The following is a 57,367-nucleotide window of genomic DNA, read 5'->3' as shown; positions in this document are numbered from 1 at the left end:
ACCCGGCCGGAGGAGGCCGCGGACGTCGTCGTGCGGGCGGACGATCCCCGTCGGCCGGCCTGGAGCGGACCGGGCTGAGCGCCGGTCCGGCCGGCCCGGCCCGGCACCGGGCCGCCGGACGTGCCCGGGGTGTCAGACGAGCTGCCGGATCTCACCGCGGACGCGGTAGAACCCGCCCGGGGCCGGGGACAGATCGTCGACGACGTACCGCACCCCGGGCCGGCGTATATGGCGCGGGAACTGGACGTTCCAGGACGGTTCGTAACCGCCGGAGACGACGTGGACCCGCAGCCGGCCGCTCTCCTGGACGCACTCCACCACGATCCCCGAGGCCGCGGTGGAGGCCACCGTCCGCACCGTGGCCGACGGGGTGTACGTGGGCAGCGCGGCGGCCGATTTGACGTCCCGGGCGACCGGAACCGTGCCCGACCGGGCGGCGGCGATCGCCGCGTCGCTCGCGTCCACACACACCAGGGACCCGTCGGTGGTCACCATGTACAGCTTCTCGTCCAGATACTGCATCGACAGCGCCGATCCGCCACCGGTGCCCAGCTTCCACAGCCGGGTGCCGTCGGCGTCGAAGCAGTACACCGAGGAGGCGGAGTCACCGGCGAAGACATAGCGGCCGCCGGGGGCGGTGGCGCAGGAGTAGACGACCGTGTCGCACCGGTAGGTGGCGTGCAGCGCGCCGTCCTCCTTCGCCAGCCGCTGCACGACGCGCCGGTCGGTGCCGGCGTACACCGCGTCGTCCTCCTGCCAGCCGAACAGCACCGCACCCGTGGTCGGCGTGTGCCACAACTCGCCGCTGCCGTCGGCCGAGTAGGCGGTGACGCCCTGCTGATGGCCGTGGTAGACGGCAGCTCCGTCGCGCCGGACCATCCACGCGTGCGCGCCCGCACTGCGCCGCGACCACTGGTACTCGTCCTCGTGGTCGATGACGGTCAGCCCGCCGTTGCGGTCCGCGACATTCAGAACGCCTTCGTGGATGTCCAGCCAGAAGATGTCGACATCGGGGGTGATGGCGTAGGCGGCGAACGGCAGCTTCGAGGAGAGGTCGTAGACCGTGCCGTCGTCGCAGCCCGCGTAGATCCAGAAGTCGTCCGCCACCAGGCATTTGACGCCGTCGGGGAGCTGGTAGCGGGCCAGCACCTCGCCGTCGTGGCCGAGGGTGTAGACGTCACCGCTCTGGTTTCCGACCCAGCAGCGGTCCTCGGCGATATGGATCCCGAACGCGGCGGCGCCGGTACGGAACCGCCACAGCACCGGTGCCACCGCGCGGGCCGTCGACGGTGCGGAGGCGACCTGGCGCCGCGTCACCGGCCGGGCGGCGCGCTGCCCGGCGACGGCGGGCGCATAGCCCTTGCGGACCTTCTCGCCGATCTTCCTGGCGGCCGCGGCCCGCGCCTTCTCCGCGGTCGGGAAGGACGAGGTCTGCTGCTGGCCGGCCGCGCCGATCCGTCCGTAGCGGACCGAGACGACCGTGCCCGCCACCGTCACCTCGTAGAACTTGTGGGCCCCGCCATCCTCTTGGGACAGCTCCAGATACGTCGTGCCGGACATGGCGATCCCCTCCCCGGGCGGCCCGTGCGACCGTTTCCCGCTGCTGAAAACCGTACGGCCGACCACTGACAATCGACCGCTGACGCGATCGACGGCCGGACGGCACAGCGGTATGCGGGGGCCGGTCAGGCGTCGGCCAGGGCCAGGAGCCTGGTGACCGTGGTCCAGTTGCGCGCGGTGGCCGTCACCCCGAGCCGGACCCGGCCGACCGCCCCGGCGAGCCGGGAACGGCCGATGCCGTCGGGGCACCACAGATACAGCTCGCGGCCGATCAGCCGGTACTGATCGGGCGCGAAGGCGGCGGGATCGAGCGCGTCCAGCCGGGCGGTGTCGGCAGGCACCGCCGACAGGAACGTGACATGCAGGCTCTTGGGCTCCGCCACGGCCTGCGGGAACGGATTCGCGGCGATGGCGGCGGCCAGCTCGTCGCGGGTCCGGACGACGACCGGGACCGAAAGGCCCAGGTCGGCGGCGATCCGGTCCCGGAGGGCGCGCGCGGTCTCCGCCGGCGGCTCACCGGGGTCGGCGAAGACGATGTTGCCGGTCTGGAGAAGGACGGAGACGTCCTCCAGGCCCAGGGACTCGGCCAGCGCCAGCTGCCGTGCCTTGGGGAAGGAGTTGTGGCCTCCGACGTTGATACCGCGCAGCAGCGCGATCTGACGGGACATGGCACCGGCCGTTCGTAGGCCCCGGAGCCCGGCCCGGACCCGGACGCGGCGGCGGGGGACGGGAAAGGTTCAGAACAGGGGCGCGGGGAGGACGCCCTCCAGGGCCAGCAGCAGCCGCTTGGTCTCCAGACCGCCGCCGAAACCGCCGATACCGCCGTCGCTCGCCACCACACGATGGCAGGGGACGACGACCGGAAGCGGATTGGAGCCCATCGCCGCGCCCACCGCGCGGGCGGCACCGGGCTCCCCGACCCGGTCGGCGAGATCCTGATAGCCGACGACGCTGCCGTAGGGGACGCCGTCGGCGAGTGCGTGCAGGACCCGGGCGTGGAAACCGGTGGAGAGGGTCCAGTCCAGGGGGACGGTGAAGACCCGCAGCTCGCCGGAGAAATAGGCGGTGAGTTCGGCCGCCGCCGTCGCCAGATGCGGTATCTCCGGGAGCGGCGGGGCACCGAAGGCGTGCTCCAGACGGGCCGATGCGCGGCGGGCCGTCGGTCCGTCGGCGTGGAAGACGACCTGGACCAGACCCTCCTGGGTCGCGGCGAGCAGCAGGGGGCCGATGGGGGTGTCCAGCAGCCGCCGGCCCCAGTCGCGCCCGGCATCCAGCGCGGTGTCCGGCCCGCCCGCCCCCTCCGGCAGCCGCTCCGTATGCGCAACCCGCTCTGAATTCGTCACGTGATCAGCCTAGGACGCCCCACTGACAACGCGACGGCGAGCGCCGGTCCGCGCCGCCCCGGCCCCGCACCGCCCCGCTCACCGGGTCAGCGGCCGTGGCCCGTCAGCGCCTCGCGCACCACGTCGGGCCTGCTGCTGATGACGCCGTCGACCCCCAGCCCGGCGGCCTTGCGCGCGGTCGGGGCGTCGTCGACGGTCCAGGTGTAGAGCTCCAGCGGGCGGTGGTGCGGGCCCTTCAGCCGCTTGACGGCCGCGACATAGGCGCGGGTGAGCGCCGTGTGGGCGGGGTTGATCTGGTCGCAGTACCTGGCGTACGCGGGGAGGCCGGCGGCCGCCGGGTTGCCGAGCAGGCCGGTCCTGACGTCCGGCCGCAGGCGGTGGACGGTTTTGACGGCGGCGGCGTCGAAGCTCTGGACGATCAGACGGTGCTCGATGTGCGAGGCGTTCAGCCAGCCCGCGCGGCGCAGCTCCCCGAGGGTCTGCCTCTCGATACCGGGGTAGCGCCGCGGAGACTTGAGCTCCAGCAGCAGCTTCTGGCCGTTGTGCTCGACCTCGTCCAGGTAGGCATCGAGGGTGGGCACCCGCTCACCCGTGAACTCCGGCCCGAACCAGCTGCCCGCGTCCAGCTTCCCGATCTCGCGGAGCGTGAAGTCGCCGACGTTCCAGGGCGAGCGGTGCGGGAAGACCCGCTCGACGTCGGTCGTCCGGGCGAGCGAGGTGTCGTGCAGGACGACCAGCTCGCCGTCCTTGGTGCGCTGGACGTCGTTCTCGACCCAGTCGAACCCGAGCCGGCCGGCCGCGTCGACCGAGGCGAGGGTGTTCTCGGGCGCGTACGAGGGGGCGCCACGGTGGGCGACCGTCGTCACCGTCCGGTGGCCGCCGGACGTGGCCGTGGCGGCGGGCGGGGAGAGGACGAGCGCGGACAGACCCAGGAGAGCACCGGTGACAGCGGCGACGGGGCGAATACGCATACGGACTCCTCGTGACGTCGTGGGACTGATGGGAGCTGATGGGAACCGGCGGGCGGGAGGTGGCGCGCGCCGGCCGGCAGCGGTGCGCGGCCGGGTGGGGCGAGGGACGGACGCGGGCCGGCCCCGGGGCGGCCGGACGGGGACGGGGAGACGGAAGCGGCCGGTGCTCCGGCGTCGAGGGCTGTGGGCGCGCGATGACCGGAAGGCGCCGGGCTGTGGGATATCCACCCGGGCGCCGCCCAACTTGCCGGAGACACGGCGTTCACGCATCCCGGCCGACGGTTCGTCACCCCTCGTATGCCTGACCGGTTCCGGCTTTGCCGGGCGGCGCGGCTCCCACGGCGGGCCGCCGCGCGCGGGCGAGGGCACCCGAGCGGTCGCGGGCACGGACACAGACACCGGCGCATGCACGCCGGGCGGGCTCCCGCCCGGTCCCGGCCGGAAGTCGTCGGGGGCGCCGGCCGACCGCCCGGCGCCCTCGGAAGCCTGCTGACGCCCCCAGCAAAGATGCTGGTCGGAGGCGTGTGCGGTCGATTGTCAGTGCCGGGTCGTACGGTGGATTCATGCGGCCCGTATCAAAGATCGAACGCACGGTGGCGCCCTTCGAGGTCGTCAGCCCCTATCAGCCCAATGGCGACCAGCCGGCGGCCATCGCCGAGCTGGAACGGCGCATCCGCGGCGGTGAGAAGGATGTCGTCCTGCTGGGCGCGACCGGCACCGGCAAGTCGGCGACCACCGCGTGGATGATCGAGAAGCTGCAGCGCCCGACGCTCGTCATGGCGCCCAACAAGACCCTCGCGGCCCAGCTCGCCAACGAATTCCGTGAGCTGCTGCCCAACAACGCCGTCGAATACTTCGTCTCCTACTACGACTACTACCAGCCCGAGGCGTACGTCCCGCAGTCCGATACGTACATCGAGAAGGACTCCTCGATCAACGAGGAGGTCGAGCGGCTGCGCCACTCCGCGACGAACTCGCTGCTCACCCGGCGTGATGTCATCGTGGTCGCGTCGGTGTCCTGCATCTACGGCCTGGGCACGCCGCAGGAGTACGTCGACCGCATGGTGCCGCTGAAGGTCGGCGACGAGATCGACCGGGACCAGCTGCTGCGCCGCTTCGTCGACATCCAGTACACCCGCAACGACGTGGCGTTCACCCGGGGCACCTTCCGGGTGCGCGGCGACACCATCGAGATCTTCCCGGTCTATGAAGAGCTGGCCGTCCGGATCGAGATGTTCGGCGACGAGGTCGAGGCGCTGTCCACGCTCCACCCGCTCACCGGCGAGGTCATCAGCGACGACCGGGAGCTCTACATCTTCCCGGCCAGCCACTACATCGCGGGCCCGGAGCGCATGGAGAAGGCCATCGCCGGCATCGAGGCCGAGCTGGCGGACAGCCTCGCCACGATGGAGAAGCAGGGCAAGCACCTGGAGGCCCAGCGGCTGCGCATGCGCACCACGTACGACATCGAGATGATGCGGCAGATCGGCTCCTGCTCCGGCATCGAGAACTACTCGATGCACATGGACGGCCGTGAGCCCGGCTCCGCGCCCAACACCCTCATCGACTACTTCCCGGACGACTTCCTCCTGGTCATCGACGAGTCGCATGTCACGGTCCCGCAGATCGGCGCCATGTACGAGGGCGACGCCTCCCGCAAGCGCACCCTGGTCGAGCACGGCTTCCGGCTGCCGTCCGCCATGGACAACCGGCCGCTGAAGTGGGAGGAGTTCCTGGAGCGCATCGGCCAGACCGTCTACCTGTCGGCGACCCCGGGCAAGTACGAGCTCGCGCGCGGCGACGGCTTCGTGGAGCAGATCATCCGCCCGACCGGCCTGGTCGACCCCGAGGTGGTCGTCAAGCCCACCGACGGACAGATCGACGACCTGGTGCACGAGATCCGCACCCGCACGGACAAGAACGAGCGTGTCCTGGTCACCACCCTCACCAAGAAGATGGCCGAGGATCTCACGGACTACTTCCTGGAGCTCGGCATCCAGGTCCGCTATCTGCACAGCGATGTGGACACCCTGCGGCGCGTGGAGCTGCTGCGCGAACTGCGGGCCGGCGAGTACGACGTCCTGGTCGGCATCAACCTGCTGCGGGAGGGACTCGACCTCCCCGAGGTCTCCCTGGTGGCCATCCTGGACGCCGACAAGGAGGGCTTCCTGCGGTCCGGTTCGGCCCTGATCCAGACGATCGGACGCGCGGCGCGCAACGTCTCCGGACAGGTGCACATGTACGCCGACAAGATCACCCCGGCGATGGAGCGGGCCATCGACGAGACCAACCGCCGCCGGGAGAAGCAGCTCGCGTACAACAAGGAGAACGGCATCGACCCGCAGCCGCTCCGCAAGAAGATCGGCGACATCGTCGCGACGATCGCCCGCGAGGAGATCGACACCCAGGAGCTGCTGGGTTCGGGATACCGCAAGACGTCCGGCGCCAAGGACGCCCAGGGCAAGGCGCCGGTCCCCGCGCTCGGCGGGAAGGCCGCGAAGGGCCGGGCGGGCAAGGGCGCCGTGGCCCTGACGGACCGCCCCGCCGCCGAACTGGCCGAGCTCATCGAGGAGATGACCGAGCGGATGCGGGCCGCCGCCGCCGAGTTGCAGTTCGAGGTCGCCGCCCGGCTCCGTGACGAAGTGGGCGAGCTGAAGAAGGAGTTGCGGCAGATGCGGGAGGCCGGGGTCAGCTGACGGGCGGCGCCGCACCGGGTGGGCGGCGCCCGGTGTGTTGCAGAAACGCCACAGAAAGCGGGGCTGGTGGCCGCTGGGCCCGCCGCCGTGCGTAGGGTCGAGGGGCCGCCGTAAGGCGGGCGGGGACAGTGAAGAGCAGCGAGGAGAGGGGACGGCGCGTGTCGGTCAATTTGTCCAAGGGGCAGGGCATCAGCCTGGAGAAGTCCGGCGGAGGGACGCTGACCGCGGTCCGGATGGGGCTGGGCTGGCGCTCGGCGCCCCGCCGCGGCCTGTTCCGGTCGCGTACGCGGGAGATCGACCTGGACGCCTCGGCGGTGCTGTTCGCCGACCAGAACCCCGTCGACGTCGTCTTCTTCCAGCACCTCGTCAGCAACGACGGTTCGCTCCGGCACACCGGCGACAACCTGGTCGGCGGCGCGGGCCAGGGCGGCGACGACGAGGCGATCCTGGTCGACCTGGCGCGGGTGCCGGTGCACATCGACCAGATCGTGTTCCTCGTCAACTCCTTCACCGGCCAGACCTTCGCGGAGGTGCAGGACGCCTTCTGCCGGCTGGTCGACGAGACCACCGGTCAGGAGCTGGCCCGCTACACCCTCACGGGCGGCGGTGACTACACCGCGCAGATCATGGCCAAGGTGCACCGGGTGGGCGGCGGCTGGCAGATGACCGCCATCGGCGAACCTTCCCAGGGCCGGACGTTCCAGGACGTGGTGCCGGGGATCCTGCCGCACCTGTAACCCCCGCACGGCCCGCCCCGCGGCGTACACCACCAGGGAGAACATCGATGACGGCCGAGCTGGTCCGGGGGCAGAACCACCCGCTGGACCGGACCCGTGTGGAGATCCGGATCGTGGCGGGCGGGCCCGTGGTGGCCGGGGTCACGCTCGGCGACGCGCAGGGCAGGCTCCCGGGCGCCGAGTCCGTGGCCCATCCGGGCGCACCCCGGCTCACCGGCATCGAGGTTCCCGGCCGGGCCGCCGCCGAGCACCGTATCGCGGTGGACCTCGACGCGCTGTCCGCCGCCGTCCACCGGGTGAGCGTGCTGCTCGCGCTGGCGCCCACCGGGAGCGGCGGCCGCAGCGGGTTCGGTGCGGTTGCCGCACCCTCCGTCGCGGTCACCGCTCCCGACGGCACGGTGATCGCCGGCTACACCCTCACCGGTCTGGGCGCCGAGTCCGCCGTCGTCGCCGTGGAGCTGTACCGCCGGCAGGGCGCCTGGAAGGTACGCGCCGTGGGCCAGGGGTACGCCGACGGCCTCGCCGCACTGCTGCGCGACCAGGGGCTGCCGCAGGCGGCGGAGCTGGCCGCCGCCATCGAGGACGCCGCCGGGCAGGCCCCCGCCCGCGCCCTCCGTGCGCCCGTCGCGGCGCACGGGGCCGAGCCGCCCGGGGGAGGACCGGAAGCCGCCGTGGGCCACCCGGCCCCGGCCCGGACGCCCGCCGCGGATCGCCCGGAACCCGCCGCGGACCCGTCGCCGCCGGCCGCCCCGTCCGGCGGCGCCCCCATCGACTACCGCCATCCGAAGCGGCGCACCGCACCGGCCCCGGCCGCCGCCGCGCCGGACGGCACATCCGCCGTACCGCGCCGGACCCCGGCACCGCCCGGGGGCGCCCCGGGAGCGTCCGACGGCCCGCCGCCTCCGGTGGCCGGTGACGCCGCCGGGTGGAGCATGGACGAGCGGCTCTTCAATCAGGTCTGGGGCATGTTCGAGGATCTGGCCCGTTCGGTCGCCGCGTACCGTAGCGCAGCCGACTTCGCCGACTCCCGCCTGGCGAAGGAGCTGGACCACGCCCTCGCCGACCCGCGCGACCGCCTCGGCACGGCTGCCGACGCCGCCCGTGCCGCCGCCCGCGACAAGCACGCCGCCCTCGTGGCACGGGCCCGTGAGGCCCTCGACCGCGACCTCGCCCAGCTCGTCGCCGAGTCGGAGGTCGTGGAGCCCGCCCTGCCGCCCGCCTTCGCGCGCTGGGACAACCCCGTATGGCAGGGCTACCGCGTTCCGCCGGAGCCCCCGATGGCGGTCCGCCTGGGCGATCTGCATCTCCCCGAGGTCCCACACCTGCGCATCCCCATGCTCGTCCGCCTCCCGCTGGAGCGTGGGCTGTGGATCGACAGCGGGCGCGCCGCGGTCCTGCGCAGCGGCGGTCACCCGCCGGAGCGCGAGTACGGCCGCCGGGAGCTGGGCAGCGCGCTGACGGACGGACCGCCGGACGAGGCCGAGCTGCGCAGGCTCGCCCTGGAGACCGCCGTTGCCGTCGCCGCCCGGCTGCTCGCCGGCCACCCCGTCGGCGACTTCGCGGTCCAGGTCATCGATCCGGGGGGTGCCGCGGCGTCCGCGCTCGCCCCGCTGCTGGAGACCGGTGCGCTGCCCGAGCCGCCGGCCCCCGGGGCCGCGGGCGTGGCCACGGTCCTGGAAGCGCTGACCCGGCGCGTGGACCTCGTCCAGATGGCGTTGCGCCATCGCGCCGCGGACGCGCTGCCGCCGGATCTCGACACCGCCCAGCAGCTGCTGATCGTGCACGACTTCCCGCACGGCTTCGACGACCGTGCCCTCACCCGGCTCCGCTATCTGGCCGACGAGGGCCCGTCGGCCGGAGTGCATCTGCTGATGGTCGCCGACCGCGACCGGGCCCGGGAGTACGGCCCCCTCCTGGACCCGCTGTGGCGCGCCCTGCTGCGGATCACGCCGGTGCCCGCCGCGCACCTCGGCGACCCCTGGGTGGGCCATGCCTGGACGTACGAGCCGCCGCTCGCCCCCAAGGGCAGTCAGGTGGTGCGCCAGGTCCTGGACCGGCTCGCCGAGGCCCGCCGCGCCGACGGGTGCTGACCGGCCCCGACCGGCCCTGACCGACGCCGGCGCCCACCGGCGAACCGGGCGGTGCGTTCGGACGGCGCACCGGACGGGGAGCCGGCCGAGGAGCTGTGCCGCGACCGCGGAGACCTGTCCCCGTCAAGCCTATGACCAGCACTTTTGTATTTCTCTTTACTATTACTTTCCCTTCCTTTACTCTTTGACGGCGGAGGGGAGTATTCCTGCTGCGACGTACCCGTCATCACGGATTCCGGATGTGACGAGATCCCGGGGCGTCGGCCCATCTCAGTGATCGCGAGCAGTGGCGGTCCGGGTGGAAGAGACCTCCGGCAGCGACGACGCTGTACGTGCCGTACGACTCTGCCGGAGGACCAGTGGACGTCTCCCTGACCCTGTGGGTGCTGACCATTCTCGGTCTGTGCGCCCTCATCGCCGCCGATTTCTTCATCGGCGGACGCACCCCGCACGAGGTCTCCCTCAAGGAGGCCGGAATCTGGACCGGTGTCTGGATCGCGCTCGCCGCGCTCTTCGGACTCGGACTTCTGCTGTACGGCGGCGGTGCCCCCGCCGGTGAGTTCTTCGCGGGCTTCATCACCGAGAAGTCCCTGAGCGTCGACAACCTCTTCGTCTTCGTCCTGATCATGGGCAAGTTCGCGGTGCCATCCGTCTATCAGCAGCGGGTGCTGCTGGTCGGTGTGCTGATCGCGCTGGTGCTGCGGGCCGGATTCATCGGCGCGGGCGCCGCCATCATCGCCAACTTCTCCTGGGTGTTCTACCTCTTCGGCGCCTTCCTCATCTGGACCGCCTGGAAGCTCATCAAGGAGGCGCGCGCCGGTGCGGAGGACGAGGAATTCGAGGAGAACCGCTTCCTGAAGCTGGTCGAGAGGCGCTTCCCGTCGACCGACACCTACCGCGGCACCAAGCTGTTCGTCGTCGAGAACGGCAGGCGGCTGATGACGCCGATGCTGATCGTGATGCTGGCGATCGGCACCACCGACGTCCTGTTCGCCCTGGACTCCATCCCGGCGATCTTCGGCCTCACCCAGGACCCGTACATCGTCTTCACCGCCAACGCCTTCGCCCTGATGGGTCTGCGGCAGCTGTACTTCCTGCTCGGCGGGCTGCTCAAGAAGCTGGTCCACCTCTCGTACGGCCTGTCGGTCATCCTCGGGTTCATCGGTGTGAAGCTGGTGCTGCACGCCCTGCACGAGTCGGGCGTGAGCGTGCCGGAGATCAGCATCCCGGTCTCGCTGGGCGTCATCTGCACCGTGCTCGTCGTCACGACGATCACCAGCCTGTACACCTCCCGGAAGCGGGCGGCGGACGGGTCGGAATCCAAGGACACCCTCGGCGTCTGAGCGGCGCGCGCCGCGGGCACCGGTGTCCGGTGCCCGCGGCGTCACTCAGTACGTCACGGTGATACGCCGCGCCGCCCCGTCCACCCGGACCGTGCCGCCGTACGGGATCACCAGCTGCGGATCGGTGTGGCCGAGATCGACATCGAAGACCACCAGGGTGTCCGGGGCGTACGCGGCCAGCGCCCGCAGCACCGCCGCGCGCTGCTCCCGCCGGTAGGCCGCCTTCGCCTCCCGGGAGTTGGGGCGCTCCCGCGACCACGCCTTGGGGCGGCCCATCAGCAGCGCGGGGAACCGCCGGAGCAGCCCGCGCTCGCCCATGCTGCGCAGTACGAAGTACACCTCCTCGGCGCTCGGCAGGGCCTCGGACGTCTCCAGGAACAGCACCCCGCCGTCGGAGGCGGCGAGGCCGGCCGGGATCTCGCGGTCCGCCATCAGCATCCAGGACAGCGGCCCGAGACTGCCGCCCCAGCTGATGCCCTCGACCACCCGCTCCGGTCCGTGCCAGTGCCAGCCGCCGCCCGGCCATACGGGCGGCTCGGCCGCGAAGGTGTCCGGGTCGGCCCAGTCGCGGTCCTCGTCGCGGTAGTGCGCCGCGGGCCGCAGTTCGTACGGTCCCGGGGTGAACAGCGCGGCGCGCAGCGACTCCGTGGTCAGCGGGTGCATCGCCCCGGGGCGGCCCAGTTCGCACATCACGGTGGCACCGTGGAAGCCGACGATCCCGGTGCTGTGGAGAAAGGCCAGCAGATTGGTGTTGTCGCTGTACCCGAAGAACGGCTTGGGGTGCGCGCGGAACACCTCGCGGTCCAGGTGGGGCAGCACGGTGAGCTGGTCGTTGCCGCCGATGCTTGCGAAGACCGCGGTGATGTCCGGGTCCGCGAAGGCGGCGTGCAGATCGGCGGCCCGCTCCTGCGCGGTGGCGCCCATCTTCCGGGTGGCCGGGTACTCGACCGGCAGCAGCCCGAACTCCTCCGTCAGCCGGGCGAGGCCGAGTTCGTACGGCAGCGGGAGGAGCCCCGGCAGCCCCGATGACGGGGAGAGCACCGCGACGCGGTCCCCGGGCCGGGGCTTGGGAGGGTAGGCGGGAGCGGTGGTGGCGGATATCGGCATGGCGCGAGGGTAGGGGGCGCGAAGGCGGGCCGGCAGCTCAATATCCGCTCGCCGGCCCGCACTTCCCGCCGTGTTCGCCGCCGCTACCAGCCGCGCTCGCGCCACTCCGCGAGATGCGGCCGCTCCGCGCCGAGCGTGGTGTCGGCGCCGTGGCCCGGATAGACCCAGGTCTCGTCGGGCAGCCGGTCGAAGAGCTTGGTCTGTACGCCGTCGAGCAGCGTGCCGAAGTCCGCCGCGTTGCCGTGGGTGTTGCCGACGCCTCCGGGGAAGAGGCAGTCCCCGGTGAACAGGTGGGGATGGCCGTGCGGGTCGTCGTAGACCAGCGCGATGCTGCCCGGGGTGTGGCCGACCAGGCGGCGCGCGGTCAGCTCGACGCGGCCGACGGTGAGGGTGTCGCCGTCCTCGACCGGTACATCGGTGGGGACGGGGATGCCCTCGGCGTCGTACCGCCCCGCGTACGTCCGCGCGCCCGTCGCGTCGACCACCTCGCGCAGCGCACCCCAGTGGTCACCGTGCCGGTGCGTGGTGACGACGGACGCGATACCGCTGTCGCCGATCAGCGCGAGCAGGGTGTGCGGTTCGGCGGCCGCGTCGATCAGCAGCTGCTCGTCCGTCGCCCGGCACCGCAGCAGATAGGCGTTGTTGTCCATCGGACCGACCGCGACCTTCGAGATCATCAGGTCGGTCAGCTCGTGCACGTCGGCCGGTCCGCCGACCTTCACTGCTCCGCTATAGGCCATGGGGTCAGCTTAGAGCGGCGGGACGGCGGGCAGGGCGGAGCCCGGGGTGTCGAGCCCGCTCCCGTCGCCACGGCCGGTGAGCCAGCCGGCCAGCGCCGCCGCGGAGCCGGTCACCACCACCGGCGCACCGGTGTCCGCCCGCCCGGTGCGCCACCGCCGGCCGTCGTCGGTACGCAGCTCCAGCGCGGGCAGCGCCGGGTGTCCGGCGAACTTCACCTCGGTCAGGAACGTCAGCACACCGCCCAGGAACGCGGCCGGCAGCTGCTCCACGGAATAGCCGACGCCGAGATCGACGTGGTGCAGTTCGACCTCGTTCAGCCGCCGCTGCGGCAGCCGGTCGGCCCGGTCCACGACGCCGTTGCGCATCTCCACCCGGTACGCCAGGCGCTCGGGCGGCAGCGCGTCCACCGCCGCGTCGAACCGCGCGGCGGTGGCCCGCAGGTCCTCCAGATGGGCCGCCAGCGAGCGGTCCGCGTCCCGGGCGATATCGGCGTCGCGGGCCCCGGCGCTGGTGTACATGGGCGTCGGTACGTCCGTACGCGCCCAGGTGAGGAGGTTGACCAGCGCGTCCGCGTTGCGCGCCAGATGGGCGAGGAGATGGCCGCGGGTCCAGCCCGGGAGCAGGCACGGTTCGCCGACCGCGGCGTCGTCCAGCTTGGCCACCGAGTCGAGCAGCCGGTCGGTGGCCTCGCGGACGGCTGCCACATCGTGCGGGAAGTCAGGCGGGGTGGAGGTCATGCCCAGACGCTAGCGCCGCGCCGCCGGCTTCGGGAGTCGGCCGCACGGATCCGGGGCGTACGCGGGTGTGACGGGAGGGGCGGACGGGGGGCTATGGAGGAGATGGTCCCGAATGTCGGGTCGGGGTGGGTGGCCGGCGCCGGATATCCGCCCCGGCCGTCGTGCCTCGCGGTCCGCCCGCGCGGGTCGCTGTCGCCGGTGAGTCCGGGCGGCGGCGCCCGGCCGGTGCGAGGGCATCCGGGGGCGTCTTGGAGCACGTGCGCGAGGCCGGCCGGCGTGGGACGGCGGCGCTGCCACACGTTTGGGTGAAGCGGGCTCGCGAGCACCGTAAATCGAATGCGCGTGCTATAGGCTCGTGTGTGGCATCACTCAGACAGCGCCGTGGCAGTTCCCCCTACCCTGGGTGGGGGGCTCCGCTCCGCTCCGCCGCATCTGCTCGTTCCACCGGGCCGCGGAAGCAGAGCCGCGGCTCCCGCCCCTCTCCAGAAAGGTGCCGACCGGCGTGGCCGACCGTCTCATCGTTCGTGGCGCTCGCGAGCACAATCTCCGAAACGTCTCGCTCGACCTCCCCCGCGACTCCCTCATCGTCTTCACGGGGCTCTCCGGGTCGGGCAAGTCCTCGCTCGCCTTCGACACGATCTTCGCCGAGGGGCAGCGGCGCTATGTCGAGTCGCTCTCCTCCTACGCCCGGCAGTTCCTCGGGCAGATGGACAAGCCCGATGTGGACTTCATCGAGGGCTTGTCCCCCGCGGTCTCGATCGATCAGAAGTCGACCTCGCGCAACCCGCGCTCGACGGTCGGCACGATCACCGAGGTCTACGACTACCTCCGCCTGCTCTTCGCGCGGATCGGTAAACCGCACTGCCCCGAGTGCGGCCGGCCGATCGCCCGGCAGTCGCCGCAGGCCATCGTCGACAAGGTGCTCGAACTGCCCGAGGGCAGCCGCTTCCAGGTGCTCTCCCCGCTGGTGCGCGAGCGCAAGGGCGAGTTCGTTGATCTCTTCGCCGACCTCCAGACCAAGGGCTACAGCCGGGCGCGGGTCGACGGGGAGACGATCCAGCTCTCCGAGCCGCCGAAGCTCAAGAAGCAGGAGAAGCACACCATCGAGGTGGTCGTCGACCGCCTCACGGTCAAGGACAGCGCCAAGCGGCGGCTGACCGACTCCGTCGAGACCGCCCTCGGACTCTCCGGCGGCATGGTCATCCTCGACTTCGTCGACCTGGAAGCGGACGACCCGCAGCGCGAGCGGATGTACTCCGAGCATCTCTACTGCGCCTACGACGACCTGTCCTTCGAGGAGCTGGAGCCCCGCTCCTTCTCCTTCAACTCGCCCTTCGGCGCCTGCCCGGACTGCACCGGCATCGGCACCCGCATGGAGGTCGACCCCGAGCTGATCGTCCCCGACGAGGACAGGTCCCTCGACGAGGGCGCGATCCACCCCTGGTCGCACGGCCACACCAAGGAGTACTTCGGCCGTCTGGTGGGCGCGCTGGCGGACGCCCTCGGTTTCCGGACGGACATCCCGTGGGCCGGGCTGCCGCAGCGCGCCAAGAAGGCCCTGCTGCACGGCCACAAGACCCAGATCGAGGTCCGCTACCGCAACCGGTACGGCCGCGAGCGCGCGTACACCACCCCCTTCGAGGGCGCCCTGCCGTTCATCAAGCGGCGGCACAGCGAGGCGGAGAGCGACAGCAGCCGGGAGCGCTTCGAGGGCTATATGCGCGAGGTGCCCTGCCCGACCTGTGCGGGGACGCGGCTCAAGCCGGTCGTGCTCGCCGTCACGGTGCAGCAGAAGTCGATCGCCGACGTCGCGGCCATGTCGATCAGCGACTGCGCCGACTTCCTGCGCGGGATGAAGCTCGACGCCCGGGAGAAGAAGATCGCCGAGCGGGTCCTCAAGGAGGTCAACGAACGGCTGAAGTTCCTGGTCGACGTCGGCCTGGACTACCTCTCGCTGAACCGCGCCGCGGGCACCCTCTCCGGCGGTGAGGCACAGCGCATCCGCCTCGCCACCCAGATCGGCTCCGGTCTGGTCGGCGTGCTCTACGTCCTGGACGAGCCGTCCATCGGCCTGCACCAGCGCGACAACCACCGGCTGATCGAGACGCTGGTACGGCTGCGCGACATGGGCAACACCCTGATCGTCGTGGAGCACGACGAGGACACCATCAAGGTCGCCGACTGGGTCGTGGACATCGGCCCCGGTGCGGGCGAGCACGGCGGCAAGGTCGTGCACAGCGGTCCGATGAAGCAGCTGCTGGCCAACAAGGAGTCGATCACCGGCCAGTATCTGTCCGGGAAGAAGGCCATCCCGACGCCGGAGATCCGCCGTCCCGCCGACCCCGCCCGGCAGCTGACCGTCCACGGCGCGAAGGAGAACAACCTCCGCGACATCGACGTCTCCTTCCCGCTCGGGGTCCTCTCCGCCGTCACCGGCGTCTCCGGCTCCGGTAAGTCGACGCTGGTCAACGACATCCTCTACACCCACCTGGCGCGCGAGCTGAACGGCGCCAAGTCGGTGCCGGGCCGGCACACCCGGGTGGCGGGCGACGACCTGGTGGACAAGGTCGTCCATGTCGATCAGTCGCCCATCGGCCGTACCCCCCGCTCCAACCCGGCCACGTACACCGGCGTCTTCGACCACGTCCGCAAGCTGTTCGCGGAGACGATGGAGGCCAAGGTCCGCGGCTATCTGCCGGGGCGCTTCTCCTTCAACGTCAAGGGCGGCCGCTGCGAGAACTGCACCGGCGACGGCACGATCAAGATCGAGATGAACTTCCTGCCGGATGTGTACGTACCGTGCGAGGTCTGCCACGGTGCGCGCTACAACCGCGAGACGCTGGAGGTGCACTACAAGGGCAAGTCCATCGCCGAGGTGCTGGACATGCCCATCGAGGAGGCGCTGGGCTTCTTCGAGGCGGTGCCGACCATCGCCCGCCATCTCAAGACGCTCCACGAGGTCGGCCTCGGGTACGTCCGGCTCGGGCAGTCCGCGCCGACCCTCTCGGGCGGCGAGGCGCAGCGCGTCAAGCTGGCGAGCGAGCTCCAGAAGCGTTCGACGGGCAGCACGGTCTATGTCCTGGACGAGCCGACCACCGGTCTGCACTTCGACGACATCAGCAAGCTCATCAGGGTGCTCTCCGGCCTGGTCGACAAGGGCAACACGGTGATCGTCATCGAGCACAACCTCGATGTGATCAAGACCGCCGACTGGGTCATCGACATGGGCCCGGAGGGCGGCAACGGCGGCGGAATGATCGTCGCCGAAGGCACCCCGGAGGGCGTCGCGGCGGTCCCGGCCAGCCACACCGGCAAGTTCCTGCGGGAGATCCTCGGCGACCGCGTCAGCGATGCCGCGACGACGGGGAAGCCGGCGAAGAAGGCCGCGGCGGCGAAGAAGCCGGTGGCCAAGAAGGCCGCGGCGAAGAAGCCGGCCGCCAAGAAGGCGACGACGCGGGCCCGCCGGACCCCCTGACGCGCCACCCGGCTCCGGGACGGGCCGCCCCCATCCACCACGGCGGACGGGGCGGCCCGTTCGCGTTCGGGGACGGACTCCGGGGCCGGTGCGGGGACGTATCCGGGCCGGGCCGCCGTCGACGGCGGGTACCGGGGGCGGCGCAGGGCCGGTACGAAGGGCGGGGGAGGGGCGGGCCGGTACAACCACCGCCCCTCCCGGCACCTGGTGTCCGTTACGGCGCGAGCTCCGTCGCGTACGGCGGTTCCGCCCCGGCGCGGGAGCAGGTGACCGCGGCGGCGCGGGCGGCGAAGCCGAGGATGTCGCGCCAGTCGTCGGTGCCGAGCGCGGCGATGGCGGCGGGCGAGAGCGCGTCGTGGGCGTCCAGCCGGTGCAGCAGTGCGGCGTTGACCGTGTCGCCCGCGCCTATGGTGTCGACGACCTCGACCCGTCTGCCGGGGACCGTCACCTCGCACCCGCCCGGCGTCCGCACCGTCAGCCCGTCGCCGCCCCGGGTGATCACGATCGCCGCCGGGCCCGCGCCCAGCCACTGCCGCAGCGCGGCGGCGACGTCCCGGTCCGCCCCGCCGCCCGCCCCGGACCCGTCCGGCGCCCCCGCCCCCGCCAGCCAGTACGCGTCCTCCACCGAGAGCTTCAGCAGGGTGAGGTGCGGGAGCCAGGAGCGGAACCGGGCGCGGTAGGCGTCGGGGTCCGGGATCAGACCCGGGCGGATGTTGGGGTCGAGCGCGGTGCAGACGCCCCGCCCGGCCTCCCGGCGCAGCAGGGCCTCGTACGCGCTCGCGCCCGGTTCCAGGACGAGCGAGCAGGTGCCCAGGGAGAGCGCGCGGACCCCGGCGGGCAGCGCGGGCGGCAGGGTGAAGAGACGGTCGGCGGTGCCGTCCGCGTAGAAGCCGTAGCCCGCCGAGCCGTCCGGGCCGACCTCCGCCAGCGCGAGAGTGGTCGGCTCGGGGCCGCGCTGCACCAGAGAGGTGTCCACCCCGCCGGTCCGCAGCCCGTGCAGCAGCGCTTCGCCGAAGGCGTCGGTCGAGATCCGGGAGCAGAACGCGGTGGGCGAGCCGAGCCGCCCGAGCGCGACCGCGGTGTTGTACGGTCCGCCGCCGCGGCGGGGCAGCAGCGCGGGCAGCCGGCCGTCCCGGAGCGGCTCCGGGGAACTGGGGACGAGGTCGATCAGCGCCTCGCCGGCGACGACGATCACGGGGTGCGGTTCCTCTCACGGGCGTCCCGGGCGGTGGCCGGGACAGGGAGCGGCGAGGCCGGTACCGCGGTCGGGCACGGCCTCGTCCAGATGATCATGCAGCTCCGCGCGGCCCGCGGTCCACCGGTCCGGGCCCGCCGGAAGCGGAAGGATCTGTGCCGGTATCGTCGGGAGCCGGAATCCGCCGGCCCGCAGTCCGCACCCCGGCACCCGACCTCTGGAGTAGCCATGAGCCAGCCCCCCGCCCGCCGAACCGTGCTGCGCGGGGCCGCGCTGGCGGGTGCCGCCGGCTTCGGACTGGCGGCCTGCTCCGCGCAGGGCTCGGGCGGCGCCGCGTCGGCGGTGCCCACCGCACCGGTCGACCTGGGGGCCGCCGCCGATGTACCGGTCGGCGGCGCCAAGCTCTACCGCGAGGACCGGCTGCTCGTCTCGCAGCCGGCCAAGGGCGAGTTCAAGTGCTTCAGCGCCAAGTGCACCCATGCGGGCTGCGTCCTGTCCGAGGTCGACAAGAAGCAGGGCACCTGCCCCTGCCACGGCAGCCGCTTCGACGTCACCACCGGCGAGGTCCTCCAGGGCCCGGCGACCACCCCGCTGCCCGAGGTCCCGGTCCAGGCCAAGAACGGCAAGCTGATCGCGGGCTGAGCGGGGGAGCGGGCCGGTGCCTGCCGGCCGGTGCTGAGACCGCGGCGGCCGGGGCCCTCCCGCCGGCCGTACGCCCGGCCCCGTCGCGTACCGGCCGGACACCGGTGATCCGCCACCGGCCGTCGGTCACCGGGCGGCCGTACGCGGCCCCGTCAGCCCCAGTCCCACCTGATGCCGAGAATCCCCGGCCGGACCCCCTGCTCCACCAGATGGACGGCGCGGTGCCGGCCGTTCAGTGTCAGCTCCTGCTGGGCGCTGCGCGGCGCGCCCGCCGAGACCTGGGCGAAGCGGTGGCAGCGCACCGGCAGCGCCGTCTCGTCGAAGCGCACCTGAAGGACGTACTGGCCGCCCGCGAAGCTGAAACCGCGGATGTACTCCGTGCTCGGGCCGCCGCTGCCGTCCTCGAAGGCGTATCCGAAGACATGGGTGTCACCGGCGCGCAGCCGGGCGTCGAAGAGTAACTCGGCGACGATCACCCCGGTGCCCGCGTCGCCGCGCACCCGCCCCAGCCGGCAGTTCTCCGCGGCCCGCACCGTCACCCGGGACGGATCGCAGCCCGCGTCGCCGCGGTGGATGGCGACATAGCGGTCCACGCCGTCCCGGTGCGCGCGGACGGTCTGCAGCGATTCGCGTTCGCTCAGCTCACGGCCCGGCCCGATGCGGACCCGCTCGTGGTGCCCGACCGTGTGCAGCCCGCCGTCCGTGGGGGCCTCCAGCGCGGCGAACAACTGCTGGAGTGTGTCGACGGGCGCGACCAGCGAACGGTAGCTGCGGCCCGTCGGCCGGTCGGTCTCCGGGCGGGTGGCGCCCTCGGGCACCAGCAGCCGGTGCAGCGAGCGCGCGGGCAGTTCGAGGACCTCCTCCAGGGCGCGCACCGCCCGCAGCGACTCGGGGCGCTGCGGGCGCCGGGCCCCCTGCTGCCAGTAACTCAGACTGGTCACCCCGACCTTGATGCCGCGCTGGGCGAGTTTGTGCTGGACGCGGTGGAGCGCGAGGCCCCGTGCGCTGAGCGCGCTGCGCAGCGCGAGATGGAACGGGCCGGTCCGCAGCAGCTGGGCCAGCTCGGCCGACTCGGGTGTGTTCTGTGCCATTTCCTCAACCCTCCGGCGCGCGGGTGAACGTTCACAACCGGATTGCACGCCGCGCGCGCTCCCTGCCTGTTCGCTGAAGTACGCCGGGCACCGGACGTTCACATCCTTGCCCGTTCGTCCACACCCCCGTGTCACCCCGCATTGAAGCGTGTTGACCTGCATACGACAACACCCGATGCTCCTCAACAGCATCCGGATGCGCTCCTCTCCCTCGCACACCCCCTCGTTCGGGAGGAACGCCATGACCCGTGCACCGCTCATACACCGTTCGCGCCGCCGATGGCTGTCGGCCGCGGCGCTCACCGCAGCCGCGCTCACCGCGCTGCCGGGAACGGCCGCCTCGGCGGCCACGCCCGGTGCGGCACCGGCACCCGTCGCCGCCGCCGGGCAGCCCGCCGCCCCGGCCCCCGCGCTGCGTGCCGCCAATCGCCTGAACATCTCCATGCAGGCCCAGGAGAAGACCAACTGGTGCTGGGCGGGCTCCGGCAACACCATCGCGGCCTGGTACGGCAGGAGCTACAGCCAGAACCAGTTCTGCAACGCCGCCTTCAACCGCCAGCAGAACACCGCCTGCCCCAACAACCAGGCCACACTCGGCAATGTGCAGAATGCCTTCCGGTGGATGGGCATCAACTCCGGCTCGTACGTGACCGGTTATCTGCGCTACAGCACCGTGCAGAGTGAGATCAACGCCAACCGTCCCGTCGAGACCCGTATCGAGTGGTCCTCGGGCGGCGGCCATATGCATGTGCTCTACGGCTTCGACACGAGCCGGAACTGGGTCTACTGGGGCGACCCATGGGCCACCAACAACCGCTACAACTGGGGTGATTTCGACTACTACGTGAACGGCAGCTCCTTCTCCTGGACCCACTCCCTCTACCGGATAGGAGCCTGAGGCCATGACGAAGCGCACCGTCGTCCGCACCGCCGCCACCGGGACGCTCGCCGCCGCCCTCATCGGCCTCGCGCCGCAGGCCGCACTGGCCGCCACGGCGCCCGCCCCGCCGCCGGCCCCGGCCCGCGCGAGCATCGCCGCCGCCCACGACGCGGCCGCCGCCCCCGCGACGCTGGACACCCTCGCCCGCTTCTTCGCCAGTGACGGCGCCGGCGGCGGCCGGGCCCGCGCCGCTGCGCCCGCCGCCGAACCGGCCGCCCCGCGCATCGAGGGCGCCGCGGTCCCCGTCTACGTCCTGTCGCCGGACTTCGTCCGCGGCAAGGCCGACGCCCCCGTCGCCCGGCTGGAGTTCCTCGCCAGCAAGGCCGTCGCCGCCGACGGCCGGAAGGCTTCGGTGTGGACCGTGCAGCGGGGCGCCGCCTGGAAGGTGGTCAACATCGCCAGCGGCGACGACGAGACCCGCTACGCCGCGGCCGGCGCCGCGAAGGCCGGCACCGGCGGCACGGTCTTCCGCGAACCGCAGATCAACGCCTGGTACGTGCAGCGCGGCGACCGCGTCGAGCCGCTGGACGCGGCGGCCGAGCAGGCGGTCGGCGCCGCCGGCACCACCGTCGCCGCCTACCAGAAGCGGGTGGCGAAGGCGTACGGCGACAAGCTCCCCGGCTCCGCCTACGACAAGCGCGGCGAGGCCGGCGGCTACGGTCCGCAGACCGCCCCGCGGGCGGCCGGTGCCGAAGCGGGCGCCCACGAGCAGACCGTCGCGGCCGGTACCGACACCGCCGGCGACAGCCCGGTGACCACCGCCTCGGCGGTGGCGGGCGCCGCGGCCCTGGCGGCGCTCGGCCTCTCCGGCGCCGTGGCGCTGCGGCGCCGGCGCCGCAGCTGAGCGCCGGCCGGGCCTTGCCGCCGCGCCGTCCGCCGCCCCGCGGCCGGACAGCACCGCCGCCGCCCGGCGCCCGATGAACCCGCAGGGGCCCCGGCCCGGCCAGGACGCCGGGCCGCGGCCCCTGCGATCCAGCCCCGGTGCGCCGCCGCGCGCCGGGGCCGCGCCGTCGGTCCGGCCCCGGCGCGCCGGGCGCCACCCGGCCGGGGCCCTGCCGCCCGGAGCGGTGCGGGCACGGTGATTGTCGGTGGCGGTCAGTAGGGTGGTGGGCATGGCAGACCCCAGCAGCTACCGACCCAAGCCGGGACAGATCCCCGACTCGCCGGGGGTCTATAAATTCCGCGACGAGCACGGCCGGGTCATCTACGTCGGCAAGGCCAAGAGCCTGCGCCAGCGCCTGGCCAGCTACTTCCAGGACCTGGCCGGCCTCCACCCGCGTACCCGCACGATGGTCACCACCGCCGCCTCCGTGGAGTGGACCGTCGTCTCCACCGAGGTCGAGGCGCTCCAGCTCGAATACAGCTGGATCAAGGAGTTCGACCCCCGATTCAACGTCAAGTACCGCGACGACAAGAGCTATCCCTATCTCGCGGTGACCCTCAACGAGGAGTTCCCCCGCGTCCAGGTCATGCGCGGCGCCAAGAAGAAGGGCGTGCGCTACTTCGGCCCGTACGGCCACGCCTGGGCCATCCGGGAGACCGTCGACCTGATGCTGCGCGTCTTCCCGGTGCGCACCTGCTCCGCCGGAGTCTTCAAGCGCTCCGCCCAGATCGGCCGCCCCTGCCTGCTCGGCTACATCGGCAAGTGCTCGGCCCCCTGTGTCGAGCGGATCTCCGCCCAGGAGCACCGCGAACTCGCCGAGGAGTTCTGCGACTTCATGGCTGGCCGCACCGGCGCCTACCTCCGCCGCCTGGAGCGCCGGATGCAGGAGGCCGCCGAGGAGATGGAGTACGAGCGCGCCGCCCGGCTGCGCGACGACATAGTGGCGCTCAAGCGGGCGATGGAGAAGAGCGCCGTGGTGCTCGCCGACGCCACCGACGCCGATCTGATCGCGGTCGCCGAGGACGAACTCGAAGCCGCCGTCCAGATCTTCCACGTCCGCGGCGGCCGGGTCCGCGGCCAGCGCGGCTGGGTCACCGACAAGGTGGAGGCCGTCAGCACCGCCGGCCTCGTCGAACACGCCCTCCAACAGCTGTACGGCGAGGAGAAGGGCGATGCCGTCCCCAAGGAAGTCCTGGTCCCGGCGCTCCCCGAGCATGTCGAGCCGATCCAGCAGTGGCTCTCCGGCCGCCGCGGCTCCCAGGTCTCGCTGCGCATCCCGCAGCGCGGCGACAAGAAGGACCTGATGGCCACGGTCCAGCGCAACGCCCAGCAGGCACTGGCCCTGCACAAGACCAAGCGCGCCTCCGACCTGACCACCCGCTCCCGCGCCCTGGAGGAGATCGCCCAGGCCCTCGGTCTGGACTCGGTCCCGCTGCGCATCGAGTGCTTCGACATCTCCCACCTCCAGGGCGATGACGTGGTCGCCTCGATGGTGGTCTTCGAGGACGGCCTCGCCCGCAAGAGCGAGTACCGCCGCTTCCAGATCAAGAGCTTCGCCGGCCAGGACGACGTCCGGTCCATGCACGAGGTCATCGGCCGCCGCTTCAAGCGCTACCTCCAGGAGAAGCAGAAGTCCGGCGAGTGGACCGAGGAGCCGTCCGCCGGTGCCGCCCCGGACGCCGGCGGCCCGCCGGACGCCGCCGCGGACCTGGAACCGGACCCCATGGCCGGCCGCCCCGTGGACGAGGAGGGCCGCCCCAAGCGCTTCGCCTATCCGCCGCAGCTCGTCGTCGTCGACGGCGGCGCCCCCCAGGTCGCCGCCGCCCGCCGGGCCCTGGACGAGCTCGGCATCGACGATGTCGCCGTCTGCGGTCTGGCCAAGCGGCTCGAAGAGGTCTGGCTGCCCGAGGACGACGACCCGGTCGTGCTGCCGCGCAGCAGCGAGGGCCTCTACCTTCTCCAGCGCGTCCGCGACGAAGCGCACCGCTTCGCCATCACCTACCAGCGCACCAAGCGCGCCAAGCGGCTGAAGGCGTCGCCGCTCGACGCCGTCGCCGGTCTCGGCGACAGCCGCCGCCAGGCACTGCTCAAACACTTCGGTTCGCTGAAGAGGCTGCGGGCCGCGACGATCGACGAGATCTGCGAGGTCCCGGGCGTCGGCCGCAAGACCGCCGAGACCGTCGCGGCGGCGCTGGCCGCGGCGGCACCGGCCGGCCCCGCGGTGAACACCGCCACAGGAGAGATCATTGAGGATGACGAGGCCCCACCGGCCGCGTTGTCGGCAGAACGGGGGCAGGACAGATGAACACGCACGGAACGCAGGAAACCGAGAGAGACGGTGCACAGGTGAGTACGGGCACGATGCGCGAGTCCGATCAGGGCGAGAGCGCCGCGATCCCCGAGCTGGTGATCATCTCCGGTATGTCGGGCGCCGGCCGGAGCACGGCCGCGAAGTGCCTGGAGGACCTCGGCTGGTTCGTCGTCGACAACATCCCGCCCGAGCTGATCCCGCCGATGGTCGAGCTGGGCGCCCGTTCGCAGGGCAATGTCGCGCGGATCGCCGTCGTCGTCGACGTCCGCGGCCGCCGCTTCTTCGACAACCTCAAGGCGTCGCTCGCCACCCTCGACGCACAGAACGTCAAGCGCCGCATCGTCTTCCTGGAGTCCTCCGACGAGGCCCTGGTGCGCCGCTTCGAGTCGGTGCGCCGCCCGCACCCCCTCCAGGGCGACGGCCGGATCGTCGACGGCATCGCCGCCGAGCGCGATCTGCTGCGCGAGCTGCGCGGCGACGCCGACCTCGTCATCGACACCTCCAGCCTCAACGTCCACGAGCTGCGCGCCAAGATGGACGCCCAGTTCGCCGGCGAGGAGGTCCCCGAGCTGCGCGCCACGGTCATGTCCTTCGGCTTCAAATACGGCCTCCCGGTCGACGCCGACATGGTCATCGACTGCCGCTTCATCCCCAACCCGCACTGGGTCCCGGAGCTGCGCCCGTTCACCGGCCTCAACGAAGAGGTCTCCGACTACGTCTTCAACCAGCCCGGCTCCAAGGAGTTCCTGGACGGCTACGCCGAACTGCTCCGCCTCGTCGCCGAGGGCTACCGCCGCGAGGGCAAGCGCTATGTGACCATCGCGGTCGGCTGTACGGGCGGTAAGCACCGCAGCGTCGCGATGTCCGAGAAGCTGGCCCGCAGGCTGGTCTCCGAAGGCGTGGAGACCGTCATCGTCCACCGGGACATGGGGCGCGAGTGACCGGGCGCGCGCTGCGACTGCGCCGGGTCCGCAGGCTCGTACCGGGCGGCCGCACGGCCAAGGGCGCCACACCCAAGGTGGTGGCGCTCGGCGGCGGTATGGGCCTGTCCGCCTCGCTCGCCGCGCTCCGCCGGATCACCGGCGATCTGACCGCCGTGGTCACCGTCGCCGACGACGGCGGCTCCAGCGGCCGGCTCCGCGACGAACTGGGCGTCCTGCCGCCCGGCGATCTGCGCAAGGCGCTGGCCGCGCTCTGCGGTGACGACGACTGGGGGCAGACCTGGGCCCGGGTCATCCAGCACCGGTTCCAGAGCGAGGGCGAGCTGCACAACCACGCCGTCGGCAATCTGCTGATCGTCGCCCTGTGGGAGCAGCTCGGCGACCACGTCCAGGCCCTCGACCTGGTCGGCAAACTGCTCGGCGCGCACGGCCGGGTGCTGCCCATGTCGGCGGTGCCCCTGGAGCTCCAGGCCCTGGTCAAAGGACACCACGAGGATCACCCGGACGAGATCGTCACGGTCCGTGGCCAGGCCACCGTCGCGCTCACCCGCGGCGAGGTGCAGTCCGTCCATGTCGTCCCCGAGGACCCGCCGGCCGTCCCCGAGGTGGTCACGGCGGTCCGCGACGCCGACTGGGTGGTGCTGGGTCCCGGCTCCTGGTTCTCTTCCGTCATCCCGCATCTGCTGGTGCCCGAACTGCGCGTGGCCCTGGAGGAGACCAAGGCCCGCAAGGTCCTCTCGCTCAACCTCGCGCCCCAGCCCGGCGAAACCGATGGCTTCTCACCGCAGCGTCATTTGGAGGTTTTGGCCCGACACGCCCCTAAACTCGCCTTCGACGTGGTGCTGGCCGACAAGGACGCCGTGCCCGACACCGAAGGTCTGACGGTTGCCGCCAAGCATCTCGTCGGCAGCGAGGTCGAGCTGGCGGCGGTCGCCGCGCGGGGAGACGACTCCAGGCCGACGGCCGGGGGAGCCCCCGACCGGCACGACCCGGAGCTGCTGGCAGCCGCGTACGACCGTATTTTTCGGATGCATGGAAGGATCGGCCCATGGCGATGACGCCTGCGGTGAAGGACGAGATCTCCCGGCTCCCCGTCACCCGGACCTGCTGCCGGAAGTCGGAGGTCTCGTCGATCCTGCGGTTCGCGGGTGGTCTGCACCTGGTCAGCGGACGCATTGTGATCGAGGCGGAGCTGGACACGGGGATCGCGGCCCGGCGGCTGCGCAAGGACATCCTGGAGATCTTCGGGCACTCCTCCGACCTGGTGGTGATGGCCCCCGGCGGCCTGCGGCGCGGCAGCCGCTATGTCGTACGGGTGGTCGCCGGCGGCGACCAGCTCGCCCGGCAGACCGGTCTGGTGGACGGCCGCGGCCGCCCCATCCGGGGCCTCCCGCCACAGGTGGTCTCCGGGGCGACCTGCGATGCCGAGGCGGCCTGGCGCGGGGCCTTCCTGGCACACGGCTCGCTCACCGAGCCCGGCCGCTCCTCCTCCCTGGAGGTCACCTGCCCGGGGCCCGAGGCGGCCCTCGCGCTGGTCGGCGCGGCCCGCCGGCTCGGCATCGGCGCCAAGGCCCGCGAGGTGCGCGGTGTGGACCGCGTCGTCGTCCGGGACGGTGACGCGATCGGCGCGCTGCTGACCCGGCTCGGCGCCCACGAGTCGGTGCTCGCGTGGGAGGAGCGGCGGATGCGCCGCGAGGTCCGCGCCACCGCCAACCGCCTCGCCAACTTCGACGACGCCAACCTCCGCCGCTCGGCGCGTGCCGCGGTCGCCGCCGGCGCCCGGGTCCAGCGGGCGCTGGAGATCCTCGGCGAGGAGGTCCCCGAGCACCTCGCGGCGGCCGGCCGGCTGCGCATGGAGCACAAGCAGGCGTCCCTGGAGGAGCTGGGCGCCCTCGCCGATCCGCCGCTGACCAAGGACGCGGTGGCCGGCCGGATCCGCCGGCTGCTGGCGATGGCCGACAAGCGCGCCCAGGACCTCGGTATCCCCGGTACCGAGTCCAATCTCTCCGAGGAACTGGCCGACGGCCTGGTCGGCTGACCGGCCCGGACACCTCGTCCACCCCGCTCGCCCCCGGTCTCCAAGGTGATGCCGGGGGCGCGGTGCGTCATGGGCTGGGGGCGCTCGGTGAGGGGGCGCGAGCGGCCGCTGTCAATGTCACGTACGTCTCGTATTGGAGGTAGGGTCGGAGGCGGTCGGGGACATCCCATACAGCTCGCCGGTATCTGAGCCGGCGTACCAACGAGGAGATCGGTTCGTGACGATCCGCGTAGGCATCAACGGATTCGGCCGCATTGGTCGTAACTACTTCCGCGCGCTCCTGGAGCAGGGCGCGGACATCGAGATCGTCGGTGTCAACGACCTGACCGACAACGCCACCCTGGTCCACCTGCTGAAGTACGACACCATCCTGGGCCGTCTCAAGCAGGACGTCAGCCACACCGACGACACCATCACCGTCGGTGGCCAGACCTTCAAGACGATGGCCGAGCGCGACCCGGCGAACCTCCCCTGGGGCGAGCTCGGCGCCGACATCGTCATCGAGTCGACCGGCATCTTCACCAAGCGCGCCGACGCCGCCAAGCACCTCGCGGCCGGCGCCAAGAAGGTCCTGATCTCCGCGCCCGCCAAGGACGAGGACATCACGATCGTGATGGGCGTCAACCAGGACAAGTACGACGCGGCCAACCACCACGTCATCTCCAACGCCTCCTGCACCACCAACTGTGTGGCGCCGATGGCCAAGGTTCTCGACGAGAACTTCGGCATCGTCAAGGGCATGATGACCACGGTGCACGCGTACACCAACGACCAGCGCATCCTGGACTTCCCGCACAGCGACCTGCGCCGCGCCCGCGCCGCCGCGGAGAACATCATCCCGACCACGACCGGTGCCGCCAAGGCCACCGCGCTGGTCCTCCCGCAGCTCAAGGGCAAGCTGGACGGCATCGCGATGCGCGTCCCGGTCCCCACCGGTTCGGTCACCGACCTGGTCATCGAGCTGTCGCGCGAGGTCACCAAGGACGAGGTCAACGCCGCCTTCCAGAAGGCCGCCGAGGGCGAGCTCAAGGGCATCCTGGAGTACACCGAGGACCCGATCGTCTCCTCGGACATCGTCAACTGGCCGGCCTCCTGCACCTTCGACTCCTCCCTCACCATGTCGCAGGGCAAGAGCGTCAAGGTCATCGGCTGGTACGACAACGAGTGGGGCTACTCCAACCGCCTCGTGGACCTGACCACCTACGTCGGCGGCCAGCTCTGATCTCGCCCGCCGGCGCTGGGGACACCCCCTTTGCCGCAGGGCAGGGCACAGCGAAATGAGGACGGGGCTCGTACGGCGCGCGCAAGCGTCGTACGAGCCCCGTCCCATGACCGACCTACGCAACGGAGTCACTTCTCATGAAGACGATCGATGACCTCCAGGTAGCGGGCAAGCGGGTCTTCGTCCGCGCCGACCTGAACGTGCCGCTGGACGGTACGACCATCACCGACGACGGCCGGATCCGCGCCGTCGCGCCGACGATCGCCAAGCTCGCCGCGCGCGGCGCCAAGGTGATCGTCGCCTCCCACCTGGGCCGTCCCAAGGGCGCCCCGGACCCGGCCTTCTCGCTCGCCCCCGCTGCCGCGCGGCTGGGCGAAATCCTCGGCCAGGACGTGGCCTTCGCGACCGACACGGTCGGCGACTCCGCCCGTTCCGTGGTCGCGGACCTGCGCGACGGCCAGGTGGCCGTCGTGGAGAACCTCCGCTTCAACGCCGGCGAGACCAGCAAGGACGACACGGAGCGCGGCGCCTTCGCCGACCGGCTCGCCGAGCTCGCGGACCTGTACGTGGGCGACGGCTTCGGCGCCGTGCACCGCAAGCACGCCTCCGTCTACGATCTCCCGGCGCGCCTCCCGCACGCCGCCGGCGACCTGATCGCCACCGAGGTCGGCGTGCTGAAGCGCCTCACCGAGGACGTCAAGCGCCCCTATGTCGTCGTCCTCGGCGGCGCCAAGGTCTCCGACAAGCTCGCCGTCATCGACGAGCTGCTCGGCAAGGCCGACCGGCTGCTGATCGGCGGCGGTATGGCGTACACCTTCCTCAAGGCCAAGGGCTACGAGGTCGGTATCTCGCTGTTGCAGAAGGACCAGATCCCGGCCGTCACCGAGTACCTGGAGCGCGCGGAGAAGAGCGGCGTCGAGCTGGTCCTCCCCGTGGACATCCTGGCCTCGCGCGACTTCCCGGACCTGAAGACCAAGGCCCCCGCCGACTTCGTCACCGTCGACGCCGACAAGATCCCCGCCGACATGGAGGGGCTGGACATCGGCCCGAAGACCCGTGAGCTGTTCGCGTCGAAGATCGCGGACGCCGGGACGGTGTTCTGGAACGGTCCGGTCGGTGTCGCCGAGCACCCCGACTACGCGGGCGGCACCGCAGCCGTCGCGCAGGCGCTGCTCGACAGCCCCGGATTCACCGTCGTCGGCGGCGGTGACTCGGCCGCGGCCGTGCGCGCGCTCGGCTTCGACGAGAATGCTTTCGGCCACATTTCGACCGGTGGCGGCGCCAGCCTCGAATACCTCGAAGGCAAGACGCTCCCCGGCCTCGCCGCTCTGGAGGACTGAAGAACCGTGACATCCCGCACCCCGCTGATGGCGGGCAACTGGAAGATGAACCTCAACCACCTCGAGGCCATCGCCCACGTCCAGAAGCTCGCCTTCGCGCTCGCCGACAAGGACTTCGAGGCCGTAGAGGTCGCGGTCCTGCCGCCCTTCACCGACCTGCGCTCGGTGCAGACGCTGGTCGACGGCGACAAGCTCAAGATCAAGTACGGCGCCCAGGACATCTCGGCGCACGAGTCCGGTGCCTACACCGGTGAGATCTCCGGCCCGATGCTCGCCAAGCTCAAGTGCACCTACGTGGCCGTCGGCCACAGCGAGCGCCGCCAGTACCACGGCGAGAACGAAGAGATCTGCAACGCCAAGGTCAAGGCCGCCTACCAGCACGGTCTCACCCCGATCCTCTGCGTCGGCGAGGGCCTGGACGTCCGCAAGGCCGGCAACCAGGTCGCGCACACCCTCGCGCAGGTCGACGGCGCCCTGGACGGCGTCCCGGCCGAGCAGGCCGAGTCCATCGTGATCGCCTACGAGCCGGTCTGGGCCATCGGCACCGGCGAGGTCGCCACGCCCGAGGACGCGCAGGAGGTCTGCGGGGCGATCCGCGGCCGCCTCGCCGAGCTCTACAGCCAGGAGCTGGCCGACAAGGTCCGCATCCAGTACGGCGGCTCGGTCAAGTCCGGCAATGTCGCCGCGATCATGGCGCAGCCGGATGTCGACGGCGCGCTGATCGGCGGCGCGGCGCTGAACGCGGACGAGTTCGTCAAGATCGTCCGCTTCCGCGACCAGTAGCGGCTATGACGACGGGCCCGGCCCGTCGTACCCTGTCGGGGCCGGGTCCGGCGTGCAGTCGCCGCCCGGCCCCGCACCCTTTCGGTGTCGTGCCGGCGCCCCGGGCGCCGGCACAACAGTTTCGTCCGTCAGTCCTAGAGAGTTGGTCAAGCCGTGGTCATCGGGTTCTCGATCGCCCTCATCGTCTTCAGCCTGCTGCTGATGATGCTGGTGCTCATGCACAAGGGGAAGGGCGGCGGCCTGTCCGACATGTTCGGTGGCGGCATGCAGTCCTCGGTCGGCGGCTCCTCGGTCGCCGAGCGGAACCTCGACCGCATCACCATCGTGATCGGTCTCCTGTGGTTCGCGTGCATCGTCGTCCTCGGCGTCCTGATGAAGCTCGGCAGCTGACATGCCGTCGGGGACGCGGCTTATCATGAGGGCGGCGTCCTCGGCCGGAGGGTAACTCCTGTCTCTGGACGCGCGTTGGGCCTTACGTAGACTGGAGCGCCCGCAACGCAGCTGCTGTTAGATGCTTTGCAGCACCATTACGCAGGGAGTTACGACCGTGGCAAGTGGCAACGCGATCCGAGGAAGTCGGGTCGGGGCGGGGCCGATGGGGGAGGCCGAGCGCGGCGAGTCCGCGCCGCGCACCCGCATCTCCTTCTGGTGCTCCAACGGGCACGAGACGCAGCCCAGCTTCGCCGGCGACGCGCAGGTTCCGGACACCTGGGACTGCCCGCGCTGTGGTTTCCCGGCAGGCAAGGACCGGGACAGCCCGCCGGACCCGCCGCGCACCGAGCCGTACAAGACCCACCTCGCGTACGTCCGGGAGCGCCGCAGCGACGCCGACGGCGAGGCGATTCTCGCGGAGGCGCTCGCGAAGCTCCGCGGCGAGATCTGACGGATCGGCGGACCTGGCGAACGGCCCGGCCGGAGGGGACTCACCCCCTCCGGCCGGGCCGTTTCGCATGATGGCGCGGTCGCCCCGGACCGCCCCAAGCGCCGTACCGGGCACGCTGCCGGGGCGCATCTGAGGCAGCGGATGGGGAAGGTGCCCGAGGCCCGTTGTCAGTGGTCGCCCCTACCGTTTCCGTAGGCGGACGATCACGGACGGAGGCGGTATGGCGGGCATCGGGACGGGGACCGCGCCGGACGCCGGCGCGCTCGCCTGGCGGGGCGGCTTCGGGCGGCTGTGGAGCGCGGCCGCCGTCTCCCGCTTCGGTGACGCGCTGCGCGGCACCGCACTGCCGCTGCTCGCCTACGCCCTCACCGACTCGCCGCTGCTCATCTCGCTCGTCACCGCCTGCGGCTTCCTGCCCTGGCTGCTCTTCGGACTGCTGGGCGGCGCGGTCGCCGACCGGGTGGACCCGCGGCGGGCGATGTGGGGCGTGGATGTGCTGCGCGGCCTGCTGATGGCCGGTTTCGCCGTGGCGGTGGCGCTCGGCCAGGCGAGTATCGGGCTGCTGATCGCGCTGGCCTTCGCCCTCACCACCCTCCAGACGCTCTTCGACAACGCCGCCACGGTCCTGCTGCCGTCGGTGGTGCCCACCACGGCGCTGGCCACCGCCAACGCCCGGCTGATGACCGGCCAGGAGGTGCTGGGGCGGTTCGTCGGGGGACCGGTGGCGCCCCTGCTCCTCGCGCTGGGCGCCGCGGTGCCCTTCCTCGCCGACGCGGCGACGTACCTGGTCGCGGCCGCCCTCGTCGCCTCGCTGCGGATCACCGCGCCACCCGGGCCGCCGGCCGCGCCGGGGCGCACCGTCCGGCACGAAATAGGTGACGGCATACGGGCGTTGCGGCGCGACCGGGTGCTGCGCGCGTGTTGCGCGGCCGTCGCGCTGGGCAACGTCGGCGTCGGCGCGCTGATCGGCACGCTCGTGGTGGTGGTCAAGGGATGGCTGGGCGCCGGGGACACCGGCTATGTCCTCGTGACGACCGGATACGGCATCGGCATGGTGCTGGGCGGGCTGCTGGCCGGCCGGGTGGTGGCCGCCCTCGGCGGACCGGTCCGTACCCTGCTCGGCGCGGGCCTGTCGCAGGCCGCCGTGCTGATGCTCTTCGCGGCGGTGCGCTCGCTGGTGGCGGCGGCCGTGCTGCTGGGCCTGTTCGGCTTCGCCGGGATGGTGTGGAACGTCCTGGAGACCACCGTCGTGCAGCAGCGCAGCCCCGCCGAGCTGCTCGGCCGGATCAGCGCCGCGTTCCGTACGGTCGCCACGGCCGGGGTGCCGCTGGGGGCGCTGCTGGGGGGCGCGGCGGCCGCGGGGTGGGGCGCCAACACCCCGGCGTTACTGGCCGGCGCCCTGCTGGGCGGTGGCACGCTCGCCCTGATACCCGTCCGCACCGCGTTCGACGGCAGTCGGACATCTCATACCGTGCCCTGATCAATTAGGTTGGGGACGGCGGGGCCGGTACGAGATGAGAAGGCTGATTCCGAGATGAACGCAGAAGGCCGCAGCAGGCTCGACCAGATGCCTGAGTGGATCGCGCTGGGCAAGCACCGGGAGCAGCTGGGGGAGGTGCAGTTGCGCGACCTGTTCGCCCAGGATCCCGAGCGCGCCGGGCGCTACACCCTCCAGGTCGGCGATCTCCACCTGGACTACTCCAAGCACCTGGTCACCGACGAGACGCTGCTGCTGCTGCGCGAACTGGCCGCGGCGGCCGGGGTGGCCGGTCTGCGGGACGCGATGTTCCGCGGTGAGAAGATCAACACCACCGAGCGGCGCGCCGTACTGCACACCGCGCTGCGCGCGCCCGGCTCGGCCGTCATCACCACCGGCGGCGAGAACGTCGTCCCCGCGGTGCACGCGGTGCTGACGAAGATGGGCACCTTCGCCGAGCGGGTCCGCTCCGGCGACTGGCGGGGCCACACCGGCAAGCGCATCAAGACCGTCGTCAACATCGGCATCGGCGGCTCCGACCTGGGCCCGGCGATGGCGTACGAGGCGCTGCGCGCCTACACCCAGCGGGACATGCAGTTCCGCTTCGTCTCCAACGTGGACGGCGCCGACCTGCACGAGGCGCTGCGCGACCTCGATCCGGCGGAGACGCTCTTCATCATCGCCTCGAAGACCTTCACCACCATCGAGACGATCACCAACGCCACCTCGGCCCGCGACTGGCTGCTGACCGGCCTGGGCGCCGGTGACGAGGCGGTGGCCAAGCACTTCGTGGCCCTGTCGACCAACGCCGAGAAGGTGTCGGAGTTCGGCATCGACACGACGAACATGTTCGAGTTCTGGGACTGGGTCGGCGGCCGCTATTCGTACGACTCCGCGATCGGCCTGTCGCTGATGATCGCGATCGGCCAGGAGCGGTTCCGTGAGATGCTGGCCGGCTTCCATCTCGTGGACGAGCACTTCCGCTGCGCCCCGCCGGAGGAGAACGCCCCGCTGCTGCTGGGCCTGCTGGGGATCTGGTACGGCAACTTCTGGGACGCGCAGTCGCACGCGGTCCTGCCCTACAGCCACTACCTGGCCAAGTTCACCGCGTATCTCCAGCAGCTGGACATGGAGTCCAACGGCAAGTCCGTGGACCGCGACGGCCGTCCGGTGCACTGGCAGACCGGCCCGGTCGTCTGGGGCACCCCGGGCACCAATGGCCAGCACGCCTACTACCAGCTGCTCCACCAGGGCACGAAGATGATCCCGGCCGACCTCATCGGCTTCGCCCGGCCGGTCGACGACCTCCGGCCCGGTCTGGTCGCCCAGCACGACCTGCTGATGGCCAACCTCTTCGCACAGGGCCAGGCGCTCGCCTTCGGCAAGACGCCGGACGAGGTGCGCGCCGAGGGCGTGGCCGAGGAACTGGTGCCGCACAAGACCTTCAAGGGCAACCGCCCCACCACCACGATCCTGGCCGAGGAGCTCAGCCCCTCCGTACTGGGCCAGCTGATCGCGCTCTACGAGCACAAGGTGTTCGTCCAGGGCGCCGTGTGGCACATCGACTCCTTCGACCAGTGGGGCGTGGAGCTGGGCAAGGTCCTCGCCAAGCGCGTGGAGCCCGCGCTGACGGACGGCGCCGAGGTACCGGGCCTGGACGCATCCACGGCCAATCTGGTCACCAAGTACCGCGAGCTGCGCGGCCGTTGACCGACGGCGCCGCGGCGCCGGCCACCCGTGACAACGCCTGCGGCCCCGCCCTCCCGGAGGAGGACGGGGCCGCAGGCGTTGTCCGTGCCGGCTACGCCGAGGCGGGCGGGTAGAGGCCGCGCGGCAGCTGGGCCGCCGCCGCCTCGTCCAGCAGCCAGAGTGTCCGGCTGCGGCCGCGGGCGCCCGCCGCCGGGGTCTGGATCTCCCCGGAGCCGGAGAGTGCGAGGGCCGCGGCCCCGGCCTTGTCCGCACCGGCCGCCAGCAGCCAGACCTCGCGTGCCGCGCGGATCGCGGGCAGGGTCAGGGTCAGGCGGGTGGGCGGCGGCTTGGGCGCGCCGCGCACGCCGACCACCGTCCGCTCCTGCTCGCGCACCGCGGGCAGCTCGGGGAAGAGCGAGGCCACATGGGTGTCCGGGCCGACGCCCAGCAGCAGGACGTCGAAGGACGGCACCGGGCCGTGGTCCTCGGGGCCCGCCGCGGCGGCCAGTTCGGCCGCGTACGCCTCCGCCGCGGCGTCCGCGTCGTTGCCGTACGTGCCGCCCGAGGCCGTCATCGGGTGCACCCGGGCCGGGTCCAGCGGGACGCTGTCCAGCAGCACCTCGCGAGCCTGGGTGTAGTTGCGCTCCGGGTCGCCGTCCGGCACGAACCGCTCGTCGCCCCACCACAGGTCGAGGCGGGACCAGTCCACCGCGTCCCGGGCGGGCGCCTCGGCGAGGGCCGCGAGCAGCCCGTTGCCGTTGCGCCCGCCGGTCAGGACCACGGAGGCGGTGCCGCGGGCGGCCTGGGCGTCCACGATCTTCGTGATCAGCCGGGCCGCCGCGGCCCGCGCCATCAGCTCCTTGTCGCGGTGGACGACGACCTGCGGAGCGCTCACTTGGCGGCTGCCTTCTTGGCGGCCGGCTTCTTCGCCGCCGCGGGCTTGGCCGGGGCCGCCCCGGTGGCGGCGGACTCGGCGGGCTCCGAGGAGTCCGCGGCCGCCGCCGGTTCAGCGGTCGGGCCGGTGAGCCGGTCCACGCCGAACTTCAGCGCCGCTGCGTAGGTGTCGTCCGGGTCGAGCCGGCGCAGTTCCTCGGCGAGCAGTTCGGCGGTCTCCCGCCGCTTGAGCGCCACCGCGCGGTCCGGCTGGCCGCGCATGGAGAGCGTGGCCAGGGCGCCGTCCGGGCGGTCCAGCACGATCGGGCCGCCGCTGGTCTCCATGCGGACGGCCGTCAGCCCCGGGCCGGCCGACAGGCTGCGCTTGACCGGGACGTTCAGCCGGCCGGCGAGCCACATGGCGAGCAGTTCGCCACTGGGGTTGAGCTCCTCGCCCTCGACCTCGGCCGAGGTGACCGTGCACGGCATCTGGTCCAGCGCCGCCGCGAGCATCGAGCGCCACGGGGTGGTGCGGGTCCAGGCCAGATCGGTGTCGCCGGGGGTGTAGGTGTCGGCGCGCTTGGTCAGCTCCGCGATGGGCTGCTCGGCGGTGTAGGCGTCGGTGACGCGCCGCTGGGCGAGCGCGCCGAGCGGGTCCTTGGCCGGGTCCAGCGGGGAGTTCACCGCCCACCAGACCACCACCGGGGCGTCCGGCAGCAGCAGCGGCAGCACCACGGACTGGGCGTGGTTGATCGCCTCGCCGTACAGCCGGAGTATGACCGTCTCGCCGGTGCCGGCGTCCGCGCCCACCCGTACCTCGGCGTCCAGGCGGGCCTTGGCGCGGTCGCGCGGCGACCGGCTGACTCGCTTGATGACGACGAGGGTGCGCGAGGGGTGCTCGCGCGAGGCGTTGTTGGCCGCCTTCAGGGCGTCGTAGGCGTTCTCCTCGTCGGTGACGATGACGAGGGTGAGCACCATGCCGACGGCGGGGGTGCCGACGGCGCGACGGCCTTCCACCAGCGCCTTGTTGATCTTGCTGGCCGTGGTTTCCGTCAGATCGATCTTCATGGCCGACGCCAGCTCCGTCCGTCTCGTGCGAGCATTTCGTCCGCCTCGACGGGGCCCCAGGTGCCCGCCGGGTACTGCGCGGGCTTGCCGTGCGCGTCCCAGTACTCCTCGATCGGGTCGAGGATCCGCCAGGACTGCTCGACCTCCTCCAGCCGCGGGAAGAGGTTGGCGTCACCGAGCAGGACGTCGAGGATGAGCCGCTCGTACGCCTCGGGGCTGGACTCCGTGAAGGACTCGCCGTACGCGAAGTCCATCGACACGTCCCGCACCTCCATCGAGGTGCCCGGCACCTTGGAGCCGAACCGGACGGTCACGCCCTCGTCCGGCTGCACCCGGATGACCAGGGCGTTCTGCCCCAGCTCCTCGGTGGCGGTGTGGTCGAAGGGGGAGTGCGGCGCGCGCTGGAAGACCACCGCGATCTCGGTGACCCGGCGGCCCAGCCGCTTGCCGGTGCGCAGGTAGAAGGGGACGCCCGCCCAGCGGCGGTTGTCCACCTTCAGCTTGATGGCGGCGTAGGTGTCGGTCTTCGACTTGGGGTCGATACCGTCTTCCTGGAGATAGCCGACGGCCTCCTCGCCGCCCTGCCAGCCGGCCGCGTACTGCGCGCGCACCGTCTCCTCGCCGAGGTTCTCGGGCAGCCGGACGGCGCCCAGCACCTTGGTCTTCTCCGCGACCAGCGCGTCCGCGTCGAAGGAGGCGGGCTCCTCCATCGCGGTCAGTGCGAGCAGCTGGAGAAGGTGGTTCTGGATGACGTCGCGGGCGGCGCCGATGCCGTCGTAGTAGCCGGCCCGGCCGCCGATGCCGATGTCCTCGGCCATCGTGATCTGCACATGGTCGACGTACGACCGGTTCCAGATCGGCTCGAACATCGTGTTGGCGAACCGCAGCGCCAGGATGTTCTGGACCGTCTCCTTGCCGAGGTAGTGGTCGATCCGGAAGACCTCGTGCGGCGGGAAGACCTCGTGGACGATCCGGTTGAGCTCCTGGGCGCTCTTGAGGTCGTGGCCGAAGGGCTTCTCGATGACCGCGCGGCGCCAGGAGTCCTCCTTCTGGTCGGCCAGCCCGTGCTTCTTGAGCTGCTGGACGACCTTGGGGAAGAACTTCGGCGGCACGGACAGGTAGAAGGCGAAGTTGCCGCCGGTGCCCTGCGCCTTGTCCAGCTCATGGATCGTGTCCTTGAGCGTCTCGAAGGCTTCGTCGTCGTCGAAGTCGCCCTGCACGAAGCGGCAGCCCTGGACCAGCTGCTGCCAGACCTCCTCGCGGAAGGGCGTGCGCGCGTGCTGCTTGACGGCCTCGTGCACCTCCTCCGCGAAGTCCTCGTCCTGCCACTCGCGGCGGGCGAACCCGATGAGCGAGAAGCCCGGCGGCAGCAGACCGCGGTTGGCGAGGTCGTATACGGCAGGCATCAGCTTTTTACGGGACAAATCGCCCGTGACGCCGAAGATGACCAGGCCGGACGGCCCCGCGATACGCGGGAGCCGCCGGTCCTGGGCGTCACGCAGCGGATTGCTGCTGGACAAGTTGGTCAGCCCTCCGAAGGAGCGAGGCGCTTGAGCTCCGCCTCAGTGGACTTGAGCAGGTCGTTCCAGGACGCCTCGAACTTCTCGACGCCCTCGTCCTCCAGGAGCCGCACGACGTCGTCGTACGAGATCCCGAGCGCGGCCAGCGCGTCCAGGTCGGCACGGGCCGCCGCGTAACCGCCGCGCACGGTGTCACCCGTGATGTCGCCGTGGTCGGCGGTGGCCTCCAGGGTGGCCTCCGGCATGGTGTTGACGGTGCCGGGGGCGACCAGCTCGTCGACGTACAGCGTGTCCTTGTAGGCCGGGTCCTTGACACCGGTCGAGGCCCACAGCGGACGCTGCTTGTTGCCGTGCGCCTTGTCGAGCGCGGCCCAGCGGTCCGAGGAGAAGACCTCCTCGTACGCCTCGTAGGCCAGCCGGGCGTTGGCCAGCGCGGCCTTGCCCTTGAGGGCCTTGGCCTCGTCGGTGCCCAGCTTGTCCAGGCGCTTGTCGATCTCGCTGTCCACCCGGGACACGAAGAACGAGGCCACCGAGTGGATCTTGGCGAGGTCGAGGCCGGCGGCCTGGGCCTTCTCCAGCCCCGCGAGGTAGGCGTCCATGACCTCGCGGTAGCGCTCCAGCGAGAAGATCAGCGTGACGTTGACGCTGATACCCCTGCCGATGACCTCGGTGATCGCCGGCAGGCCGGCCTTGGTCGCCGGGATCTTGATGAGGGTGTTGGGACGGTCCACCAGCCAGGCGAGCTGCTTGGCCTCGGCGATCGTCGGGACGGTGTGGTGGGCCAGGCGCGGGTCGACCTCGATGGAGACCCGGCCGTCCTGGCCGTCCGTGGCGTCGAAGACCGGCCGCAGGATGTCGGCGGCGTCCCGGACGTCCGCCGTCGTGATCATGCGGATGGCTTCCTCGACGGTGACCTTGCGGGCGGCGAGGTCGGCGAGCTGCTGCTGGTAGCCGTCGCCCGCGGAGATCGCCTTCTGGAAGATCGACGGGTTGGTGGTGACGCCGACGACGTGCTGCTGGTCGATCAGCTCGGCGAGGTTGCCGGACGTGATGCGCTTGCGCGACAGGTCGTCCAGCCAGATCGCGACGCCTTCGTCGGAGAGGCGCTTGAGTGCGTCTGTCATGGGTTCTGCATCTCCTACTTGTCGTATACCGGCGTCAGCGCGCGGCGGCTTCGAGGGATTCCCGGGCGGCGGCGGCCACCGCGTCGGCGGTGAAGCCGAACTCGCGGAAGAGGACCTTGCCGTCGGCGGAGGCGCCGAAGTGCTCCAGGGACACGATGCGGCCGGCGTCCCCGACGAAGCGGTGCCAGGTCAGACCGATACCGGCCTCGACGGCGACCCGCGCCTTGACGGCGGGCGGCAGCACGCGCTCGCGGTAGTCCTGGTCCTGCTCGTCGAACCACTCGACCGACGGCATCGAGACGACGCGCGCCGGGACGCCCTCGGCCTGCAGCTGCTCACGCGCCTCGACGGCGAGCTGCACCTCGGAGCCGGTGCCGATCAGCACCACCTCGGGCGCGGTGGGCCGCCCGTCGGAGCCTTCGGCCTCGAACAGGACGTAGCCGCCCTTGGCGGCGTCCTCGTTCGCCTCGTACGTCGGCACGCCCTGGCGGGTCAGCGCCAGGCCGTGCGGGGCGCCCTTGCCGAACTCCTTGGTGTAGCGCTTGAGGATCTCGCGCCACGCGATGGCGGTCTCGTTGGCGTCGGCCGGGCGCACGACGTTCAGGCCCGGGATGGCGCGCAGCGAGGCCAGGTGCTCGACCGGCTGGTGGGTCGGGCCGTCCTCGCCCAGCCCGACGGAGTCGTGCGTCCACACGTACGTCACCGGCAGGTGCATCAGCGCGGAGAGCCGGACGGCGTTGCGCATGTAGTCGGAGAACACCAGGAAGGTGCCGCCGTAGATGCGGGTGTTGCCGTGCAGCGCGATGCCGTTCATCTCCGCGGCCATGGAGTGCTCGCGGATGCCGTAGTGGATCGTGCGGCCGTACGGGTCGGCGCCGGGCAGCGGGTTGCCCTTCGGCAGGAACGAGGAGTTCTTGTCGATGGTGGTGTTGTTCGAGCCCGCGAGGTCGGCGGAGCCGCCCCACAGCTCGGGGATGACCGCGCCGAGCGCCTGGAGGACCTTGCCGGACGCGGCACGGGTGGCCACGGCCTTGCCGGTCTCGAACGCCGGGAGCTGGTCCTGCCAGCCCTCGGGCAGCTCGCCCGCGGCGATCCGGTCGAACTCGGCGGCGCGCTGCGGGTTGGCGGTGCGCCAGGCGGCGAACGCCTTCTCCCACTCGCCCCGGGCCTCGCGGCCGCGGTCGAGGGCGGCGCGGGTGTGCGCGATGACCTCGTCGGAGACCTCGAAGCTCTTCTCCGGGTCGAAGCCCAGGACCCGCTTGGTGGCGGCGACCTCGTCCGCACCCAGCGCCGAGCCGTGCGCGGCCTCGGTGTTCTGGGCGTGCGGGGCCGGCCAGGCGATGATCGAGCGGGCCGCGATGAACGAGGGGCGCCCGGTCTCCGCCTTGGCGGCCTGGAGGGCCTTGGCCAGACCGGCCGGGTCCAGGTCACCGTTGGGCAGCTGCGCCACCCGCTGGACGTGCCAGCCGTACGCCTCGTACCGCTTGAGGGTGTCCTCGGAGACCGCGGTCTGCGTGTCGCCCTCGATGGAGATGTGGTTGTCGTCCCACAGCAGTACGAGGTTGCCGAGCTTCTGGTGGCCCGCGAGCGAGGACGCCTCGGCGGAGATGCCCTCCTGGAGGCAGCCGTCACCGGCGATGGCGTAGATGGTGTGGTCGAAGGGCGAGGTGCCCGGCGCCGCCTCCGGGTCGAAGAGGCCGCGCTCGTAGCGGGCGGCCATCGCCATGCCCACGGCGTTGGCGACACCCTGGCCCAGCGGGCCGGTGGTGGTCTCCACGCCGGTGGTGTGGCCGTACTCGGGGTGGCCGGGGGTCTTCGAGCCCCAGGTGCGGAAAGCTTCCAGGTCCGCCAGCTCCAGGCCGTAGCCGGCGAGGTAGAGCTGGATGTAGAGGGTCAGGCTGGAGTGGCCGGCGGAGAGCACGAACCGGTCGCGGCCGGTCCAGTTCGCGTCGGCGGGGTCGTGCCGCATCAGCTTCTGGAAGAGAAGATAGGCGGCCGGCGCCAGACTCATGGCCGTACCCGGATGGCCGTTACCGACCTTCTGCACGGAATCCATGGCCAGGACGCGGACGGTGTCAACGGCCCGCTGGTCCAGCTCGGTCCACTCGAAATCTGTGGTGGTCGGCTTGGTGCTCACCCTGAGTCAGGGCTCCTCTCCACATGTCGAATGCCGCGGACCGGTATGTCCGCCAGGCGGTGTCGAGCCTACCCCCGCAAGTGCGTGCGCCTTTTCGACTCGTGGTCGGTGGCGGCACCCGGGAAGGACGTCGCTCCGGGCAACGGAACCACTGCTTCCGGAATTCCCCGCCGGAGGCGGCGCCCGTACGACCAGACTGCCGGGCGGCGCGGGCATCCGCCTCCTGAACACCCGATGATCGCGGGGCCGCGGTGCGGCGCCGGTACCGCGGCCCGCGCCCAACACGACCGCACCCCCGCGAAGATCGCGATATCCCCAACGTCTAAAGTGGCGTGGTACGCGCAAGCCTTGACCGGTCATCGCCGGGTGTGCTTGCTGGCCTTATCTCCGCGGCGGATGCCGCAGACGTTACTTCCAGGGGTGTGCGTGACGGCCGTCGAATCCCGTCCTGCGGGGGCGCTCTCTCAGGGCCCCGGGAGTAGTCCCGGCAACCGGCCGTTCGGGGCCCGTGTCAAGGCGTTCATGATCCTCACCAAGCCGCGGGTCATCGAATTGCTGCTGATGACCACCGTGCCGGTGATGTTCCTGGCGGCCGGGGGCGTGCCAGATCTGTGGCTGGTGCTCGCGACCTGCATCGGCGGTTACCTCTCCGCCGGCGGCGCGGCCGCCTTCAACATGTACCTCGACCGCGACATCGACGCCCTGATGGACCGCACCGCCCAGCGCCCGCTGGTCACCGGCATGGTCTCGCCGCGTGAGGGCCTGGTCTTCGCGTCCGTCCTCACCGTGGTCTCGGTGGCCTGGTTCTGGGCCTTCGTCAACCTGCTCTCCGCGGTGCTCTCGTTCGCCGCGCTGCTCTTCTACGTCGTCGGCTACACGATGATCCTCAAGCGGCGCACCGCGCAGAACATCGTCTGGGGCGGTATCGCGGGCTGTATGCCGGTCTTCATCGGCTGGTCCTCGGTGACGAACTCGGTCTCCTGGGCCGCAGTGGTCCTCTTCCTCGTCATGTTCTTCTGGACGCCGCCGCACTACTGGCCGCTGTCGATGAAGGTCCAGGAGGACTACGCGCGGGTCGGCGTGCCGATGCTGCCGGTCATCGCGGGCAACAAGGTCGTCGCGCGCCAGATCGTCCTCTACAGCTGGGCGATGGTCGCCGTCTCGCTGCTGCTCCAGCCGCTCGGCTACACCGGCTGGTTCTACACCGCCGTCGCGGTCGCCTGCGGCGCCTTCTGGCTCAAGGAGGCGCACGGCCTGCGGGCCCGCGCCAAGGCCGGGCTCACCGGCGCCAAGCTCAAGGAGATGCGGCTGTTCCACTGGTCCATCACCTATGTGTCGCTGCTCTTCGTCGCCGTCGCCGTGGACCCCTTCCTCCGCTGATTACCGGCGGGTAGCATGCTGTCCATGGCAGACACCCAGCAGGCGGACGAGCAGACGGCGGACGACGCCGTGGCCGAGGCGCGGGACCGGCGGCGGACCGCCCGGCGCACGGCCCGGCTCGCCAAGGAGATCCGGGCCTTCGCCGGTTCGCACGGCGGCAGCGCCGAGGGCCAGCTCGCGCACATAGGCCGCGGCCGCACCCGTATCGCTCTCGTCGGCGCCAACGGCGAGTGGGGAAACCTCGTCGCGGAGTCCTTCACCGCCGCCAAGGAGGCCGCCGAACAGGCCGGCGTCACCCTCCAGGACGACTTCGACGGCCCCCTCGCCGCCAAGGTCCGCACCGGTCCCTACGAGTGGTCCCGGATGGCGGGCCTCCAGCTGGGCGGCCCGGCCAACCCCTGACGCCGGTCCCGGACCGGCCCCTGAACCACAGAGCCCACCGGGCGCGGAGTACCGCGCCGGGTGGGCTTTTTGCTGTCTGCGGGGAGGGGCGGGCTTCCGGCCGGTGCGGGCCGGTGCCGCCGGTTCGGTCGTGGTGCGATCGGCGCGGCGCCGGTAGCTGATCGGCGCCGCGCCGTGGACCGTCGCGGATGCCAGAGCGGGTCTCCTGGCGGACGGACGACGGCCCCTGCGCTCCGGGAGATGTCCGGGGCGCAGAGGCCGTCCGTCAAGCCGTTGGCCGGGCCGGTGTCCGGCCGGGCCGGTGGTCGCGCGGGGTCTACCGGGCGGCCGGGGCCTTCGCCGGCTGCTCCGCCGGGGAGGCTGTTTCCGTGGCGTCCTCGGTATCCGTGGCGTCGGTGGTGGACTCCGGTGCGGCGGGTACGGGGCCGCGGTCGCGCAGCGCCAGGAAGATCCGCAGGACGCCGATCCAGACCAGCGTGGAGCCGAACATGTGCAGGCCGACGATCAGCTCGGGCTGGCCGTTGAAGTACTGGACGTAGCCGATCACGCCCTGGAAGAGGAGGCAGCCGAACAGCTCCAGGACGGCGCGGCGCGGCGCGGCCGGGGCCTTGACGGCGCGCAGCGTGAACCACAGGGCGACGCTCAGGCCGACGACGATGTAGACGAAGTCGACATGGAGCTGGGTGATCTCCTGCCAGTCCAGCGGGATGCGGTGGACGTCCTTGGAGGCGTCGCCCGCGTGCTGGCCCGAGCCCGTCACGACCGTACCGATGACGGTCAGTGCGGCGGTGGCCAGCACCAGCACGAAGGCGAGCTGGCGGACCGGCCGGGCGACCAGGCCGCGCGGTTCCCCGTCGCCTTCGCCGGCCCGCTTCCAGGACACCACGGCGACCGTGAGCAGACCGGTGGAGAGCAGGAAGTGCGAGCTGACGATGTACGGGTTGAGGCCGGTCAGGACCGTGATGCCGCCGACGACGGCGTTGCCCATGACGATCCAGAACTGGGCCCAGCCGAGCCGGGTCAGCGAGCGGCGGCGCGGGTGGCGGGCGCGGGCGGCGATGATGAACAGCCCGACGACGACGCACAGCACGCCGGTCAGGGCGCGGTTGCCGAACTCGACGATGCCGTTGATGCCCATCGCCGGCGTCGGCGTCAGGCTCTCCGCCGTGCAGGTGGGCCAGGTCGGGCAGCCGAGGCCGGACTCGGTGAGGCGGACCGCCCCGCCGGTCACGACGATGATCACGGCCATGATGACGGTGGCCAGCGCGGCCCGCTCCACGAAGCGCGCGGACGGCTGCCAGCGGCGGGCGATCAGCTCAAGGGGATTCAGCGTGTTCGGCACGGGAGCCATCGTAGGGGGCCCCTTGTGCAAACTTTCACGAGGGGTGCGTATCGCAACGGAACCGGACGGGGCGATCAGCCGTGCGGCCCCGTCCGGGCCGTGCGGGGGCCGGTCGCGACGGCTACTCCCAGCGGAAGAAGCGGGCCGCCGCGCCCAGGCCCGCCACCGCCCAGACCGCGAGGATGCCGAGGTCGGACCAGGGGACGCCGGCGCCGTGCTGGAGGACGGTGCGCAGCCCGTCGGAGAGCGCGGTGATCGGCAGCAGCCCGAGCACCGCCTGGGCCGCCTCGGGGAACTTCGCCAGCGGGACGATCACGCCGCCGCCCACCAGGAGCAGCAGGAAGACCAGGTTGGCGGCGGCCAGGGTCGCCTCGGCCTTGAGCGTGCCGGCCATCAGCAGGCCCAGCCCGGAGAACGCGGCGGTGCCCAGGATCAGCAGCCCCGCCACGGCGGCCGGATTGCCGTGCGGGGACCAGCCCAGGGCGAGGGCGACGGCGGTCAGCAGCGCGATCTGGAGGACCTCGGTGACCAGCACCGCGCAGGTCTTCGCCGTCATCAGCCCCCAGCGCGGCAGCGGCGAGGCGGCGAGCCGCTTGAGCACGCCGTAGCGCCGCTCGAAACCGGTGGCGATGGCCTGGCCGGTGAAGGCGGTGGACAGCACGGCGAGCGCCAGGATGCCGGGCGCGAGGAAGTCGACGGACCGGCCGGCGCCGGTGTCGATGATGTCGACGGCGGAGAACAGCACCAGCAGCAGCGTCGGGATGATGACGGTCAGCAGCAGCTGCTCGCCGTTGCGCAGCAGCATCCTGGTCTCCAGGGCCGCCTGCGCGCGGATCATCCGGGGCAGCGGGGCCGCACCGGGCCGCGGGGTGAACGTGCCGGTCGCGGTCATGCGCGCAGCTCCTTACCGGTGAGCTCCAGGCTGTGCCGTCCCGGGGGGCGACCCCCGGACCCCCGGCCGGTGGACGTGTGGCCCTGCCTCATGCGCGCAGCTCCTTACCGGTCAGCTCAAGGAAGACGTCCTCCAGGGTGTGCCGTTCGACGGCTATGGCGTCCGGCATGACGCCGTGCTGCGCGCACCAGGAGGCGACGGTGGCGAGGAGTTGCGGGCCGACCTTGCCGTCGACGCGGTAGGTGCCGGGGGTCAGCTCGGTGGCGGCGCTGTCCGCGGGCAGCGCCTTGAGGAGTGAGGTGACGTCCAGGCCGGGACGGCCGGTGAAGCGCAGGGTGTTCTCCGCGCCGCCCCGGCACAGCTCCTCCGGGGTGCCCCGGGCGATGACCCGGCCGCCGTCGATGATCGCGACATCGTCGGCGAGCTGCTCGGCCTCGTCCATGAAGTGGGTGGTCAGCACGGTGCTGACGCCGTCCTGGCGCAGCTCCCGCACGAGGTCCCAGGTGGCGCGCCGGGCCTGCGGGTCGAGGCCGGCGGTCGGTTCGTCCAGGAAGACCAGTTCGGGGCGGCCGACGACGGCCATCGCCAGCGCGAGCCGCTGCTGCTGCCCGCCGGACAACCGCCGGTACGCGGTCCGGCCGCAGCTGCCCAGCCCCAGCCGCTCGATGAGGAGGTCCACGTCGACGGGGTGGGCGTGCAGGCCGGCGGTGTGCCGCAGCATCTCGTCGGCGCGGGCGCCCGGGTAGACGCCGCCGGATTGCAGCATCACGCCGATCCGGGGCCGCAGTGCCGCGGCGTCGGCGACCGGGTCCAGGCCCAGGACGCGGACCGTGCCGGCGTCCGCACGGCGGTAGCCCTCGCAGATCTCGACGGTGGTGGTCTTGCCGGCGCCGTTCGGGCCGAGTACGGCGGTGACGGCGCCGCGCGCGACGGTGAGGTCGAGCCCGTCCACGGCGGTCTTGGTCCCGTATCTCTTGACCAGGCCGACGACCTCGACGGCAGGCTCGGTTCGCATGCCGGGCAGTCTACGGAGAGCTGCCCCGTTTGCATTAATGGGGGCTTAGGTCCTTTCGAATTCCCGCCTCTCGGCCTTTGACAGGGGGCCCTTGGCGGGAGGGTGCGGCCGTTCGCGGCGCCTAGCGTGGACGGCGTGATCAGCATCGCCGAAAACCTTGAGGAAACGTCCCGGCAGGCGGCCCACAAGGCGGCCGACCTGCGGCGGGTGCCGCGCTACTTCGTCTCCGCGATGCTGGCGGGGGCGTTCATCGGGGTCGGTGAGGTGCTGCTGCTGGTGGCCGTCTCGCCGTTCGTCGCGGAGCACTCGGCGGCGACCAGGATGCTGGAGGGCGCGGTCTTTCCGGTGGCGCTGACCCTGGTGATGTTCGCCGGGGCGCAGCTGTTCACCAGCAACGTGATGATCATGCTCGTCGGCGCGCTCTCCGGCCGGACCGGGATCAAGGATCTGGCGGGCAGCTGGGTGCTCTCCCTGGCGGGCAATCTCGCGGGGACGCTGGCCTTCGGCGCGATGGTGCACGCCTCGGGCGTCACCGCCACCCCGTCCGCCCGTGCGATGCTCGCCGAGCTGGTGGCCGGGAAGAACGCGCTGGCCGGCGGGCAGCTGTTCTGGCGCGCGGTGCTCTGCAACATGCTGGTCTGCCTGGCCGTCTGGATGTTCTTGCGGGCCACCGGCGACGGGGCCAGGACGCTGGTGCTCTGGCTGCCGGTCGCGGTCTTCGTGGCGGTCGGCTTCGAGCACTGCGTGGCCAATATGGCGCTGTACGCCCTCGCGCTCTTCGACGGTGTCGCGGGCGGCGCCGGTCTGCTGCGGAACCTGGCGTACACGGTCCCGGGCAATATCGTCGGCGGCGGGCTGCTGGTGGGCGCCACGTACTGGTTCACCGGCGGTGCGCGGCGGGTCCGCCCCGCCGACGGGGGCCGGCCGGCGGCGGTGGACGGGACGGCCGCCACGGTGGCGCAGACCCCGGAGCGCGCCGGGATTAGGTAACCCTAAGTGACTGAAACCACCCACCGGTGATCCGGTCGAGGGTTGTGCCGTTCCGCGGAATTACGCAACAATGGTGTTGTGAAATACGCGAGCGAGGATCAGAAAGGGCCCGCGGCCGAGCAGACCGCCGGGCCCCGGTCTCCTGCGCCCGAGCGGGGCGGACGGGTCGCGCACCCCACGCCCTCCGCACACGAAGAGCACGAGGGCACCCGTAACAAGGTCGCCCGCTCCATCCTCGACCACGGTCCGTCGACCGCGGCCGAGCTCGCGCTGCGCCTGGAGCTGACCCAGGCCGCCGTCCGCCGGCATCTGGACGCGCTGGCCGCCGAGGGCGTCGTGGAGCCCCGCGAGCAGCGGGTCTACGGAGCGCGGACCCGCGGCCGTCCGGCCAAGGTCTTCGCCCTCACCGACTGCGGCCGGGACGCCTTCGACCAGTCCTACGACCAGCTGGCCGCCGACGCGCTGCGCTGGATCGCGCAGACCGCCGGCGGCGGTGAGATGGGCGAGGCGGCCGTCGCCGCGTTCGCCCGCGCGCGCCTCGCCGTGCAGGCCGAGGGCTACCGCCAGGCGGTCGACGGGGCCGAGCCAGAAGCCCGTGCGAAGGCCCTTGCCGAGGCATTGACCGCCGACGGGTACGCTGCTACGGCGCGCAGCGCGCCCAATTCCCAGCTCGGTGAACAGCTCTGCCAGCACCACTGCCCGGTCGCCCATGTCGCCGAGCAGTTCCCGCAGCTGTGCGAGGCGGAGACCGAGGTCTTCTCCCGCCTGCTGGGAACACACGTACAGCGTCTTGCCACGATCGCCCACGGCGACGGAGTGTGCACGACCTTCATCCCGAAGGCCGGCCACGCCGCCCCGAAGGCGGGCAGGCCCGCTCATCGCACCACCACCAAGACCACCACCGCATCTGCACGCACGGCCGGGAGGAAACCCGCATGACGCTCCCTACGGAGACTGCCCACCCCGAGCTTGAGGGACTGGGTAAGTACGAATACGGCTGGGCCGACTCCGACGTGGCCGGCGCTTCCGCCAAGCGAGGTCTGTCCGAGGCCGTCGTCCGCGACATCTCCGGCAAGAAGAGCGAGCCGGAGTGGATGCTCAAGCTCCGGCTCAAGGGCCTGAAGCTGTTCGACAAGAAGCCCATGCCCAACTGGGGCTCGGACCTGTCGGGCATCGACTTCGACAACATCAAGTACTTCGTCCGCTCCACGGAGCAGCAGGCCGCCTCCTGGGAGGACCTGCCCGAGGACATCAAGAACACCTACGACAAGCTCGGCATCCCCGAGGCGGAGAAGCAGCGCCTGGTCGCCGGTGTCGCCGCGCAGTACGAGTCCGAGGTCGTCTACCACCAGATCCGCGAGGACCTGGAGGAGCAGGGCGTCATCTTCCTGGACACCGACACCGCGCTCAAGGAGCACCCGGAGCTCTTCCAGGAGTACTTCGGCACCGTCATCCCGGTCGGCGACAACAAGTTCGCGTCGCTGAACACCGCGGTGTGGTCCGGCGGGTCCTTCATCTACGTCCCCAAGGGTGTCCACGTCGACATCCCGCTCCAGGCGTACTTCCGGATCAACACCGAGAACATGGGCCAGTTCGAGCGGACGCTGATCATCGTCGACGAGGACGCCTACGTCCACTACGTCGAGGGCTGCACGGCCCCGATCTACAAGTCGGACTCGCTGCACTCCGCGGTCGTCGAGATCATCGTGAAGAAGGGCGGCCGCTGCCGCTACACGACGATCCAGAACTGGTCGAACAACGTCTACAACCTGGTCACCAAGCGCGCCGTCGCCTACGAGGGCGCGACCATGGAGTGGGTCGACGGCAACCTCGGCTCCAAGGTGACGATGAAGTACCCGGCGGTCTACCTCATGGGCGAGCACGCCAAGGGCGAGACCCTGTCCATCGCCTTCGCGGGCGAGGGCCAGCACCAGGACGCCGGCTCCAAGATGGTCCACATGGCGCCGAACACCTCCTCCAACATCGTCTCCAAGTCGGTGGCGCGAGGCGGCGGCCGCACCTCCTACCGCGGTCTCGTCGAGATCGGCGAGGGCGCCGCGGGCTCCAAGTCCAACGTGCTGTGCGACGCCCTGCTGGTGGACACCATCTCCCGCTCGGACACCTACCCGTACGTCGACGTCCGCGAGGACGACGTGTCGATGGGCCACGAGGCGACCGTCTCCAAGGTCAGCGAGGACCAGCTCTTCTACCTGATGGCGCGCGGTCTGACGGAGTTCGAGGCCATGGCGATGATCGTGCGCGGCTTCGTCGAGCCGATCGCCCGTGAGCTGCCCATGGAGTACGCGCTGGAGCTGAACCGGCTGATCGAGCTGCAAATGGAAGGCTCGGTCGGCTGACGGCCGCGGTAGACCCCACACCGACGCGGCGGCCGTCCCCCGGGAAGGCCGAGGAACGTAACCAGAAAGTGAGCACGACGACAGCCATGGCTGAGGCTCAGAACATCCCGGCGGGTGCGACCACCGCCGGCTCCATCGCGGTGGCCGCGGAGTCCACCGTCGCCACCCGGATGAGCGCCCCGCCGTCCTATGACGTGGCGGACTTCCCCGTGCCGCACGGCCGCGAGGAGGAGTGGCGCTTCACGCCCCTCGCGCGCCTGCGGGGCCTGCACGACGGCAGCGCCGTCGCCGGCGGTGCCGATCTGAAGATCGACATCACCGCGCCCGAGGGCGTCACCCACGAGCTGGTCGACCGCGCGGACCCGCGGGTCGGCAAGGCCGGCAAGCCCGTGGACCGGGTCGCCGCCCAGGCGTACAGCTCCTTCGAGAAGGCGTCGGTCCTCACGGTGCCCAAGGAGACCGTGCTCTCCGAGCCGATCCGTATCGCCGTGCACGGCGAGGGCGGCACCGCCTTCGGCCACCAGGTCATCGAGCTGGGCGCGTTCGCCGAGGCGGTCGTCGTCATCGACCACACCGGTGACGCCGTGCTGGCCGCCAACGTCGACTACCTCCTCGGTGACGGCGCCAAGCTGACCGTCGTCTCCGTCCAGGACTGGGACGACCAGGCCGTGCACGTCGGCCAGCACAACGCCCTGGTCGGCCGGGACGCCACCTTCAAGTCCGTGGTCGTCACCTTCGGCGGCGACCTCGTCCGGCTGCACCCGCGCGTCAACTACGCGGGCCCCGGCGGTGAGGCCGAGCTGTACGGCCTGTACTTCACCGAGGAGGGCCAGCACCAGGAGCACCGCCTCTTCGCCGACCACGGGGCGCCCAACTGCCGCTCCAACGTCGTCTACAAGGGCGCGCTCCAGGGCCAGGACGCGCACGCCGTCTGGATCGGCGACGTCCTGATCCAGGCGTCCGCCACCGGCACGGACACCTACGAGCTCAACCGCAACCTCGTCCTCACCGACGGCGCGCGGGTCGACTCGGTCCCCAACCTGGAGATCGAGACCGGCGAGATCGTCGGCGCCGGCCACGCCTCGGCGACCGGCCGCTTCGACGACGAGCAGCTCTTCTACCTCATGGCCCGCGGCATCCCGGCCGACGAGGCCCGCCGGCTGGTCGTCCGCGGCTTCTTCGCCGAGCTGGTCCAGCAGATCGGTCTCCCGGACGTCGAAGAGCGTCTGATGAGCAAGATCGAGGCCGAACTGGAAGCGTCCGCGGCATGACGTACGTACGCGCAGCGGCGCTCAGCGAGCTGGAGGAGGACACCCCCAAGCGGGTGGAGATCGACGGCACGCCGATATCCCTGGTCCGTACCGAGGGCGAGGTGTTCGCGATCAACGACATCTGCTCGCATGCGAACGTCTCCCTCTCGGAGGGCGAGGTCGAGGACTGCTCGATCGAGTGCTGGCTGCACGGATCGAGTTTCGACCTGCGCACCGGCAAGCCGTCGGGTCTTCCCGCGACGCGCCCCGTTCCCGTATACCCCGTCAAGATCGAAGGAGACGGCCCAGACGCAACTGTGCTCGTCTCCATCACCCAGGAGTCCTGAGTTCCCCATGGCAACGCTTGAGATCCACGACCTGCACGTCTCCGTCGACGCCGAGAACGGCCCGCGCGAGATCCTGAAGGGCGTCGACCTGACCGTGAAGCAGGGCGAGACGCACGCCATCATGGGCCCCAACGGCTCCGGCAAGTCGACTCTCGCCTACTCGCTGGCGGGTCACCCCAAGTACACGGTCACCGGCGGCACCGTCACCCTCGACGGCGAGGACGTCCTGGAGATGTCCGTCGACGAGCGCGCCCGTGCCGGTGTCTTCCTCGCCATGCAGTACCCGGTCGAGGTCCCCGGTGTCTCGGTCTCCAACTTCCTGCGGACGTCGGCGACGGCGATCCGCGGCGAGGCCCCCAAGCTGCGGCTGTGGGTCAAGGAGGTCAAGGAGGCCATGGAGCGGCTCTCCATGGACCCCGCCTTCGCCGAGCGCAACGTCAACGAGGGCTTCTCCGGCGGTGAGAAGAAGCGCCACGAGATCCTCCAGCTGGAGCTGCTCAAGCCGAAGATCGCGATCCTCGACGAGACCGACTCCGGTCTGGACGTCGACGCGCTGCGCACCGTCTCCGAGGGTGTCAACCGCGTCCGCGAGACCGGTGAGGTCGGCACCCTGCTGATCACCCACTACACGCGCATCCTGCGCTACATCAAGCCCGACTTCGTCCATGTGTTCGCGAACGGCCGCATCGCCGAGTCCGGCGGCGCCGAGCTCGCCGACAAGCTTGAGGCCGAGGGCTACGAGGAGTACACGAAGGGTGGCGTAACCGCGTGACACGGCTGCCGGGCCTCCTCGACACCGAGGCGATCCGTAAGGACTTCCCCCTTCTGGATCGTGTGGTCCACGACGGGAAGAAGATGATCTACCTGGACAGTGCGGCGACTTCGCAGAAGCCGCGCCAGGTCATCGACGCACTCACCGAGTACTACGAGCAGCACAACGCCAACGTCCACCGTGGCGTGCACGTGCTCGCCGAGGAGGCCACGGCGCTGTACGAGGGCGCCCGCGACAAGGTCGCCGCCTTCATCAACGCGCCGAGCCGCGATGAGGTGATCTTCACCAAGAACGCCTCGGAGTCGCTCAACCTCGTGGCCAACATGCTCGGCTGGGCCGATGAGCCCTACCGGGTGGACCGTGAGACCGACATCGTCATCACGGAGATGGAGCACCACTCCAACATCGTCCCGTGGCAGCTGCTCTCGCAGCGCACCGGCGCGAAGCTGAAGTGGTTCGGCCTGACCGACGACGGCCGGCTCGATCTGTCCAACATCGACGAGATCATCACGGACCGGACCAAGGTGGTCTCGTTCACCCTGGTCTCCAACCTGATGGGCACGATCAACCCGGTCGAGGCGATCATCCGCCGCGCCCAGCAGGTCGGCGCGCTGGTCGTCATCGACGCCTCGCAGGCCGCCCCGCACATGGTGCTGGACGTACAGGCGCTGCAGGCCGACTTCGTGGCCTTCACCGGCCACAAGATGTGCGGCCCGACCGGTATCGGCGTCCTCTGGGGCCGCCAGGAGCTGCTGGAGGACCTCCCGCCGTTCCTCGGTGGCGGCGAGATGATCGAGACCGTGTCGATGCACTCCTCGACGTACGCCCCCGCGCCGCACAAGTTCGAGGCCGGTACGCCCCCGATCGCCCAGGCCGTCGGCCTCGGTGCGGCCGTGGACTACCTCGCCGCGATCGGCATGGACAAGATCGCCGCGCATGAGCACGCGATCACCGAGTACGCCGTCAAGCGACTGCTGGACGTCCCCGACCTGCGCATCATCGGCCCCAGCACGGCCGAGGACCGCGGCGCGACGATCTCCTTCACGCTCGGCGACATCCACCCGCACGACGTCGGCCAGGTCCTGGACGAACAAGGCATCGCGGTCCGGGTCGGCCACCACTGCGCGCGGCCGGTCTGCCTCCGCTACGGAATTCCTGCGACCACACGAGCGTCCTTCTATCTGTACTCCACCCCCGCCGAGGTCGACGCCCTGGTGGCGGGCCTGGAGCACGTCCGCAACTTTTTCGGTTGATCACGCACAGCGGATGAGGATGAGGACTGACTGAGCCGTGAAGCTGGATTCCATGTACCAGGACGTCATCCTGGACCACTACAAGCACCCGCACGGGCGCGGTCTTCGGGACGGCGACGCCGAGGTGCACCATGTCAACCCCACGTGCGGTGACGAGATCACCCTGCGCGTGCGGCTCGACGGCGCCACCATTGAGGATGTGTCCTACGAGGGCCAGGGCTGCTCCATCAGCCAGGCCAGCGCATCGGTGCTCAACGAGCTCCTGGTCGGCAAGGAGCTCGGGGACGCGCAGAAGATCCAGGAGACCTTCCTGGCGCTGATGCAGTCCAAGGGCCAGGTGGAGCCGGACGACGAGATGGAGGAGGTGCTGGAGGACGCGGTCGCGTTCGCCGGTGTCTCGAAGTACCCGGCGCGAGTGAAGTGCGCGCTGCTCAGCTGGATGGCCTGGAAGGACGCCACGGCCAAGGCCCTCTCAGAGGAGGCGAAGACCGCATGACCGACACCCCCGACACCCTCACGACCACCAAGCCGGCCTCGGAGGAAGAGGTCCGCGAGGCGCTCTACGACGTCGTCGACCCCGAGCTGGGCATCGATGTCGTCAACCTGGGCCTGATCTACGGCATCCATGTCGACGACGCCAATATCGCCACCATCGACATGACGCTGACCTCCGCGGCCTGCCCGCTGACCGACGTCATCGAGGACCAGGCGAAGTCCGCGACGGACGGCCTCGTCAACGAGCTGAAGATCAACTGGGTCTGGATGCCCCCGTGGGGCCCCGACAAGATCACCGACGACGGCCGTGAGCAGCTTCGCGCGCTCGGCTTCAACGTCTGACGGTCTCCCTCGCAGCGAAACGGCCGTATCCGCCGGTCTCCCACCGGCGGGTACGGCCGTTTCGCGGTGCCGGAGCGCCGTCGGCCCCACGCGGTCCGCGGCGCCCGGTCGCCCGCCCGTTCTTGTGTACGGATGTACGTAACGCTGCGTACACTCGTACACATGGTCTATCTGACGCTGGCCGGCGCGATCCTCTCCGAGATCCTCGCCACCACGGCGATGAAATACAGCGAGGGCTTCAGCAAGCTGTGGCCGTCCCTGGGGACCGTCGCCGGATACCTGATCGCCTTCGCGCTGCTGTCGCAGACACTCAAGTCGATGAGCGTCGGCACCGCGTACGCCATCTGGTCGGGCGCCGGTACGGCCGTGATCGCGGTGATCGGCATGGTGTTCCTGGGGGAGACCGCGAGCGCGCTGAAGATCCTCGGGGTGCTGCTGGTCATCGCCGGGGTCGTGACGCTGAATCTGGGCGGTGCGCACTGATGGCGCGGCGCTACGACCCGGACCGGCGGCAGCGGATCATCGACGCGGCGATCGCGGTGGTGGCGGAGCGCGGGATCGCCGCCCTCAGCCACCGGGCGGTGGCCGCCGCGGCGGATGTGCCGCTGGGCTCCACGACGTACCACTTCGCGACGCTGGACGATCTGCTGGTCGCCGCGCTGCGGCAGGTCAACCGCGGCTGGCTGACGGGTTTCGCGCGCTGGGTGGACGGTATCGACACGGCGGCGCCGCTGGCCGACGAGGTCATCCGGCTCGTCGAGGAGACCCTCGCCGGTGACCGCTCGCGGGTGGTGCTGGAGTACGAGCTGTATCTGGCGGCGCTGCGGCACGAGGCGGTGCGCCCGATCGCCGCCGCCTGCCTGGACGAGATGGTGCGGCTGCTGGGCCGGCGCACCGGCGATCTGCCGACCGCGCGGGCCGTGGTGGCGTTCGCCGACGGGCTGCTCATCCAGCATCTGCTCACCGGCCGGCCCTTCGACCGCGCCACGGTGCGCGCCGGGCTGGACGGCGTGCCGGCCTGAGCCCGTCACTGGGCCGGCAGGGGCGGACCGCACGGGCCGGGCCCGTCCGCTGAGACCGGTTCGCCTCCGCGGGCACCCTCCGGTTAGGTTTTCGGCATGACCGATGCTGCTACTCCCCGTACTCCCCGTGCCACCGGCGCCGTCGCCGCCGGGCTCGCCACCGTCACCCCCGACGGCACCGTTCTCGACACCTGGTTCCCGGCGCCCGAGCTGGTCGCCGAGCCCGGCCCCGCCGGCACCGAGCGGCTGACCGGCGAGCGCGCCGCCGAACTGCTGGGCGCCACCGCGCCGCAGGCGACCGGCCCCGACCCGGTCCGCGGCGTCGAGGTCGTGGCCGTCCGTACGGTCATCGCCTCGCTGGACGACAAGCCGCTGGACGCACACGACGCGTACCTGCGCCTGCACCTGCTCAGCCACCGGCTGGTCAAGCCGCACGGGCAGAGCCTGGACGGCCTCTTCGGGCTGCTGGCGAACGTCGCCTGGACCTCGCTCGGCCCGGTGGCCGTCGGCCAGCTGGAGACGGTGCGGCTCAACGCCCGCGCCGCCGGGCGCCACCTCCAGGTCACCAGCATCGACAAGTTCCCGCGGATGACCGACTATGTCGCGCCCGGCGGGGTGCGGATCGCGGACGCCGACCGGGTACGCCTGGGCGCCCACCTCGCGGCCGGTACCACCGTCATGCACGAGGGCTTCGTCAACTTCAACGCCGGGACGCTGGGCACGTCCATGATCGAGGGCCGGATCAGCGCGGGTGTCCTCATCGGCGACGGCTCCGACATCGGCGGCGGCGCCTCCACCATGGGCACCCTGTCGGGCGGCGGCAAGCAGATCATCTCCATCGGCGAGCGCTGCCTGCTCGGCGCCGAGTCGGGCATCGGCATCGCGCTCGGCGACGAGTGCGTCGTCGAGGCCGGCCTCTATGTGACCGCGGGCACCCGCGTCACGCTGCCCGACGGCCAGATCGTCAAGGCGCTGGAGCTCTCCGGTGCCGACAACATCCTCTTCCGCCGCAACTCCACCACCGGCACCGTCGAGGCCCGGCCGAACAAGGCGGTCTGGGGCGGTCTCAACGAGATTCTGCACAGCCACAACTGACACCGTGCCGCTCCGGCGGCAGCCGCGGCCCGGTGGGGGAGACCTGCCGGGCCGCGGTGCCGTCTACGCTCTGCCCATGCGTGATCTTGTAGCGGGGATGCGGTACCTGGGGCAGGGGCAGTACTGGGTCGCCCGGCACCGCCGGTGGTGGGGCTTCGGACTGCTCCCGGCGCTGATCACCCTGGTGCTGTACGCCGCGGCGTTCACCGTGCTCGCGTTCCGGGCCGACTCCGTCGCCGCCTGGGCGACGCCGTTCGCCGACGGCTGGGGCGCCCCCTGGCAGGCCCTGCTGCGCGGCCTGTTCGTGGCACTGCTGTGCGCGGGCGGGCTGCTGCTGGCCGTCCTCACCTTCACCGCCGTGACCCTGCTGATCGGCGAGCCCTTCTACGAGTCGCTCTCGGAGCGGGTCGAGGAGTCCGCGGGCCACTGCCCGCCGGGCCCGGACCTGCCGCTCTGGCGGGAGCTGTGGGCCGCGCTGCGGGACGGCGTCCATGTGCTGCTGCGGGCCGCCGGTTTCGGCCTCCTGATGTTCGCCCTGGGATTCGTCCCGTTCCTCGGGCAGACCGTCGTCCCGGTGATCGGCTGCTGCGTCTCCGGCTTCTTCCTCGCCGTCGAGCTGACCTCGGTGGCGATGCAGCGCCGGGACATCCCGGTACGCGCACGGCTGCGGCTGCTGCGCGGCCGCCCGGCGCTCGCCGTCGGCTTCGGCACACCGCTCGTGCTGCTCTTCCTCGTCCCGTTCGCGGCGGTGGTGCTGATGCCGGGCGCGGTGGCCGGCGCCACGCTGCTCGTACGGGACCTGGCGCCCGGCGAGGAGGAGCCGGCGCCGGACCGGGAGGGGCGGGGCCGGGACCACGGCGGTCCCGGCCCGGACGGGAGCGGTACGGGCCAGGACGTCGCCGCCGCGGGGCGGGTCCCGGCCGGGGCCTGACCGGGGCCGCCGCGGCGACTCCCCGTCAGGCCCCGGCCGCCCGCCTCACGGCCGGATGCGCAGCACCTGCGGATCGTGGTCGCTGGCCTGGTCGGCGTACTCGGCGTTGATGTGCACGATGTCGTAGTCGGGGCGGGTGAGGTGGCGGCTGGTGAGCATGTGGTCCAGGACCTGCGAGTTGCCGTTGTAGACGTAGCCGTAGCGCTCGGGGAGCGGCAGCCGGTTGACGAGATCGGTCAGCACACCGCCCTGGGTCAGGGTCTTCAGGGCCGGTGAGAACTGGTAGTCGTTGAGGTCCCCGGCGACCACCACATCGGCCTTCGGGTCGGTGGCCAGCAGGCTCTTGACGAAGGTGTTCACCAGCCGGGCCTGCGCGGTCCGCTGGGTCTCGGAGGTCCGGGCCGGCGGCTGGAAACGGCTGTCCAGGCCCTGGTCACCGCCCTTGGAGTTGAAGTGGTCGGCGACCACGAACACCCGGCTGCCGGGGCGGTTCCGGAACGAGAACTGGCCGACCAGGGGCTTGCG

At 71.5% G+C, this 57,367-nt stretch carries 53 protein-coding genes (2 of these 53 cut by a window edge); 35 read left to right on the top strand and 18 right to left on the bottom strand.

Translation table 11 applies throughout. The annotated features are described in order from the left end of the window. Positions 1-78 carry the end of a nucleoside/nucleotide kinase family protein gene (locus tag IH09_RS05875; protein ID WP_052854719.1) on the top strand. The gene continues 561 nt to the left of window position 1, outside the view, so the window shows 78 of its 639 coding nt (coding positions 562-639); its start codon lies beyond the left edge, outside the window; its stop codon occupies positions 76-78. Positions 79-132: 54 nt separating this feature from the next. Here IH09_RS05875 and IH09_RS05870 read toward each other — a convergent pair whose 3' ends face one another. From IH09_RS05870 to IH09_RS05855, 4 genes are all read right to left on the bottom strand, one after another. Next, entirely contained in the window at positions 133-1,560 is a 1,428-nt protein-coding gene (locus IH09_RS05870) for a WGR domain-containing protein (RefSeq protein WP_052854717.1), read from the bottom strand. A gap of 125 nt (positions 1,561-1,685) precedes the next feature. Continuing rightward, on the bottom strand, positions 1,686-2,228 hold the full coding sequence (locus tag IH09_RS05865) for a DUF1697 domain-containing protein (protein ID WP_052854715.1): 543 nt from the start codon (positions 2,226-2,228) through the stop codon (positions 1,686-1,688). A gap of 69 nt (positions 2,229-2,297) precedes the next feature. Then, positions 2,298-2,903: a methylated-DNA--[protein]-cysteine S-methyltransferase gene (locus tag IH09_RS05860; protein ID WP_404827233.1), complete on the bottom strand. Its 606-nt coding sequence runs from the start codon at positions 2,901-2,903 to the stop codon at positions 2,298-2,300. An 86-nt stretch (positions 2,904-2,989) separates the two neighbouring features. Next, the gene (locus IH09_RS05855) at positions 2,990-3,874 is read right to left on the bottom strand and encodes a glycerophosphodiester phosphodiesterase (protein WP_052854714.1); all 885 of its coding nucleotides are present in this window, start codon (positions 3,872-3,874) and stop codon (positions 2,990-2,992) included. A 563-nt stretch (positions 3,875-4,437) separates the two neighbouring features. On the opposite strand from IH09_RS05855, the gene uvrB reads away from it, so the two are divergent. From uvrB to IH09_RS05835, 4 genes are all read left to right on the top strand, one after another. Then, positions 4,438-6,570, top strand: a complete 2,133-nt coding sequence (gene uvrB / locus IH09_RS05850) for an excinuclease ABC subunit UvrB (protein WP_052854712.1) — start codon at positions 4,438-4,440, stop codon at positions 6,568-6,570. Positions 6,571-6,728: 158 nt separating this feature from the next. After that, on the top strand, positions 6,729-7,307 hold the full coding sequence (locus IH09_RS05845; protein WP_052854709.1) for a TerD family protein: 579 nt from the start codon (positions 6,729-6,731) through the stop codon (positions 7,305-7,307). 47 nt (positions 7,308-7,354) lie between these two features. Beyond that, a complete protein-coding gene (locus tag IH09_RS05840; RefSeq protein WP_052854706.1) occupies positions 7,355-9,397 on the top strand; it encodes a TerD family protein in 2,043 nt (680 codons plus the stop codon). Between the two features lie 359 nt (positions 9,398-9,756). Further along, a complete protein-coding gene (locus IH09_RS05835; protein ID WP_052854703.1) occupies positions 9,757-10,740 on the top strand; it encodes a TerC/Alx family metal homeostasis membrane protein in 984 nt (327 codons plus the stop codon). A 45-nt stretch (positions 10,741-10,785) separates the two neighbouring features. Here the strand turns inward: IH09_RS05835 and IH09_RS05830 are convergent, their stop codons facing one another. The 3 genes from IH09_RS05830 to IH09_RS05820 form a co-directional block, all read right to left on the bottom strand. Next, positions 10,786-11,847: a S66 family peptidase gene (locus IH09_RS05830; protein WP_052854700.1), complete on the bottom strand. Its 1,062-nt coding sequence runs from the start codon at positions 11,845-11,847 to the stop codon at positions 10,786-10,788. An 83-nt stretch (positions 11,848-11,930) separates the two neighbouring features. After that, on the bottom strand, positions 11,931-12,587 hold the full coding sequence (locus IH09_RS05825) for an MBL fold metallo-hydrolase (RefSeq protein ID WP_052854698.1): 657 nt from the start codon (positions 12,585-12,587) through the stop codon (positions 11,931-11,933). A 9-nt stretch (positions 12,588-12,596) separates the two neighbouring features. Beyond that, positions 12,597-13,325, bottom strand: coding sequence for a maleylpyruvate isomerase family mycothiol-dependent enzyme (locus tag IH09_RS05820; protein WP_052854697.1), 729 nt, complete (start codon positions 13,323-13,325; stop codon positions 12,597-12,599). Positions 13,326-13,827: 502 nt separating this feature from the next. Between IH09_RS05820 and uvrA the strand changes: the two genes are divergently transcribed. Next, complete coding sequence (gene uvrA, locus IH09_RS05815; RefSeq protein ID WP_052855096.1) at positions 13,828-16,800, top strand: excinuclease ABC subunit UvrA; 2,973 nt, start codon at positions 13,828-13,830, stop codon at positions 16,798-16,800. A 214-nt stretch (positions 16,801-17,014) separates the two neighbouring features. On the opposite strand, the gene IH09_RS05810 is transcribed toward uvrA, so the two are convergent. Then, positions 17,015-17,995, bottom strand: coding sequence for a PfkB family carbohydrate kinase (locus tag IH09_RS05810; RefSeq protein WP_052854695.1), 981 nt, complete (start codon positions 17,993-17,995; stop codon positions 17,015-17,017). 228 nt (positions 17,996-18,223) lie between these two features. On the opposite strand from IH09_RS05810, the gene IH09_RS05800 reads away from it, so the two are divergent. Then, positions 18,224-18,637, top strand: a complete 414-nt coding sequence (locus tag IH09_RS05800) for a Rieske (2Fe-2S) protein (protein WP_052854691.1) — start codon at positions 18,224-18,226, stop codon at positions 18,635-18,637. Positions 18,638-18,789: 152 nt separating this feature from the next. On the opposite strand, the gene IH09_RS05795 is transcribed toward IH09_RS05800, so the two are convergent. Further along, positions 18,790-19,728: a hypothetical protein gene (locus tag IH09_RS05795; protein WP_052854689.1), complete on the bottom strand. Its 939-nt coding sequence runs from the start codon at positions 19,726-19,728 to the stop codon at positions 18,790-18,792. A 241-nt stretch (positions 19,729-19,969) separates the two neighbouring features. On the opposite strand from IH09_RS05795, the gene IH09_RS05790 reads away from it, so the two are divergent. The 13 genes from IH09_RS05790 (at position 19,970) to pgi (ending at position 34,256) form a co-directional block, all read left to right on the top strand. After that, positions 19,970-20,626 (top strand): papain-like cysteine protease family protein, encoded by a 657-nt coding sequence (locus IH09_RS05790; RefSeq protein ID WP_052854687.1) that lies wholly within the window; start codon positions 19,970-19,972, stop codon positions 20,624-20,626. A 4-nt stretch (positions 20,627-20,630) separates the two neighbouring features. Next, entirely contained in the window at positions 20,631-21,512 is an 882-nt protein-coding gene (locus IH09_RS05785) for a hypothetical protein (protein ID WP_052854685.1), read from the top strand. A 268-nt stretch (positions 21,513-21,780) separates the two neighbouring features. Then, the gene (gene uvrC / locus IH09_RS05780) at positions 21,781-23,856 is read left to right on the top strand and encodes an excinuclease ABC subunit UvrC (protein ID WP_052854683.1); all 2,076 of its coding nucleotides are present in this window, start codon (positions 21,781-21,783) and stop codon (positions 23,854-23,856) included. Beyond that, on the top strand, positions 23,853-24,803 hold the full coding sequence (rapZ, locus tag IH09_RS05775) for an RNase adapter RapZ (RefSeq protein ID WP_172451272.1): 951 nt from the start codon (positions 23,853-23,855) through the stop codon (positions 24,801-24,803). Before uvrC ends, rapZ begins: the two co-directional genes overlap by 4 nt. Next, the gene (locus tag IH09_RS05770; protein WP_052854679.1) at positions 24,800-25,861 is read left to right on the top strand and encodes a gluconeogenesis factor YvcK family protein; all 1,062 of its coding nucleotides are present in this window, start codon (positions 24,800-24,802) and stop codon (positions 25,859-25,861) included. Before rapZ ends, IH09_RS05770 begins: the two co-directional genes overlap by 4 nt. Next, positions 25,852-26,841 (top strand): DNA-binding protein WhiA, encoded by a 990-nt coding sequence (whiA, locus tag IH09_RS05765; protein ID WP_052854677.1) that lies wholly within the window; start codon positions 25,852-25,854, stop codon positions 26,839-26,841. The genes IH09_RS05770 and whiA overlap by 10 nt, the downstream gene beginning before the upstream one ends. A 217-nt stretch (positions 26,842-27,058) precedes the next feature. After that, positions 27,059-28,063 carry a type I glyceraldehyde-3-phosphate dehydrogenase gene (gap, locus tag IH09_RS05760; protein WP_052854675.1) on the top strand — a complete coding sequence of 335 codons (1,005 nt, stop codon included), beginning with the start codon at positions 27,059-27,061 and terminating at the stop codon, positions 28,061-28,063. A gap of 137 nt (positions 28,064-28,200) precedes the next feature. Then, complete coding sequence (locus IH09_RS39645; RefSeq protein ID WP_052854673.1) at positions 28,201-29,403, top strand: phosphoglycerate kinase; 1,203 nt, start codon at positions 28,201-28,203, stop codon at positions 29,401-29,403. Between the two features lie 6 nt (positions 29,404-29,409). Further along, complete coding sequence (gene tpiA / locus IH09_RS39640) at positions 29,410-30,186, top strand: triose-phosphate isomerase (RefSeq protein WP_052854671.1); 777 nt, start codon at positions 29,410-29,412, stop codon at positions 30,184-30,186. A gap of 153 nt (positions 30,187-30,339) precedes the next feature. Next, positions 30,340-30,576, top strand: a complete 237-nt coding sequence (gene secG / locus IH09_RS05745; RefSeq protein WP_030411885.1) for a preprotein translocase subunit SecG — start codon at positions 30,340-30,342, stop codon at positions 30,574-30,576. Between the two features lie 157 nt (positions 30,577-30,733). After that, on the top strand, positions 30,734-31,069 hold the full coding sequence (locus IH09_RS05740) for an RNA polymerase-binding protein RbpA (RefSeq protein WP_006606296.1): 336 nt from the start codon (positions 30,734-30,736) through the stop codon (positions 31,067-31,069). 220 nt (positions 31,070-31,289) lie between these two features. Then, positions 31,290-32,549, top strand: a complete 1,260-nt coding sequence (locus IH09_RS05735; RefSeq protein WP_052854668.1) for an MFS transporter — start codon at positions 31,290-31,292, stop codon at positions 32,547-32,549. Between the two features lie 54 nt (positions 32,550-32,603). After that, entirely contained in the window at positions 32,604-34,256 is a 1,653-nt protein-coding gene (gene pgi / locus IH09_RS05730; RefSeq protein WP_052854666.1) for a glucose-6-phosphate isomerase, read from the top strand. Positions 34,257-34,347: 91 nt separating this feature from the next. On the opposite strand, the gene pgl is transcribed toward pgi, so the two are convergent. The 5 genes from pgl to tkt are packed head-to-tail and all read right to left on the bottom strand — an operon-like array spanning position 34,348 to position 40,957. Continuing rightward, entirely contained in the window at positions 34,348-35,130 is a 783-nt protein-coding gene (gene pgl / locus IH09_RS05725) for a 6-phosphogluconolactonase (protein WP_052854664.1), read from the bottom strand. Next, the gene (opcA, locus tag IH09_RS05720) at positions 35,127-36,176 is read right to left on the bottom strand and encodes a glucose-6-phosphate dehydrogenase assembly protein OpcA (RefSeq protein ID WP_052854662.1); all 1,050 of its coding nucleotides are present in this window, start codon (positions 36,174-36,176) and stop codon (positions 35,127-35,129) included. The genes pgl and opcA overlap by 4 nt, the downstream gene beginning before the upstream one ends. Continuing rightward, positions 36,173-37,696 carry a glucose-6-phosphate dehydrogenase gene (zwf, locus tag IH09_RS05715; RefSeq protein ID WP_404827232.1) on the bottom strand — a complete coding sequence of 508 codons (1,524 nt, stop codon included), beginning with the start codon at positions 37,694-37,696 and terminating at the stop codon, positions 36,173-36,175. Before zwf ends, opcA begins: the two co-directional genes overlap by 4 nt. A 5-nt stretch (positions 37,697-37,701) precedes the next feature. Beyond that, entirely contained in the window at positions 37,702-38,820 is a 1,119-nt protein-coding gene (gene tal / locus IH09_RS05710; RefSeq protein WP_052854659.1) for a transaldolase, read from the bottom strand. Between the two features lie 34 nt (positions 38,821-38,854). Then, positions 38,855-40,957, bottom strand: coding sequence for a transketolase (gene tkt / locus IH09_RS05705; RefSeq protein ID WP_052854657.1), 2,103 nt, complete (start codon positions 40,955-40,957; stop codon positions 38,855-38,857). 426 nt (positions 40,958-41,383) lie between these two features. Here tkt and IH09_RS05700 point away from each other — a divergent pair, with 426 nt between their 5' ends. Continuing rightward, on the top strand, positions 41,384-42,337 hold the full coding sequence (locus IH09_RS05700) for a heme o synthase (protein WP_190233212.1): 954 nt from the start codon (positions 41,384-41,386) through the stop codon (positions 42,335-42,337). A 15-nt stretch (positions 42,338-42,352) separates the two neighbouring features. Then, positions 42,353-42,739 carry a type 1 periplasmic-binding domain-containing protein gene (locus IH09_RS05695; RefSeq protein ID WP_052854652.1) on the top strand — a complete coding sequence of 129 codons (387 nt, stop codon included), beginning with the start codon at positions 42,353-42,355 and terminating at the stop codon, positions 42,737-42,739. A 316-nt stretch (positions 42,740-43,055) separates the two neighbouring features. Here IH09_RS05695 and IH09_RS05690 read toward each other — a convergent pair whose 3' ends face one another. From IH09_RS05690 to IH09_RS05680, 3 genes are all read right to left on the bottom strand, one after another. Continuing rightward, positions 43,056-44,081 carry a COX15/CtaA family protein gene (locus tag IH09_RS05690; protein ID WP_052854650.1) on the bottom strand — a complete coding sequence of 342 codons (1,026 nt, stop codon included), beginning with the start codon at positions 44,079-44,081 and terminating at the stop codon, positions 43,056-43,058. A gap of 121 nt (positions 44,082-44,202) precedes the next feature. Continuing rightward, complete coding sequence (locus IH09_RS05685) at positions 44,203-44,973, bottom strand: ABC transporter permease (protein WP_052854648.1); 771 nt, start codon at positions 44,971-44,973, stop codon at positions 44,203-44,205. An 88-nt stretch (positions 44,974-45,061) separates the two neighbouring features. Continuing rightward, positions 45,062-45,988 (bottom strand): ABC transporter ATP-binding protein, encoded by a 927-nt coding sequence (locus IH09_RS05680; protein WP_052854646.1) that lies wholly within the window; start codon positions 45,986-45,988, stop codon positions 45,062-45,064. A 135-nt stretch (positions 45,989-46,123) separates the two neighbouring features. Here IH09_RS05680 and IH09_RS05675 point away from each other — a divergent pair, with 135 nt between their 5' ends. The 13 genes from IH09_RS05675 (at position 46,124) to IH09_RS05615 (ending at position 56,842) form a co-directional block, all read left to right on the top strand. Further along, positions 46,124-46,978, top strand: coding sequence for a formate/nitrite transporter family protein (locus tag IH09_RS05675; RefSeq protein WP_190233211.1), 855 nt, complete (start codon positions 46,124-46,126; stop codon positions 46,976-46,978). A 78-nt stretch (positions 46,979-47,056) separates the two neighbouring features. Further along, entirely contained in the window at positions 47,057-47,917 is an 861-nt protein-coding gene (locus IH09_RS05670; protein WP_052854642.1) for an ArsR family transcriptional regulator, read from the top strand. Beyond that, a complete protein-coding gene (sufB, locus tag IH09_RS05665; protein ID WP_052854640.1) occupies positions 47,914-49,335 on the top strand; it encodes a Fe-S cluster assembly protein SufB in 1,422 nt (473 codons plus the stop codon). The genes IH09_RS05670 and sufB overlap by 4 nt, the downstream gene beginning before the upstream one ends. An 86-nt stretch (positions 49,336-49,421) precedes the next feature. After that, positions 49,422-50,606 (top strand): Fe-S cluster assembly protein SufD, encoded by a 1,185-nt coding sequence (sufD, locus tag IH09_RS05660; RefSeq protein WP_052854638.1) that lies wholly within the window; start codon positions 49,422-49,424, stop codon positions 50,604-50,606. Beyond that, positions 50,603-50,932, top strand: a complete 330-nt coding sequence (locus IH09_RS05655) for a non-heme iron oxygenase ferredoxin subunit (protein ID WP_052854635.1) — start codon at positions 50,603-50,605, stop codon at positions 50,930-50,932. The genes sufD and IH09_RS05655 overlap by 4 nt, the downstream gene beginning before the upstream one ends. Positions 50,933-50,939: 7 nt before the next feature. After that, positions 50,940-51,704 (top strand): Fe-S cluster assembly ATPase SufC, encoded by a 765-nt coding sequence (sufC, locus tag IH09_RS05650; protein ID WP_052854633.1) that lies wholly within the window; start codon positions 50,940-50,942, stop codon positions 51,702-51,704. Next, complete coding sequence (locus IH09_RS05645) at positions 51,701-52,957, top strand: cysteine desulfurase (protein WP_052854630.1); 1,257 nt, start codon at positions 51,701-51,703, stop codon at positions 52,955-52,957. Before sufC ends, IH09_RS05645 begins: the two co-directional genes overlap by 4 nt. A 37-nt stretch (positions 52,958-52,994) precedes the next feature. Next, positions 52,995-53,453, top strand: coding sequence for a Fe-S cluster assembly sulfur transfer protein SufU (gene sufU / locus IH09_RS05640; protein WP_052854628.1), 459 nt, complete (start codon positions 52,995-52,997; stop codon positions 53,451-53,453). After that, positions 53,450-53,794 carry a metal-sulfur cluster assembly factor gene (locus IH09_RS05635; protein WP_052854626.1) on the top strand — a complete coding sequence of 115 codons (345 nt, stop codon included), beginning with the start codon at positions 53,450-53,452 and terminating at the stop codon, positions 53,792-53,794. The genes sufU and IH09_RS05635 overlap by 4 nt, the downstream gene beginning before the upstream one ends. A gap of 162 nt (positions 53,795-53,956) precedes the next feature. Next, the gene (locus IH09_RS05630) at positions 53,957-54,277 is read left to right on the top strand and encodes a DMT family transporter (protein ID WP_052854624.1); all 321 of its coding nucleotides are present in this window, start codon (positions 53,957-53,959) and stop codon (positions 54,275-54,277) included. Then, positions 54,277-54,816, top strand: a complete 540-nt coding sequence (locus tag IH09_RS05625; protein WP_052854622.1) for a TetR/AcrR family transcriptional regulator — start codon at positions 54,277-54,279, stop codon at positions 54,814-54,816. The genes IH09_RS05630 and IH09_RS05625 overlap by 1 nt, the downstream gene beginning before the upstream one ends. A 96-nt stretch (positions 54,817-54,912) precedes the next feature. Continuing rightward, on the top strand, positions 54,913-55,911 hold the full coding sequence (gene dapD, locus IH09_RS05620) for a 2,3,4,5-tetrahydropyridine-2,6-dicarboxylate N-succinyltransferase (protein ID WP_052854620.1): 999 nt from the start codon (positions 54,913-54,915) through the stop codon (positions 55,909-55,911). A 76-nt stretch (positions 55,912-55,987) separates the two neighbouring features. After that, positions 55,988-56,842: an EI24 domain-containing protein gene (locus IH09_RS05615; RefSeq protein WP_052855094.1), complete on the top strand. Its 855-nt coding sequence runs from the start codon at positions 55,988-55,990 to the stop codon at positions 56,840-56,842. Positions 56,843-56,887: 45 nt separating this feature from the next. Here the strand turns inward: IH09_RS05615 and IH09_RS05610 are convergent, their stop codons facing one another. Beyond that, a protein-coding gene (locus IH09_RS05610; RefSeq protein WP_052854617.1) for an endonuclease/exonuclease/phosphatase family protein crosses the window boundary here: on the bottom strand, positions 56,888-57,367 show its 3' end. 1,380 nt of this gene lie beyond the right edge of the window; only the last 480 of its 1,860 coding nucleotides appear in the window; the start codon falls outside the window, past its right edge — the gene reads right to left on this strand; its stop codon occupies positions 56,888-56,890.

It is taken from the genome of Streptomyces celluloflavus (assembly GCA_000720995.1).
Taxonomy (GTDB): Bacteria; Actinomycetota; Actinomycetes; order Streptomycetales; family Streptomycetaceae; genus Streptomyces; species Streptomyces celluloflavus.
This window is presented reverse-complemented; position numbering and strand designations above follow the sequence as displayed.

Excerpts from the sequence above, each read along its gene's own strand:
- IH09_RS05830 (WP_052854700.1), bottom strand. The coding sequence starts at position 11,847 with ATGCCGATATCCGCCACCACCGCTCCCGCCTACCCTCCCAAGCCCCGG.
- IH09_RS05685 (WP_052854648.1), bottom strand. The coding sequence starts at position 44,973 with ATGACCGCGACCGGCACGTTCACCCCGCGGCCCGGTGCGGCCCCGCTG.
- IH09_RS05795 (WP_052854689.1), bottom strand. The coding sequence starts at position 19,728 with ATGGCACAGAACACACCCGAGTCGGCCGAGCTGGCCCAGCTGCTGCGG.
- dapD (WP_052854620.1), top strand. The coding sequence starts at position 54,913 with ATGACCGATGCTGCTACTCCCCGTACTCCCCGTGCCACCGGCGCCGTC.
- IH09_RS05785 (WP_052854685.1), top strand. The coding sequence starts at position 20,631 with ATGACGAAGCGCACCGTCGTCCGCACCGCCGCCACCGGGACGCTCGCC.
- IH09_RS05680 (WP_052854646.1), bottom strand. The coding sequence starts at position 45,988 with ATGCGAACCGAGCCTGCCGTCGAGGTCGTCGGCCTGGTCAAGAGATAC.
- whiA (WP_052854677.1), top strand. The coding sequence starts at position 25,852 with ATGGCGATGACGCCTGCGGTGAAGGACGAGATCTCCCGGCTCCCCGTC.
- IH09_RS05735 (WP_052854668.1), top strand. The coding sequence starts at position 31,290 with ATGGCGGGCATCGGGACGGGGACCGCGCCGGACGCCGGCGCGCTCGCC.
- IH09_RS05695 (WP_052854652.1), top strand. The coding sequence starts at position 42,353 with ATGCTGTCCATGGCAGACACCCAGCAGGCGGACGAGCAGACGGCGGAC.
- uvrB (WP_052854712.1), top strand. The coding sequence starts at position 4,438 with ATGCGGCCCGTATCAAAGATCGAACGCACGGTGGCGCCCTTCGAGGTC.
- IH09_RS05630 (WP_052854624.1), top strand. The coding sequence starts at position 53,957 with ATGGTCTATCTGACGCTGGCCGGCGCGATCCTCTCCGAGATCCTCGCC.
- pgi (WP_052854666.1), top strand. The coding sequence starts at position 32,604 with ATGAACGCAGAAGGCCGCAGCAGGCTCGACCAGATGCCTGAGTGGATC.
- opcA (WP_052854662.1), bottom strand. The coding sequence starts at position 36,176 with ATGAAGATCGATCTGACGGAAACCACGGCCAGCAAGATCAACAAGGCG.
- IH09_RS05865 (WP_052854715.1), bottom strand. The coding sequence starts at position 2,228 with ATGTCCCGTCAGATCGCGCTGCTGCGCGGTATCAACGTCGGAGGCCAC.
- IH09_RS05840 (WP_052854706.1), top strand. The coding sequence starts at position 7,355 with ATGACGGCCGAGCTGGTCCGGGGGCAGAACCACCCGCTGGACCGGACC.
- IH09_RS05800 (WP_052854691.1), top strand. The coding sequence starts at position 18,224 with ATGAGCCAGCCCCCCGCCCGCCGAACCGTGCTGCGCGGGGCCGCGCTG.
- IH09_RS05625 (WP_052854622.1), top strand. The coding sequence starts at position 54,277 with ATGGCGCGGCGCTACGACCCGGACCGGCGGCAGCGGATCATCGACGCG.
- IH09_RS05825 (WP_052854698.1), bottom strand. The coding sequence starts at position 12,587 with ATGGCCTATAGCGGAGCAGTGAAGGTCGGCGGACCGGCCGACGTGCAC.
- IH09_RS05870 (WP_052854717.1), bottom strand. The coding sequence starts at position 1,560 with ATGTCCGGCACGACGTATCTGGAGCTGTCCCAAGAGGATGGCGGGGCC.
- IH09_RS39645 (WP_052854673.1), top strand. The coding sequence starts at position 28,201 with ATGAAGACGATCGATGACCTCCAGGTAGCGGGCAAGCGGGTCTTCGTC.
- uvrC (WP_052854683.1), top strand. The coding sequence starts at position 21,781 with ATGGCAGACCCCAGCAGCTACCGACCCAAGCCGGGACAGATCCCCGAC.
- tal (WP_052854659.1), bottom strand. The coding sequence starts at position 38,820 with ATGACAGACGCACTCAAGCGCCTCTCCGACGAAGGCGTCGCGATCTGG.
- IH09_RS05790 (WP_052854687.1), top strand. The coding sequence starts at position 19,970 with ATGACCCGTGCACCGCTCATACACCGTTCGCGCCGCCGATGGCTGTCG.
- sufB (WP_052854640.1), top strand. The coding sequence starts at position 47,914 with ATGACGCTCCCTACGGAGACTGCCCACCCCGAGCTTGAGGGACTGGGT.
- sufD (WP_052854638.1), top strand. The coding sequence starts at position 49,422 with ATGGCTGAGGCTCAGAACATCCCGGCGGGTGCGACCACCGCCGGCTCC.
- IH09_RS05855 (WP_052854714.1), bottom strand. The coding sequence starts at position 3,874 with ATGCGTATTCGCCCCGTCGCCGCTGTCACCGGTGCTCTCCTGGGTCTG.
- IH09_RS05655 (WP_052854635.1), top strand. The coding sequence starts at position 50,603 with ATGACGTACGTACGCGCAGCGGCGCTCAGCGAGCTGGAGGAGGACACC.
- sufC (WP_052854633.1), top strand. The coding sequence starts at position 50,940 with ATGGCAACGCTTGAGATCCACGACCTGCACGTCTCCGTCGACGCCGAG.
- rapZ (WP_172451272.1), top strand. The coding sequence starts at position 23,853 with ATGAACACGCACGGAACGCAGGAAACCGAGAGAGACGGTGCACAGGTG.
- IH09_RS05820 (WP_052854697.1), bottom strand. The coding sequence starts at position 13,325 with ATGACCTCCACCCCGCCTGACTTCCCGCACGATGTGGCAGCCGTCCGC.
- IH09_RS05615 (WP_052855094.1), top strand. The coding sequence starts at position 55,988 with ATGCGTGATCTTGTAGCGGGGATGCGGTACCTGGGGCAGGGGCAGTAC.
- IH09_RS05635 (WP_052854626.1), top strand. The coding sequence starts at position 53,450 with ATGACCGACACCCCCGACACCCTCACGACCACCAAGCCGGCCTCGGAG.